Annotated in this window: 53 protein-coding genes (1 of these 53 running past the window's edge); 51 read left to right on the top strand and 2 right to left on the bottom strand. The window is 71.4% G+C overall.

The window, feature by feature from the left end:
• From B5F84_RS05680 to B5F84_RS05635, 10 genes are all read left to right on the top strand, one after another.
• A protein-coding gene (locus B5F84_RS05680) for a hypothetical protein (protein WP_087321740.1) crosses the window boundary here: on the top strand, positions 1-750 show its end. Its footprint begins 1,125 nt before the window's first position; 750 of the gene's 1,875 nt are visible here — the last part of the coding sequence; the start codon falls outside the window, past its left edge; its stop codon occupies positions 748-750.
• A 69-nt stretch (positions 751-819) separates the two neighbouring features.
• Positions 820-1,326, top strand: coding sequence for a crossover junction endodeoxyribonuclease RuvC (gene ruvC, locus B5F84_RS05675; RefSeq protein ID WP_087321738.1), 507 nt, complete (start codon positions 820-822; stop codon positions 1,324-1,326).
• Positions 1,323-1,961 (top strand): Holliday junction branch migration protein RuvA, encoded by a 639-nt coding sequence (gene ruvA / locus B5F84_RS05670; RefSeq protein ID WP_087321736.1) that lies wholly within the window; start codon positions 1,323-1,325, stop codon positions 1,959-1,961. The genes ruvC and ruvA overlap by 4 nt, the downstream gene beginning before the upstream one ends.
• Entirely contained in the window at positions 1,961-3,016 is a 1,056-nt protein-coding gene (ruvB, locus tag B5F84_RS05665) for a Holliday junction branch migration DNA helicase RuvB (RefSeq protein WP_087321734.1), read from the top strand. The genes ruvA and ruvB overlap by 1 nt, the downstream gene beginning before the upstream one ends.
• A gap of 194 nt (positions 3,017-3,210) precedes the next feature.
• Positions 3,211-3,669: a PTS sugar transporter subunit IIA gene (locus B5F84_RS05660; RefSeq protein ID WP_087321733.1), complete on the top strand. Its 459-nt coding sequence runs from the start codon at positions 3,211-3,213 to the stop codon at positions 3,667-3,669.
• Between the two features lie 71 nt (positions 3,670-3,740).
• Positions 3,741-4,322, top strand: coding sequence for a DJ-1 family glyoxalase III (locus B5F84_RS05655; RefSeq protein WP_087321731.1), 582 nt, complete (start codon positions 3,741-3,743; stop codon positions 4,320-4,322).
• 138 nt (positions 4,323-4,460) lie between these two features.
• Positions 4,461-5,537: an N-acetyl-gamma-glutamyl-phosphate reductase gene (gene argC, locus B5F84_RS05650; protein ID WP_087321729.1), complete on the top strand. Its 1,077-nt coding sequence runs from the start codon at positions 4,461-4,463 to the stop codon at positions 5,535-5,537.
• A 26-nt stretch (positions 5,538-5,563) separates the two neighbouring features.
• Positions 5,564-6,856 carry a bifunctional glutamate N-acetyltransferase/amino-acid acetyltransferase ArgJ gene (gene argJ, locus B5F84_RS05645; protein ID WP_239378273.1) on the top strand — a complete coding sequence of 431 codons (1,293 nt, stop codon included), beginning with the start codon at positions 5,564-5,566 and terminating at the stop codon, positions 6,854-6,856.
• A gap of 85 nt (positions 6,857-6,941) precedes the next feature.
• Positions 6,942-7,823, top strand: coding sequence for an acetylglutamate kinase (argB, locus tag B5F84_RS05640; protein ID WP_087321727.1), 882 nt, complete (start codon positions 6,942-6,944; stop codon positions 7,821-7,823).
• A 12-nt stretch (positions 7,824-7,835) separates the two neighbouring features.
• Positions 7,836-9,110, top strand: coding sequence for an aminotransferase class III-fold pyridoxal phosphate-dependent enzyme (locus B5F84_RS05635; RefSeq protein WP_239378272.1), 1,275 nt, complete (start codon positions 7,836-7,838; stop codon positions 9,108-9,110).
• Positions 9,111-9,362: 252 nt separating this feature from the next.
• Here the strand turns inward: B5F84_RS05635 and B5F84_RS05630 are convergent, their stop codons facing one another.
• Both B5F84_RS05630 and B5F84_RS05625 read right to left on the bottom strand, forming a co-directional pair.
• A complete protein-coding gene (locus tag B5F84_RS05630) occupies positions 9,363-10,472 on the bottom strand; it encodes a hypothetical protein (protein ID WP_087321725.1) in 1,110 nt (369 codons plus the stop codon).
• A 505-nt stretch (positions 10,473-10,977) separates the two neighbouring features.
• Positions 10,978-12,204 (bottom strand): MFS transporter, encoded by a 1,227-nt coding sequence (locus B5F84_RS05625; protein ID WP_087321724.1) that lies wholly within the window; start codon positions 12,202-12,204, stop codon positions 10,978-10,980.
• Between the two features lie 132 nt (positions 12,205-12,336).
• On the opposite strand from B5F84_RS05625, the gene B5F84_RS05620 reads away from it, so the two are divergent.
• From B5F84_RS05620 to murB, 41 genes are all read left to right on the top strand, one after another.
• Positions 12,337-13,302, top strand: coding sequence for a hypothetical protein (locus B5F84_RS05620; RefSeq protein WP_087321723.1), 966 nt, complete (start codon positions 12,337-12,339; stop codon positions 13,300-13,302).
• 11 nt (positions 13,303-13,313) lie between these two features.
• On the top strand, positions 13,314-13,832 hold the full coding sequence (locus B5F84_RS05615) for a very short patch repair endonuclease (RefSeq protein WP_239378266.1): 519 nt from the start codon (positions 13,314-13,316) through the stop codon (positions 13,830-13,832).
• A gap of 175 nt (positions 13,833-14,007) precedes the next feature.
• Entirely contained in the window at positions 14,008-14,781 is a 774-nt protein-coding gene (locus tag B5F84_RS05610) for a metallophosphoesterase family protein (RefSeq protein WP_087321719.1), read from the top strand.
• Positions 14,782-14,784: 3 nt separating this feature from the next.
• Positions 14,785-16,593, top strand: a complete 1,809-nt coding sequence (locus B5F84_RS05605; RefSeq protein ID WP_087321718.1) for a GNAT family N-acetyltransferase — start codon at positions 14,785-14,787, stop codon at positions 16,591-16,593.
• A 511-nt stretch (positions 16,594-17,104) separates the two neighbouring features.
• Positions 17,105-18,481: a hypothetical protein gene (locus B5F84_RS05600; protein ID WP_087321716.1), complete on the top strand. Its 1,377-nt coding sequence runs from the start codon at positions 17,105-17,107 to the stop codon at positions 18,479-18,481.
• Positions 18,482-18,492: 11 nt separating this feature from the next.
• Positions 18,493-19,740: an HD domain-containing protein gene (locus B5F84_RS05595; RefSeq protein WP_087321714.1), complete on the top strand. Its 1,248-nt coding sequence runs from the start codon at positions 18,493-18,495 to the stop codon at positions 19,738-19,740.
• A gap of 391 nt (positions 19,741-20,131) precedes the next feature.
• Entirely contained in the window at positions 20,132-21,139 is a 1,008-nt protein-coding gene (locus B5F84_RS05590) for an alpha/beta hydrolase (protein WP_087321712.1), read from the top strand.
• Positions 21,140-21,205: 66 nt separating this feature from the next.
• The gene (locus B5F84_RS09575; protein ID WP_158094495.1) at positions 21,206-21,343 is read left to right on the top strand and encodes a hypothetical protein; all 138 of its coding nucleotides are present in this window, start codon (positions 21,206-21,208) and stop codon (positions 21,341-21,343) included.
• Positions 21,344-21,498: 155 nt separating this feature from the next.
• Entirely contained in the window at positions 21,499-22,878 is a 1,380-nt protein-coding gene (locus B5F84_RS05585) for a replication-associated recombination protein A (protein ID WP_087321711.1), read from the top strand.
• 59 nt (positions 22,879-22,937) lie between these two features.
• Positions 22,938-23,507, top strand: coding sequence for a hypothetical protein (locus B5F84_RS05580; RefSeq protein ID WP_087321709.1), 570 nt, complete (start codon positions 22,938-22,940; stop codon positions 23,505-23,507).
• Positions 23,504-23,872 (top strand): hypothetical protein, encoded by a 369-nt coding sequence (locus tag B5F84_RS05575; RefSeq protein ID WP_087321707.1) that lies wholly within the window; start codon positions 23,504-23,506, stop codon positions 23,870-23,872. Before B5F84_RS05580 ends, B5F84_RS05575 begins: the two co-directional genes overlap by 4 nt.
• A complete protein-coding gene (locus B5F84_RS05570) occupies positions 23,862-24,686 on the top strand; it encodes a SigB/SigF/SigG family RNA polymerase sigma factor (RefSeq protein ID WP_087321803.1) in 825 nt (274 codons plus the stop codon). Before B5F84_RS05575 ends, B5F84_RS05570 begins: the two co-directional genes overlap by 11 nt.
• Positions 24,687-24,726: 40 nt before the next feature.
• Positions 24,727-26,019 carry an AI-2E family transporter gene (locus B5F84_RS05565; protein WP_087321705.1) on the top strand — a complete coding sequence of 431 codons (1,293 nt, stop codon included), beginning with the start codon at positions 24,727-24,729 and terminating at the stop codon, positions 26,017-26,019.
• Between the two features lie 147 nt (positions 26,020-26,166).
• Positions 26,167-28,827 (top strand): alanine--tRNA ligase, encoded by a 2,661-nt coding sequence (gene alaS / locus B5F84_RS05560; protein WP_087321703.1) that lies wholly within the window; start codon positions 26,167-26,169, stop codon positions 28,825-28,827.
• Entirely contained in the window at positions 28,827-29,240 is a 414-nt protein-coding gene (gene ruvX / locus B5F84_RS05555; RefSeq protein ID WP_087321701.1) for a Holliday junction resolvase RuvX, read from the top strand. The genes alaS and ruvX overlap by 1 nt, the downstream gene beginning before the upstream one ends.
• Before the next feature lie 108 nt (positions 29,241-29,348).
• Positions 29,349-30,515 (top strand): endolytic transglycosylase MltG, encoded by a 1,167-nt coding sequence (gene mltG / locus B5F84_RS05550; RefSeq protein WP_239378274.1) that lies wholly within the window; start codon positions 29,349-29,351, stop codon positions 30,513-30,515.
• Positions 30,516-30,523: 8 nt separating this feature from the next.
• Positions 30,524-31,030 (top strand): YqeG family HAD IIIA-type phosphatase, encoded by a 507-nt coding sequence (locus B5F84_RS05545; protein WP_087321696.1) that lies wholly within the window; start codon positions 30,524-30,526, stop codon positions 31,028-31,030.
• A gap of 58 nt (positions 31,031-31,088) precedes the next feature.
• Entirely contained in the window at positions 31,089-31,637 is a 549-nt protein-coding gene (locus tag B5F84_RS05540) for a shikimate kinase (protein WP_087321694.1), read from the top strand.
• Positions 31,634-32,749 carry a hypothetical protein gene (locus B5F84_RS05535; RefSeq protein ID WP_087321692.1) on the top strand — a complete coding sequence of 372 codons (1,116 nt, stop codon included), beginning with the start codon at positions 31,634-31,636 and terminating at the stop codon, positions 32,747-32,749. Before B5F84_RS05540 ends, B5F84_RS05535 begins: the two co-directional genes overlap by 4 nt.
• A 46-nt stretch (positions 32,750-32,795) precedes the next feature.
• Entirely contained in the window at positions 32,796-33,920 is a 1,125-nt protein-coding gene (locus tag B5F84_RS05530) for an aminopeptidase P family protein (protein ID WP_087321691.1), read from the top strand.
• Between the two features lie 147 nt (positions 33,921-34,067).
• Positions 34,068-34,631 (top strand): elongation factor P, encoded by a 564-nt coding sequence (gene efp, locus B5F84_RS05525; RefSeq protein ID WP_087321689.1) that lies wholly within the window; start codon positions 34,068-34,070, stop codon positions 34,629-34,631.
• A 127-nt stretch (positions 34,632-34,758) separates the two neighbouring features.
• Entirely contained in the window at positions 34,759-35,121 is a 363-nt protein-coding gene (locus B5F84_RS05520; RefSeq protein ID WP_087321688.1) for an Asp23/Gls24 family envelope stress response protein, read from the top strand.
• 1 nt (position 35,122) lies between these two features.
• The gene (gene nusB / locus B5F84_RS05515) at positions 35,123-35,746 is read left to right on the top strand and encodes a transcription antitermination factor NusB (protein ID WP_087321686.1); all 624 of its coding nucleotides are present in this window, start codon (positions 35,123-35,125) and stop codon (positions 35,744-35,746) included.
• Complete coding sequence (locus B5F84_RS05510; RefSeq protein ID WP_087321683.1) at positions 35,746-36,039, top strand: exodeoxyribonuclease VII small subunit; 294 nt, start codon at positions 35,746-35,748, stop codon at positions 36,037-36,039. The genes nusB and B5F84_RS05510 overlap by 1 nt, the downstream gene beginning before the upstream one ends.
• Positions 36,040-36,042: 3 nt before the next feature.
• Complete coding sequence (locus B5F84_RS05505) at positions 36,043-36,783, top strand: TlyA family RNA methyltransferase (RefSeq protein WP_087321681.1); 741 nt, start codon at positions 36,043-36,045, stop codon at positions 36,781-36,783.
• A 325-nt stretch (positions 36,784-37,108) separates the two neighbouring features.
• Entirely contained in the window at positions 37,109-37,966 is an 858-nt protein-coding gene (locus B5F84_RS05500) for an NAD(+)/NADH kinase (protein ID WP_087321679.1), read from the top strand.
• A complete protein-coding gene (gene recN, locus B5F84_RS05495; protein ID WP_087321677.1) occupies positions 37,967-39,592 on the top strand; it encodes a DNA repair protein RecN in 1,626 nt (541 codons plus the stop codon).
• A 194-nt stretch (positions 39,593-39,786) separates the two neighbouring features.
• Positions 39,787-40,701, top strand: a complete 915-nt coding sequence (locus B5F84_RS05490) for a TIGR02452 family protein (RefSeq protein WP_087321675.1) — start codon at positions 39,787-39,789, stop codon at positions 40,699-40,701.
• Between the two features lie 501 nt (positions 40,702-41,202).
• Entirely contained in the window at positions 41,203-42,849 is a 1,647-nt protein-coding gene (locus B5F84_RS05485; RefSeq protein WP_087321673.1) for a CTP synthase, read from the top strand.
• 22 nt (positions 42,850-42,871) lie between these two features.
• Positions 42,872-43,768 carry a site-specific tyrosine recombinase gene (locus tag B5F84_RS05480; protein WP_087321671.1) on the top strand — a complete coding sequence of 299 codons (897 nt, stop codon included), beginning with the start codon at positions 42,872-42,874 and terminating at the stop codon, positions 43,766-43,768.
• 368 nt (positions 43,769-44,136) lie between these two features.
• Complete coding sequence (locus tag B5F84_RS05475; RefSeq protein ID WP_087321669.1) at positions 44,137-44,595, top strand: hypothetical protein; 459 nt, start codon at positions 44,137-44,139, stop codon at positions 44,593-44,595.
• Between the two features lie 3 nt (positions 44,596-44,598).
• Positions 44,599-45,564 carry a 16S rRNA (cytosine(1402)-N(4))-methyltransferase RsmH gene (gene rsmH, locus B5F84_RS05470; protein ID WP_255375236.1) on the top strand — a complete coding sequence of 322 codons (966 nt, stop codon included), beginning with the start codon at positions 44,599-44,601 and terminating at the stop codon, positions 45,562-45,564.
• Between the two features lie 209 nt (positions 45,565-45,773).
• Entirely contained in the window at positions 45,774-46,268 is a 495-nt protein-coding gene (locus tag B5F84_RS05465; protein WP_087321665.1) for a cell division protein FtsL, read from the top strand.
• A 154-nt stretch (positions 46,269-46,422) separates the two neighbouring features.
• Positions 46,423-48,063 (top strand): penicillin-binding protein 2, encoded by a 1,641-nt coding sequence (locus B5F84_RS05460; RefSeq protein ID WP_239378265.1) that lies wholly within the window; start codon positions 46,423-46,425, stop codon positions 48,061-48,063.
• 52 nt (positions 48,064-48,115) lie between these two features.
• Complete coding sequence (gene murF / locus B5F84_RS05455) at positions 48,116-49,555, top strand: UDP-N-acetylmuramoyl-tripeptide--D-alanyl-D-alanine ligase (protein ID WP_087321662.1); 1,440 nt, start codon at positions 48,116-48,118, stop codon at positions 49,553-49,555.
• On the top strand, positions 49,552-50,595 hold the full coding sequence (gene mraY / locus B5F84_RS05450; RefSeq protein ID WP_087321660.1) for a phospho-N-acetylmuramoyl-pentapeptide-transferase: 1,044 nt from the start codon (positions 49,552-49,554) through the stop codon (positions 50,593-50,595). The genes murF and mraY overlap by 4 nt, the downstream gene beginning before the upstream one ends.
• Before the next feature lie 9 nt (positions 50,596-50,604).
• Positions 50,605-52,020: a UDP-N-acetylmuramoyl-L-alanine--D-glutamate ligase gene (gene murD / locus B5F84_RS05445; protein ID WP_087321658.1), complete on the top strand. Its 1,416-nt coding sequence runs from the start codon at positions 50,605-50,607 to the stop codon at positions 52,018-52,020.
• A gap of 3 nt (positions 52,021-52,023) precedes the next feature.
• Positions 52,024-53,586, top strand: a complete 1,563-nt coding sequence (ftsW, locus tag B5F84_RS05440; RefSeq protein WP_239378264.1) for a putative lipid II flippase FtsW — start codon at positions 52,024-52,026, stop codon at positions 53,584-53,586.
• 8 nt (positions 53,587-53,594) lie between these two features.
• Complete coding sequence (gene murG / locus B5F84_RS05435) at positions 53,595-54,722, top strand: undecaprenyldiphospho-muramoylpentapeptide beta-N-acetylglucosaminyltransferase (RefSeq protein WP_087321656.1); 1,128 nt, start codon at positions 53,595-53,597, stop codon at positions 54,720-54,722.
• Positions 54,723-54,805: 83 nt separating this feature from the next.
• Entirely contained in the window at positions 54,806-56,218 is a 1,413-nt protein-coding gene (murC, locus tag B5F84_RS05430; RefSeq protein ID WP_087321655.1) for a UDP-N-acetylmuramate--L-alanine ligase, read from the top strand.
• Positions 56,215-57,129, top strand: a complete 915-nt coding sequence (gene murB, locus B5F84_RS05425) for a UDP-N-acetylmuramate dehydrogenase (protein ID WP_087321654.1) — start codon at positions 56,215-56,217, stop codon at positions 57,127-57,129. Before murC ends, murB begins: the two co-directional genes overlap by 4 nt.
• The last annotated feature ends 167 nt before the right edge of the window (positions 57,130-57,296 follow it).

Below are 57,296 nucleotides of genomic sequence, written 5' to 3'. Positions count from 1 at the left end.
GCCGTCGCGCTCGGGTCGGTCGACAAGACCGCCCTCGCGCTCGGCGGCGCCCCGGACGTCTGCGCCGCGGCGGTGCAGCCCCTCGGGGACCTCTACCGCTCCGACGTCGTCGCGCTCGCGCGGCTGCGCAACACCATCTCCCCCGTCATCTCCGAGGCCGCGCTCGCGACGGGCTCGACCCTGCCCGTCGAGGGGCTTGAGGTCGACCTCCCCTCGGCCGAGGCGCGCCTCGAGTTCGTCGACCTCGTGCTCTCGAGCTACCTCGAGTGGGAGACGCCCATCTCCGACATCGCCGCCGAGCGCGGTCACGCCGCGGCCATCGAGGCCATTGCCACGCGCGTGCACGACGCCGACGCGCTGCGCGGCGGCGCCGGCCGTCCCATCGTGGTCTCCTCGCGGACGATCGGCGAGGCGCGCGGCCCCATCGGGCTCGCCTGGCGCGACCGCGTCCGCCCGGACGTGGAGCGCGCCGCCTCCGAGGTCGCCGAGGCGCTCGCCCGCATGTCCGCGGTCACGATCGGCGAGGGGGCGCCCGAGCAGGCCCCGGACGTCGCGGCGCGCGCCGTCGAGGAGCTCGAGCGGGAGCGCGAGGTCCGAGACCTCCTGGGGTACCTGCGCGACTTTGCCCAGGACGGGGGCTTCTCGTCGCTTGGGGGCGCGGCCGACCCCGAGCCCCCGGGCGCGCCCGGGGACGGCGCGGGCCCGGATGCCCCCCGCCCGCTCTGGGACGGCCCCTTCTCCGAGAACTGAGCCTTGCCGCGCCCCCGCTTCGTGCTATGATAGAACGAACGTTCTAGTACGGACGCGGGAGGGGGTGACATGGTCGTTCTTGGGATAGACCCGGGCCTTGCCCACACGGGCTGGGGCGTCGTGGAGACGCGGGGCTCCGTCTGTCGCGCGCGGGCGTACGGCTGCGTCACCACCGTCGCGTCCGAGCCCATCGACCTGCGCCTGGGCCGCATCTACGCGGAGCTTCGGCGCGTGATCGAGAAGTACGGCCCCACGGAGCTCGCGATAGAGAGCATCTTCTTCGGGGAGAACACCAAGTCCGCCATCGCCACCGCGCAGGCGCGCGGGGCGGCCATCGTGGCGTGCTCGACGGCCGGGCTCGCGGTGGGGGAGTACACGCCCATGCAGATCAAGCAGGCCGTGGTGGGCACGGGCGCGGCGGACAAGCGCCAGGTCATCTACATGGTGAGAAACGTCCTCGCGCTTGACCACGACCCGCGCCCGGACCACGCCGCCGACGCGCTCGCCGCCGCGGTGTGCCATGCTAACGTCGTCAGAACCAGAAGCCTCGGCGAGGCAAGGAGGGTCCTCACGTGATTGTCCAGCTAACCGGCACGCTCCTCGAGGTGATGCCCTCGTACGTGGTGCTCGACGTGGGGGGCGTCGCCTTTGAGCTCGGCGTCTCGTCGACCACGGCGGCGTCGCTGCCCCACCCGGGCGAGGCCGGCGTCACGCTGCTCGCCCGCATGGTGGTGCGCGACGGCTCCATGGAGCTCTACGGCTTCTCCTCGCGCGAGGAGCGGGCGCTCTTCGACCAGCTTCGCGCGATCTCCGGCGTGGGGTCCAAGCTCGCCCTCGCCGCGCTCTCCACCTTCACCCCCGCCACCCTGGCGCAGGTGGTGACCACGCAGGACGTGGCCCGCATGGCCCAGGTGCCGGGCGTGGGCCGCAAGAAGGCGAGCCGCCTCATCGTCGAGCTCTCCGACGTGTTCTCAAAGAACGCCGAGCTCAGGGGCCTTGTGGGGCTGAGCGAGCCGGAGGCGGGGCCGGTGCCCTCCGCGCCGGGCGCCCCGGGCGCGGGCGTTGAGTCCGAGGCCGCCGAGGCGCTCCTCTCCATGGGCTTCACCTCCCAGGAGGCGGAGCTCGCGCTCGAGGGGCACGCGGAGGCCGGCGCCCATACCATCGAGCAGGTCATCGCCTACGCGCTCCGCCGCCTGGGGAGTGGTCGCTGATGTGGGAGGCGAGCGAGAAGGACCTCTTCGCCACGCCCGCGCCCGCCCGGCCCGCCGGGCCGCGCGAGGTCTCGGGCGAGCTCACCGCCGACGACCTCGACCAGGACCGCACCCTCCGGCCGCGCACGCTCGACGAGTACATCGGGCAGGAGCGCGTCCGCGAGAACCTGCGCGTCCTCATCCAGGCCGCGCGCGACCGCGGGGAGTCCCTCGACCACGTGATCTTCTCGGGTCCCCCGGGCCTCGGCAAGACCACGCTTGCGGGCATCGTGGCCAACGAGATGGGCGCGAAGATGCACACCACCTCGGGCCCGGCCATCGAGCGCGCGGGCGACCTCGCGGCCATCCTCACCAACCTCGAGGAGGGCGACGTCCTCTTCGTGGACGAGATACACCGCCTCAACCACCAGATCGAGGAGATCCTCTACCCGGCGATGGAGGACTTCTTCCTGGACATCGTGATCGGCAAGGGGCCGGCCGCCCGCTCCATCAGGATCGACGTCCCGCGTTTTACGCTCGTGGGCGCCACCACGCGCACGGGCCTGCTCACGGGGCCCCTGCGCGACCGCTTTGGCATCTCGTACCGGCTGGACTACTACACGACCGCCGAGCTCGCCGTCATCGTGAGCCGCTCGGCGCACATCCTCGGCGTGGAGATAGACGAGCAGGGCGCCTCCGAGATCGCCTCGCGCTCGCGCGGCACGCCGCGCCTGGCCAACCGCCTGCTCAAGCGCGTGCGCGACTACGCGCAGGTCAAGCGCGAGGGCACGATCACCTGGGAGGTGGCCGCCGAGGCGCTTGAGTTCTTCGAGATCGACGCCATGGGCCTCGACACCATGGACGTGCGCATCCTCACCGCGCTCTGCAGCACCTTCCGCGGCCGTCCGGTGGGGCTCACCACGGTGGCGAGCGCCGTCTCCGAGGACCCCTCCACGCTCGAGGACGTCTACGAGCCGTACCTCTTGCAGCGCGGCCTCATCGTGCGCACGCCGCAGGGCCGCCAGGCCACGCTCGCCGCCTTCGACCACCTGGGGATGGAGCCTCCCTCGCGCTAGAGGCAGCGCCGGCCCCGCGCGGGCCATGGGGCGAGGGGCGAGGCGGCGCGCCGTGGGGCGCGACGGCCGCAACCCTGAGGGCGAGGCGCCTCTCCTGACCCCTCGTCCCGGCGCCTGGCACCCATTACCGCTATCATGGGCGTGAGGCGGGTCTGCCGGGACCCCGCCGCACGCGAACAAAAAAGGAGGCTCACGTGAGCGACTTCGTCAGGGCAGAGAACGTCTTCGTCAAGCAGAGCATCGGCACGCGGGAGGAGGTCCTGCGCTTCATCTGCGACAAGGCCGCCGAGCTTGGTGCCGTCGACGACGCCGATACGGCCTACGAGGCGTTTCTGGCCCGCGAGGCCATGGGCGAGACCGGCATGACCGACGGCTTTGCCGTGCCGCACGCCAAGTCCGCCGCCATCAGGGACGCCATCGTCATCGTGGTCAAGAACGACCGGCCGATCGAGTGGCCGAGCTTCGACGAGAAGCCCGTCGACGTGGCCATCGCGCTGCTCGTGCCGGACTCCGACGTGGCGTCGACGCACATCAAGCTGCTGTCCAAGACCGCCGTGCTGCTCATGAGGGACGAGTTCAAGAACCTCGTCCACGGCACGGACGACCCGCAGGCCATCGCCGACGCGATCAACGCCGGCCTCAACGAGGACTAGGCCGTCCTGTCTTGTCCCGAGGGCCCTGCCGGCCGTGGCCGGCAGGGCCCCGTTGCAGAGGGAGGTAGCGTATGTTCAGGCAGGAGACCCAGAGCCGGGTGGCCGTCTTCTGTGCGCCGGGGCTCGAGGAGATCGAGGGCCTCACGGTCGTCGACCTGCTCTTCCGCGCGGGGATTCCGTGCGACACCGTGGCGGTGACGCCCGAGCGCCAGGTCACCTCCTCGCACGAGGTGACCATCGTCTGCGATCGCTCGATCGCCGACGAGGACTTTGACTTCGACGCCTATGACATGCTCGTCCTGCCGGGCGGCATCCCCGGCACCCCCAACCTGAGGGCGACCGAGCCGCTCTGCGCGGCGCTCCGCTCCTTCGCCGAGCGCGGCCGGCCGCTCGCCGCCATCTGCGCGGCGCCCTCGATCCTGGCCGAGCTCGGCCTCCTTACGGGGCGGCGCGCCACGTCCAACCCCGGGTTCCAGCACGTGCTCGCCGAGCGCGGCGCCGAGCTCGCTGCCGACGAGCCCGTTGTCGTTGACGGCCCGTTCATCACGAGCCAGGGCGCCGGCACGGCGATGGCCTTTGGCCTGGAGATCGTCCGCCACTTCCTCGGCGACGAGGCCGTCGAGCGCGTTCGCGCGGGCGTCGTGCTCCGCTGACGGGGGCGACGAGGCCGCCAGCCCGTTGCCTCGAAGGCCAGGGGACTGTATCCGGTGCGTGTCGGATTTCCTCCTGCGGGGCGTGGGGGGCGCGAGCGGTGCGACACTATCCCTGTCGTGCGACTGAAGGGAGCGGTCATGGGCAAGATCCGGGCATGTGTCGTGGGGGCAACGGGGTACGCGGGCATCGAGGCCTGCCGCCTCGTCATGGGCCACCCGGACCTCGAGCTCGTCATGGCCACGGACCGCAAGCAGGCCGGGACCCGGCTCGACGCCGTCTACCCGTCCTTTGCGGGCGCCTCGGACCTCGAGCTCTCGCTTCCCGAGCCCGACGCCATCGCCGCCGTGGCAGACGTCGCGTTCCTCGCGGTCCCGCACACGGCGAGCCTCGCGCTCACGCCCGAGCTCCTCTCCCGCGGCGTGACGGTGCTCGACCTCTCCGCCGACTACCGCCTCCATGACCCGGCGGTCTACGAGGCGTGGTATTCCACGCCGCACACGAGCCCCGAGCTCCTCTCGAGCACCGTCTACGGCCTGCCCGAGCTCAACCGCGCGGGCCTTGCCGCCCTCGCCGCGCGCCGCGCCGCCGGCGAGGCCGTGCTCGTGGCCGTGCCGGGCTGCTACCCCACGGCAACGGCCCTCGCCGCCGCGCCCGCGCTCGCGGCCGGTCTTGCGACCGGCGACCTCGTGATCGCCGACGCCATCTCGGGCGTCTCCGGCGCCGGCCGCTCCGCGACCGCCCGCACGCACTTCTGCCACGCCAACGAGTCCGTCGAGGCATACGGCGTGGGTCATCACCGCCACACCCCGGAGATCGAGCAGACCCTCACCGAGGTGGCGGGCCGCGAGATGTCCGTGGTCTTCACGCCTCACCTGGCCCCGCTCACCCGCGGGCTCCTCTCCACCGTCTACCTCGAGGCCGCCCCGGGCGTCACCGCCGCCGACGTGCAGGCGGCCTATGAGCGCGCGTACGCGGGCGAGCCGCTCGTGACGGCGCTCCCCGCAGGCTCCATGCCCGCGACCTCCTCCGTCTTTGGGACGGCGCGCGCCCAGGTGGGCGTGGCCCTCGACGACCGACGACGACGCACGATCGTCGCCTCGTGCGCGATCGACAACCTCGGGAAGGGAGCGGCTGCCCAGGCCGTCCAGTGCGCCAACGTCGTGCTGGGGCTTCCCGAGACGGCCGGGCTTCTCGCCCCGGCGCCTCTCGTCTAGGACCCCGACCAACGGAGAAGAACCCCATGAGTGATTTTGCACCGCTTGAGGTCCCGGCCGCGCCCGACGCGCCGGAGGCCTTCGGCTTCATGCCCTGCGACGGAGGCGTCTGCGCGGCCTCCGGCATCCGCGCCGCCGGCGTCTCGGCGGGCTTTCGGAAGAACCCCAACCGGCTTGACCTGGCGCTCGTCGTGGCCGACGGGACGTGCCCTGTAGCCGGCACCTTCACGACCAACCGCTTCTGCGCGGCTCCCGTGACCGTCTCGCGCGAGCGCGCCCTGCGCGCGAACGCCCGCGCCCGCGCGGTGGTCCTCAATTCCGGCAACGCCAATGCGGCGACGGGCGAGCCGGGCCTGGCCGTGGCCCGTCGCTCGACCGAGCTCGTGGCCGCGGAGCTCGGCTGCGACCCCGAGGAGGTCCTCGTGGCCTCCACGGGCGTGATCGGCGTCCCGCTGCCGCTCGCCCCCTATGAGTCCGGGGTCCCGGCGGCCGTGGCCGCCCTCGGCGCCGACGCCGCGCATGCCCACGACGCGGCCTGTGCCGTCATGACCACCGACACCCGCCCCAAGGAGGTCGCCCTTGAGGGGCGCGTCCCCGACGGCCGCGGCGGAAAGGTCACGGTCCACGTGGGCGGCTTCGTCAAGGGCTCTGGCATGATCCAGCCCAACATGGCCACGATGCTCGCCGTGCTCGCAACGGACGCCCCGCTCACCTCGGAGGCCGCGCGCCTGGCGCTCGTCCTTGCGGTGCGCGACAGCTTCAACAAGGTGACCGTCGACTCCGACACCTCCACCAACGACACCGCCCTGCTCTTTGCCACGGGCGCGGCCGGCGGAGAGCCGATCGGCCCGGACTCGCCCGCCTTCCCGGCCGTGGCGGCCGCCGTCAAGGGGGCCTGCGCGGAGCTCGCACGCAAGATCGCCGCGGACGGCGAGGGCGCGACCAAGCTCGTGACGGTGAACGTGACGGGCGCCGCGAGCCCCTCGGACGCCGACGCGGTCGCCCGCGCGATCGCCAACTCGCCGCTCGTGAAGACCGCGATCTTCGGCCACGACGCCAACTGGGGCCGCGTGGCGGCCGCCGCCGGCAAGTGCGGCGTCATCTTTGACCAGGCCCGCGTGGACATCGACTTCATGGGCGTGCCCGTGTGCCGCGCGGGCCTCACCGTCCCCATGGACGAGGAGGACATGCTGCGCCGCTTCGAGGCGCCGGAGATCGACATCACGGTGGACCTGGGGACGGGGACGTGCGCCACGCGCGTCTGGACCTGCGACCTCACCCACGACTACGTGACCATCAACGGGGACTACCGCACCTAGGGCGGGCGCCGTCTCCTTGGGCCGGGCCCGCCTCGGGCGCCGGCCGCACCTGCCCCTCGTTCTTCTCGCCAGCTAGGAGGAAGCTATGCAGACCCGCGACCGGCTCGAGCGCGACCGCGCGGCGTCCAAGGTGGACGTCCTCATGGAGGCGCTCCCCTGGATCAACCGCATGCGGGGGAGGACCTTCGTCATCAAGTACGGGGGCTCCGCCATGGAGGACCCGGAGCTCTGCCGCCAGGTGGTGGCCGACATCGAGCTCCTCAAGCTCATGGGCATCCGCGTGGTGCTCGTCCACGGGGGAGGCAAGGCCATCAACGCCCACGTGCGCGCGCTGGGCCTGCCCGTCACGTTCAAGGACGGCCTGCGCGTCACCGACGACGCCATGATGGAGGCCGTGCGCGAGGTGCTCGTGGGCAAGGTGAGCCAGGAGCTCGTCTGGGCGCTCAACGAGTACGGCCACAACGCCGTCGGCATCTCCGGCGCCGACGGCAAGACGCTCAAGGCGGCCCCCATCGACCCCGAGCTCGGGCGCGTGGGGCGCGTGCGCGCCGTCGACCCGAGCCTCATCGAGACCATCCTGTCGGACGGCTACATCCCCGTGATCGCGAGCGTGGGCTGCGGGCCGGACGGCTTCTACAACATCAACGCCGACGTGGCGGCCGGCAAGGTCGCCGAGGCCATGGGCGCCGACAAGCTCATCTACCTCACGGACGTGGACGGCCTCTACGAGGACGTGCGCGACGAGGGGACCCTCATCCAGAGCCTCACGCGCGCGGAGACCCACGAGCTTCTGGAGTCCGGCACGCTCGACGGCGGCATGATCCCCAAGATCCGCTCGATCGCGGAGGCCCTCGACGCGGGCGTCTCCGAGGTCGTCATCTTGAACGGCACCTTCCCGCACTCGCTGCTCCTGGAGATCTTCACGGACGCCGGCTGCGGCACCATGTTCACGCAGGACAACGCCTAGAGAGGAGCTCACATGCTCGCTGACCAGAAGGCCCCCGACACGACCCCGTCCTTCTCGACCGTCGATCCGCGCGTCGCCGAGGCGGACGCCGCCTACGTCATGCCCACCTACGCGCGGCTGCCCGTCGAGTTTGTCTCCGGACACGACGCCACGCTCGTCGACTCCACCGGCAGGGAGTACCTCGACCTGCTCGGCGGGATCGGCTGCACGAGCCTCGGGCACGCCAACCCCATCGTGTCCGACGCCATCCAGGGGCAGCTCGGCCGCGTCTGGCAGACCGGCAACTACTTCTATGACGAGAAGCGCACCCGCCTTGCGGCCGCGCTCTCCACGCTGCTCTCCACCACCACCGACGAGGGCGGGCACGTCATGGGCTCCACGGGCACCCGCTGGAAGACCTTCTTCTCCAACTCCGGCGCCGAGGCCAACGAGGGCGCGATCAAGGTGGCCCGCCGCTGGGGCGAGCGGCGCCTCGACGGCGCGCACGTCATCGTGACCGCGCGCCAGAGCTTTCACGGCCGCACCCTGGCGACGCTCGCGGCGACGGGGCAGGACAAGTTCCACCGGAGCTTCCGGCCGCTGCCGGAGGGCTTCGAGTCCGTGGCGCTGAACGACATCTACGCGCTGCGCGAGCGCGTGGAGCGCGGCGGGGTGTGCGCCGTCATGCTCGAGTGCGTGCAGGGGGAGGGCGGCGTCTGGAACGCCGAGTACGACTACCTGCGCGACGTGCGCGAGCTCTGCGACGAGAGGGGAATCCTCCTCATGTGCGACGAGGTCCAGACGGGCTTTTACCGCTGCGGCTCGCCGTTCTGCTTCCAGCGCTCCGGGATCGAGCCGGACGTGGTCTCCATGGCCAAGGGCATCGCCGACGGCTTCCCCATGGGCGCCGTCGCCGCGCGCGCCGAGGCGGCCGACCTGCTCGCTCCGGGCGACCACGGCTCCACCTTCGGCGGCAGCCCGCTCGCCTGCGCGGCGGGCCTCGCCTGCGTGAGCGCGCTTGCCGAGCTCGGGATCGGAGAGCACGTGCTGTCCGTGGGGCGCCACCTGCGCCACCGCCTCTCGACGCTGCCGCACGTCGTCGAGGTGCGCGGGCACGGCCTCATGCGCGGCGCCCAGCTCGACGTGCCGATCGCTTCCGCGCTCGTGGAGGAGGGCCTTGCCGCCGGCCTCGTGCTCAACCACATCGGCGACTCCATCCTGCGCTTCCTCCCGCCGCTCGTGATCACCCGCGCGGAGGTCGACGAGGCCTGCGACCGCCTCGCCGCCCTGATCGAGCGCCTGGCGTAGCCCGCCGCCGGGCCCGGACGCCCCGCGCGGCGCCCGGGCCCGCGTCCTTCTCGCGGGGCGGGGCCTGCGCGTTCTTCTCGCCCGGCGGGGCCTGCGCCATACGTAAACGGGGATTGTCGGACATTCCGGTTTACGCATGGAAAACTTCAAACTACCGGATGCGTAGCTTCGGAAAAGGGTGACAAATGCCCCCAAATCCCAAGTTACGCATGACGAGAAGAACGCGTAAACCCGAGTTTCTGTAATCGCCGATTACGCATCCTGCTCCTGCCAGCGCCACGACGCCGGGCGGAGCAGGGAGAGAAGGACGCCGCGCGCCGCGCTGGCGTCGGGGTCGTTGAGGCACCGGCGCTTCCTCCGCAGAAACGACGCGCCCTCGTACGGCGCGAACTTCCCGACGAGCTGGGCGAGAAACGCCCGGACGGACCGCTCGCTGCGCGCGTCCTTTTTGGTCACGGGGAAGTAGTCGATCCCGCACAGCTCGTAGTCCCGCGCCCGGTCGCAGTCCTCGGCGAGCGCTTTCTCGCTCGTATGGTCCTTCCCCTGATGTTCGCAGGCCGCGTGGTAGGCCGCCCAGTAGAAGTCCGGGCGCATGGTCTGGTGGCTGACGAGCTCGCTCACCTCCGCCGGCCACGCGAGGGGAACGTTCTGGAGGGGGCGCCTGAGGTGCAGGCCGCCGAGGCGCGGGGGCAGGCAGAAGACGTGGTACCACAGCGTTTCCATGGCCGAGCCCGACCCGTCGTTGGCGTATCCCGCCGCCATCTGCGCGAGCGTGCGGCCGTGGAGGCCGTGGGCGGACGCGAGAAAGGACGCGACCTCGGTGACGGAAGAGACGGGGGCAAGGTCGTAGAGGACCTCGCCCGACGCGGGATGGTGGGGGTCGCGCGCGTAGGAGCCGCAGAGCTCCATGAGAAATCCGCTCAGACGGACGATCGCTGCGCTTCTGGTGAGGCGCCTCGCGCGCACCATGCGCCCGAGGGTCTGGGCGGCGCTCAGAAGCGAGAGCCCGGGCGACTCGACGAAGACGCGCGCGGGCTCGTCGCCCTCGGGAGAGAGCGGGTCACCCGTGGTCCGGACGACCTCCAGGTACGAGCCGTCCGGCAGTCGGCCGAGGTTGGGGATGGACCGGACGGTGGCGCACTGGCTCCGGGACGCGTCGTCCCAGAAGCGCAGGGAGACGGGATGCGCGCGCGAGGGCGCGAGGAGCCCCTCGGGAAGAGCGCGGGCCAGGGTGCGCGCGTCGATGTGCCCGTGGTCGCGGCCGAGCTCGCGCGGTCCGGCCCTGACCAGCGCGAGGCCGCCCTCCCTTCGGGCGTGGCGCAACAGCTTGAGCGAATCCTCGTGTGCGAGGAAGATGTCCATGGCCCCCCTTTCCTCCCGGTGGCCGGAGGCTAGCAGACGAGGGGCTCACACGGCTTCCGCCCCGGTGACCGGGCGCGGGCGCATGGCTTTCGGCCGTGAGCCGCCCGCGCGCCATCGGCGAGGTGGGACGCGGGCGAGAAGAACGCGGCCCGAGCGCTCGCGATCGCAAAGCGTGCGCGTCTCCACACGACCTGCATCTCGGGCGCACGGTCGCGCCGGGTCATCGGGGGAGACGCGCGCTTTGCCGTCCTCACAGGGACCTGCGGGTTCTTCTCGCCCGCGCGGGGGGGTGCTGCATACGTAAACGAGGATTGTCGGACATTCTGGTTTGCGCGTGATAAATTTCAAACTACCGGATGCGTAGCGCGAGAAAACCGTGCATTTTGATGGGAAATCCCCGTTTACGCATCCTCAGGGGGATACGTAAACGGGGATGTCCGAAAAAGTGGCGTTACGCGTGCCACGCGCCCAGAGCCGCCCGGCCCGCTGCCGCCAAGAGCCGCCCTTACGCCGTGCGCTCCGGCACGCGGGTCATCGCGAAGAAGCCCACGACAAAGAGCACCGCGATCGAGAGCACGCCGATGCTCGAGTTGCCGGTGAGCGCGGTGAACGTGCCCACGAGGAAGGTGCCCAGGATCGCGGCGTACTTGCCAAAGATGTCGAAGAAGCCAAAGTACTCGTTGGCGCGCTCCTTGGGGCAGAGCTTTCCGAACTCGCTGCGCGAGAGCGCCTGGATGCCGCCCTGGAACATGCCCACGAGGATCGCCAGGAACCAGAACTCGGCCGCCGAGCGCAGGAAGAACGCGGCGAAGAGCGTGATGCCAAAGTACGCGGCGATCGCGATCAGGAGCATCCGGCGCGTGCCGTAGCGGGACGAGAGGCGCCCGTAGATGATCGCCGAGGGAAACGCCACGAACTGCGTCACCAGGAGCGCAAGCACGAGCTGCGTGGAGTCGATCCCGAGCTCGGTGCCGTAGCTCGTGGAGAGCTTGATGATGGTGTGGACGCCGTCGATGTAGAAGAAGTACGCGATCATGTAGTAGCGGATGGCGCGGTTCGCCCAGATCTCGCGCAGGGTCCCCGCAAGCCCGCGGACGGCGCGGGAGACGGCGTGCGGCTCGCGCGGCTTGTAGTGGAGCTGCCTCACGTTGCGCAGCAGCGGCACGGTGAAGGCGGCCCACCACAGACCGGTGATCAAAAACGCGATCTGCATGGCGGTCTGCAGGGTGATCCCCAGCGCCTCGTAGCCCAGGACCACGCCCAGGCACGCGATGAAGGGCACGCAGCTGCCGATGTAGCCCCAGGCGTAGCCGGCCGAGGAGATCTCGTCCATGCGGTCGTCCGTGGTGGTGTCCACCAGGAGCGCGTCGTAGAAGACCATCGAGGAGTTGAGGGCCACCGACGAGACCACGTAGATCACCAGAAACGCCAGCGCCGTGGTCACAAAGCCGAGCGCCACCGTGGCCACGACGCCCGTGCCCACGCACCCCACGATGAACTTCTTCTTCATGCCCTGCATGTCCGCGATCGAGCCCAGGACGGGCATGAGCAGCGCGATAATCAAAGACGCCACCGTCTCGGCGTAGCTCCAGGCCACCACCACGCCGCCCTCCGGCGAGAGCGAGGAGAAGTAGATCGGGATGACGCTCGTGGCGAGAAGGACGAGCGCGGAGTTGCCCACGTCGTAGACGATCCAGCTCTTCTCGGCCTTGGTCATTTTCTGATGCGCCATGGGCTTCCTTTCCCGCGATGCCACAACGCCTCTATGGTAGGCGACCCGACGCCTTACGTAACGCAGGAAGTGGCCGGGCACCCCTCGCGTCCGTGGCATAATCGGAGGAGCACCTTCGACGAAAGGGCGGCCATGCCTGCAATCCTCACGCACGACCTCTTTGGCCGAGACGTCTTCGACGACGCCTCCGACGTGCTGGGTCTCACCACCGATGACGAGAAGGACGCGTTCCTTCTGGGCAACCAGGGTCCCGACCCGCTCTTCTACCTGGTCATCGACCCGCTCATGCGCAAGTGGTCGCCGCTCGGCAACGCGATGCACGACGCCCGCCCCGCCCTTCTCATGCTGGCCATGCGCGAGGCCGTCGCCGGGCTCGAGGGCCGCGAGCGCGCCCTCGCGCGCGCCTACGTCGCGGGGTTCGTCTGCCACTGGCTGCTCGACTCCACGATGCACCCCTTCGTCTACGCCTGGCAGCACGGCATCTGCTCCGCGGGCGTCCCGGGGCTCGACGAGCGGGCGGGCTCGAGGGTCCACGCCGAGATCGAGCGCGACCTCGACGAGATGGTGCTCTTCACGATCACGGGGCAGACCGTGCGCTCCTACCGGCCGCACGCCCGCACCCTCTCCGCGAGCCGCGAGGTCCTGGCGGCCGTCGACAAGGTCTACTTCTACATCTCGCTCTGGGCCTACAACCGCGCGATCGACCCGCGGACCTTCTCGACCGCCGTGCGGGAGTTCCGCCTGGTCCAGCACGTCTTTGACTCGCCCTCCGGCCGCAAGCGCGCGCTTCTGGGGACGCTCGAGCGCGCGTGCGGGCGGACGCCCTTCTCGCTCGTGTGCGCGATGTCGCACCGGGACCGGGCGGAGCTGACGTCGGACTTCGACAACCGCGCGCACAGGGCGTGGGAGCACCCCTTCACGCACGAGCGGAGCGAGAAGGGCTTCTGGGACCTCTGGGGCGACGCGCGCTCTCGCGTGCCGTCCGCGCTCCGCGCGTTCTTCTCGATGGGGCTCGACCTGGCGGACGCGCGCGAGTTCACCGGCGACGTCAACTTTGAGGGCGCCGTCTCCGCGCCCGACGCGCCCTTTACGTGGTAGCGCCCTCCCGGGTGCCCGTCGCCTCGTCGGAGGCCACGCGCCACGTCATGCAGGCCAACCGGAGCAAGGACACCAAGCCCGAGCTGCGCGTGCGCGCGGCCCTGCGCGCGGCGGGCCTCACGGGGTACCGCCTGCACTGGAGGAAGGCGCCCGGGAGGCCCGACGTCTGCTTCCCGGGCCGACGCGTGGCGATCTTCGTCCACGGGTGCTTCTGGCACCGCTGTCCGCACTGCTCGCCCTCCCGGCCCAAGACGCACTCGGAGTTCTGGCAGGCCAAGTTCGCCCGCAACCGCGCGCGCGACGCGCGCGACAGCGCGCTTCTGGTGGAGGCCGGCTGGACCGTCGTGGTGATCTGGGAGTGCGCGCTCAAGCGCGGGCGCGCCGAGGCCACGATGGCCGAGGTCGTGAGCCTTGTCCGCCGCGCGGGGGAGGAAAGGCTCCCGGCCCGCGTGGTAGAGGCCGGCGGCCCCGGCGCCTGGAGGCTCCGGGCGCGGCGGCGCCGGCTTCGGCTCCGTCGGCGACGCGGCTAGGGGCGCGCCGCCGGCTCGCGGGACCGCGGCACGCCTGCGGCCGCCCGCCCCCCCCCGCGCCCGCGGCCCGACCGGCCGCCCGACCGGCCGGGACTCGCGCAAAGCGGCCCGAGGGTGTAGGCTTTCCCAGATGGACCCGGCCCGCCCGGCGGGACGCGATTGGAGGACCGACCTCATGTCAACCTATGTCTTCTCGGACGTGCACGGCCACCGCGCCGCCCTGGAGCGCGCGCTCGACCGCGTCTCCCCGGGCGAGCAGGACCGCGTGGTCTGCCTGGGCGACATGATCGACCGCGGGCCCGACCCCGTGGGCGTCCTGCGCCTCGTGCGGTCGCTCCCCAACGCGACCGCCCTCATGGGCAACCACGAGGACCTCATGATGGCCTGCATGAGCGACCCCGACGACGGGCTCGCCGGGATGAACTGGGGCATGAACGGCGGCGCGACCACCTCCGAGGGGCTGGCCGCGCTGGACCCCGACGAGGCCAACGAGCTCCTCTCCTGGGTGGCGGACCTCCCGCGCTGGAGCGTCGCGCGCGCGGGCGAGCGCCTCTACCTGCTCGCGCACGCCGGCGTGCGCCTGGGCGCCCGGGTGCCCCCGGCCTGGGACGACGACGCGGCCCGGGCCTACCTCTCCGCGCAGGACCCCGAGGACCTCACCTGGATCCGCGAGGAGTTCTGGGGGGCCGCCGCCGGCCTTTCCGGCGCCGACGGGGAGGGCCCCATCATCGTGGCCGGCCACACCCCGACGCCCTATCTCGAGGGGATGGCCCACGACCTCGACCGCGCCCCGCTGGGCGAGGACGGCCGTGCCCGCATGGTGCGCGTGGGACGGGACCGCTGGGACATCGACTGCTGCGCCGCCGCGGGCGCGGGCCTGGGCCAGGTGCTCGTGCTGCGCCTCGATGACGGGGCGGAGTTCTACGAGCCCGTTCTGGAGGACGAGTAGCCCATGCCGGCCGAGATCGTCCGCGACGCCGCGCCCCTCCTGCAGGGGGCCCTGGGCACCGTGCCGGAGGGCGAGGGATGGCAGCGCCCGACCCGACTCACCCCGGCGCAGCTGCGCGCGGTGGGCAGCGTGCGCGCCTGGCACCCCGGGCTCTACCGCTCGCTCGCGGCCTCGTCCGCGGGCGTGTGCCTCGCGTTTGACACCGACGCCACGCGCGTGAGCCTCGAGGTGAGGCTCGAGCCCACGCCGCGGGGCGCCGAGGCGGTCCTGGCCGACGTCGCGCGCCACCCGGGCGGCCCGCGGCCGCCCCTCGACGGCCTCTCGGCCGACGTCGACGATCGCCACCTCGAGGTTCTTCTCCCTGACGAGAAGAACCTCGTCACGTGGGTCGTGGACGACCCGGCCTCCGCGCCCGGGCCCGGCATGCTGCGGCTCCCCGGGATGGGGGAGCCCCATCGCGTGCGCATCTGGCTGCCCTGCCTGACGGCCTGCTCGGTGCGGCACGTGGTCGCGGACGGCACCTACCTCGAGCCCGTGCCTGAGCGCCGCGCGCTCGTGGTGCTCGGCGACTCCATCGCACAGGGCTTCGTGGCCTGCGACCCCGGTCTCAGCTGGCCCGCGCGCCTCGCGCGCCACCTCGACCTCGACCTGCTCAACCAGGGCATCGGCGGGCAGGTCTTTCAGCCGGGGACGGTCGCCGGCCTTGCGGGCCGCGCGGACGCGGGCGCGGTGGTGGTGGAGTTTGGCGAGAACTACCGCTACGAGCCCTGCCAGGCCTCGCGCGTTGAGCGCGAGGTCCGCGCCTACCTCGCGGAGGTCGCCGAGATCTTCCCCGACGTGCCCACGTGGGTCCTCACGTGCCCCGCGCACACCGAGGACGTCTATCCCACCCACCCCCTGAGCTGCGCCGCGGCGATCGACGGCATCATCCGTGACGCGGTGGCCCGCCACCCTCAGATGCGCCTCGTGAACGGCGCGGCGCTCCTGGGGGACGGCGACCTCGCGACGCTTCTCGCCGACGGCTCCGGCCACCCGGGGCCGGCGGGCCAGGAGCTCATGGCCGAGCGACTCGCCTTCGTGATGGACGCCACGGCCGAGCCCGCCCCCGAGCGCCGCGCCCGCGCGCTCAAGGTGGCGCGCCGTCTCGGCGAGCGGGCGTTTCCGCTGGCGGAGTGCCTGGGGCGCGGCCTCGGCGAGGTTCTTCTCGCCCGGCGCGGCGCCGTCGTGGCGGAGCTTGCGGACGGCTCGCGGATCGTGGCGGGGACCGAGAGGCGGCTCGTCCGGGAGGCCCTCGCGTGCTTTGGGCCCGCAGGTGGCGTGACCTGCGTCTGCGGCGACCGCGCGCTGGCCCGCGACGTGGCGCGCCTGACCGGCGGGCACGTTCGCGGCTGTCACGCCGTCGTGTGGCGGGGCGGCGCCCCCAAGGCGCGCGCCGGGCTCGATATCCGCGCGCTCACGCCGGCCTATGCGGGCGTGGTCCGCGAGCGCTACTCCCACCCGGAGTACCTGGCCCCCGGCGAGCTCGAGGCGGCGCTCGCGCGCGGGGCGTTTCTCGGCGGCTTTGAGGACGGGCGCATCGTGGGCTTTGTGGGGGAGCACGCGGACGGCTCGATGGGCATGCTCGAGGTCTTCGAGGGGCACCGCCGGGAGGGGTGGGGGACCGCGCTCACCGCGGCCAAGGTCTCCGCGCAGCTGGCGCAGGGGATGACCCCGTGGGCCGCGGTCTGGCCCGACAACGGGGCGTCGCTTGCCCTGGAGCGCCGGATGGGGTTTGAGGTGCGCCCTGCCGACCAGCTGTGGTTCGTGTCCTGACGGCGGGGCTCGTTGGGTGTGGGGCGCGGGGTGCGCCCGGGACGGTTCTGTTGCGTCGCGCCTGGGGGAGCGGAATCGCGCCGAGTGCGCGCTGCCCTGCGCGCAGTGGGCGAGATTCGTGTCCGGTTGGACAGAACAATTGACGAGTGCGCGCCAAAATCGCCCGACGCGCGCGGGAGGGCGCGCATTCGGCGGGGCTTCTGGCAGCGCGGCCGTTTCCGCCGACGCACGGGGCCTCGGAGCGCCGTGACGCAATAACATGCAAATCTTGCGCCCTCAGGCCGGTTTTTTCAGGTTGGAGGCAAGATTTGCATGTTATTGCGCCCGCCCACCTGCATCCTCGGCAGCCCGCCCCACCCTCCGTGACCACGCTCCACGGGGGGTTCACAATTCAGGTATATTTGCAGGAAAATTTGCGCTTTTCGCAGCTAACACCTACAATGCTCGCCGCGTGCCGGGCCAGCTGGCCCGCTCGCCGAAACGACATACCCTCCTATGAACAGGAGTCATCATGAGCAATCTGAGGAGTCGCGCGCTCGAGGGCGAGTTCTGCGATATCGTGCGGGACCTGGGGGGTGATGCCGAGGGCCGGGCTGCGGGCGAGTCGTACCTCGACGCCTCCCATCCGATCGTGGGCAGCGACGACACCGTCACCTGGGCGCTCACGCCCAAGATCTTTGGCCCCGCCGAGCTGGGCATCCTGACCGACGCGGCCGAGACCATGGGGCGCATCCTCCAGAAGGTGACCGCCCGCTTCCTCAAGGACCCCGACTTCCGCGCCCTCTTCCACCTTCCGGCGCGCGCCGAGGAGCTTGCCCTCGTGCCCACGGGCTACGACGAGCTCATCCCCTTTGCCCGCATTGACGTGCTCTTCAACGAGGAGACCGGCGACTTCCGCTTTGCCGGCGTGTCCACGGACAGCGCCCTTGGCGTGACCGCCTCGGTCGACGTGACGCGTGCCATCCAGCGCTCCGAGGCCTACCGCCGCTTCTCCGAGCGTCACCGCTCCATCGAGACCTTCGACATCGCGGAGGGCGTGATCTGCGCCCTGCGCGAGACCTACCAGTCCTGGGCCAACGCCGACGAGGGCACCCACCACCCGGAGCACCCCGTCGTGGGCATCGTCGACTACGCCGAGAGCGCCACGAGCCATGAGCTCGACGACCTCATCGAGCGCATGGCCGACGAGGGCGTCTACGCGCGCTTCGTGGACATCCGCGACCTGCGCATCGAGGAGGCCGCCGGCGTGCGGCGCCTCGTGGACGGCGAGGGCCCCATCGCCTGCGTGTACCGCCGCGCCCTGGTGGGCGAGATGCTCGAGAAGCCCTGCCCAGGCGTCGACGCCCTCGAGGAGGCGGCCCGTCGCGGTCTCGTCTGCCTGATCGGTGGCTTCCGCACCTGGCCGGTCTCCACCAACGCGCTCTTCCCCGTGCTCAACTCCGAGGCCATCGAGTCCGTGCTCGACCCGGCCGAGCTCGCCTTCGTGCGCGCCCACGTCCCCGAGGCCCACGTCCTCGAGCGCGGCAGCGACATCAACCGCTACCTCGCCGAGCAGGACGAGTGGCTCGTGCGCCCCGCCGGCGCCTATCGCGCCCCCGAGGCCGTGGCCGGCGTGGACCGCGTGGACCGCGACGAGTGGTGGCGCGTTCTTCTCGCCTGCTGCGAGGAGGGCGGCATCGTGGAGCGTCTCACGCACTCCTACGAGACGCCGCTCATCGTGGGCGGCGCGGGCGAGGAGGCCTCGACGCCCGTCATGGCCGGCAACGTGCTCGGCCTCTACCTCTTCCGCGGAAAGTTCGGCGGCGTGTACGCGCGCAGCGGCTTCTCGGGCGTGATGGGCAGGTGGGGGCACCGCCTCAACCGGGGCTGCCTCGTCGTCAACGAGTAGGGGAGGCGCGCATGGCCGCGGCGACCAACCGTCTCGCGCCGGGACTGGGCGGCACCCTCTCGAAAGAGGCCACCGTCGCCGTGGCGGAGCGCGTCGCGTCGGGGGAGCTCTCTCCCTTCGCGTGCCGCGAGGCCTCGGCGATTCGCCGGGACGACTGCGAGCGGGACCGCGACACCTGCGTCCGCCCGGCCTTCGTGCGCGATGCCGAGAAGATCGTGCACCTTCCGGCCTACAACCGCCTCGCGGGCAAGACCCAGGTCTTCTCGTTCCGCGCCAACGACGACCTCGCGCGGCGTGGCCTGCACGTGCAGCTCGTGGCCCGCGTGGCCCGCGACATCGGGCGTGCCCTGGGGCTCAACCTCGACCTCATCGAGGCCATCGCGCTTTCGCACGACCTCGGCCACACGCCCTTCGGCCACGCCGGCGAGCGTTTCCTCTCCGACGTCTACCACGAGCGCACGGGTCGCTGGTTCTTCCACAACGTCCAGAGCGTGCGCGTGGTGGACGCGCTCGCCGGGCGCAACGTGAGCCTCCAGGCCCTCGACGGCGCCCTCTGCCACAACGGCGAGTTCGAGCAGCAGGTCTTCGAGACGAGCGGGCTTGCGGAGTTCGACACCTTCGACCGCGTGGTGGAGTCGTGCTGGGAGCGCGGGGCCGAGGCCATCGCGCACCTGCGCCCCATGACGCTCGAGGGCTGCGTGGTGCGCGTCTCCGACATCATCGCCTACGTGGGCAAGGACCGCCAGGACGCCATCCGCGCCGGCCTCTGCTCCGAGGAGACCTTCGACGACGGCCTCGGCGGCGCCTACAACGCCTGGGCGCTCTCCGCCTTCGTGGCCGACGTCGTGGAGCACAGCGTGGGCCGCGACCACATCGAGATGAGCCCGGAGGGCTTTGCCGAGATGCGCCGCGCCAAGCGCGAGAACTACGAGAAGATCTACGGCGCGGGCGAGGTCAACGGGGACTTCTCCGCCGAGGTCCGCGAGCTCTTCTCGGCCCTCTACGAGCACGAGCTCGCGGCGCTTGCGGCCGGCGACGAGTCCGCGGCGATCTTCGCGCACCACGTGGCGCCGACCGAGCGGCGCCTCGCGCACTACGGCCGCACCTACGACTGGGAGCGCGACCCGGACCAGACCGTCGTCGACTTCATCTCCTCGATGACCGACGACTACTTCGTCGCCACCTGCGAGGCGCTCTTCCCCCACGCGGCGGAGCTCTTCCCGAGCCGCGGGTACTTCTCGGCCGGCGTTCGCCCGTAGGGCGCGGAGGCTTCGGCCCCTTCCGGTTACGTACACTCCGGTCGGATACGTACACTCCGGCCGGATACGTACACTCCGGCCGGATACGTACACTCCGGCCGGATACGTACACTCCGACCGGGTACGTACATGGGGTTACAAGTCATCTACCTGTGCAAATGTAAAACGCCGTGCCGAGAAGGACCTTTTCTCGTGTACGTACCCGCCGAAAGTGCGCGTAACCAGCGCGGGTGTACGTACCCGTCGGAGGCGTGCGCCCTGAGAGGCCGTCGTCGGGGCCCCGCCGGGGGTCGCCGCCGAGCCTCCGACGCCCGCGGCTCCGTAAAGTTGTTGCTCCGTCAACATGTAGTGCTAGAATTGCGCGCCATGTGACTATGACGAAAGGGGGCGCATGGCGCTCGCGAGAAGGACCAAGAGAATCGTGGCGGTGGTGGCGGCCGTGCTGGTGGTCGTGCTGGTCGGGGCGCTGGGCCTTGCGGGCAACTTCCTTGTGGACTTTGCCCTCAACCCGTACGCCGAGGTCTCGATGTCCAACTCCATGGGTGCCGAGGAGGTCGACGGGCTCGACTACGGCGAGGCGCCCAAGCTCGACGAGGCCTACGCCGCCGAGGCTGCGGACTGGTTCGAGGCCACGTGCCGCAGCGTGAGCCACGTGGCCGAGGACGGCACGGAGCTTCTGGGCTGGGAGCTCCCCGGCGCCGCGGAGGGCCCCTACGCGGACGGCCACACCTGGGCCGTGCTCTGCCACGGCTACACGGGCCGCCCCTCCGACAACGCCAAGTACGCCTACCACTTCGCGCAGATGGGGATGAGCGTGCTCGCCCCGGCCGCGCGCGGCCACGAGCGCAACGTCGACGCCGGCCTCATCCAGATGGGCGGCGGCGACGCGGAGGACCTTCTCGGCTGGATCGACGACCTCGTGGCCAAGGACCCCGACGCCCGCATCGTGCTCTTCGGCGTCTCCATGGGAGGTGCCGAGGTCATGCAGGCGTCCGGTCTGCCCGGGCTCTCGGAGAGCGTCCGCATCATCGTGGAGGACTGCGGCTACTCGAGCCTCTGGGAGGAGTTCTCCGTTCAGCTGGAGAACGTCTTCGGCCTCCCGAGCTTCCCGATCCTGAACGCCGCCGACCTCGTCTGCCAGCTGCGCGCGGGCTACGCCTTCGAGGACGTCTGCGCCACGGAGAGCCTCCGGCGCGCGCGGGTTCCCATGCTCTTCATCCACGGTGACGCCGACACCTTCGTGCCCTTCTCGATGCTCGAGAAGAACTTCGAGGCGTGCGGCAGCCAGGAGAAGGAGAAGCTCGTCGTCCCCGGCGCCGGGCACGGCCTTGCCGCGAGCACCGACCCCGAGCTCTACTGGGAGACCGTGGACGCCTTCCTCGAGAGGCACCTGTCCTAGGCACGTCTCACGCGCTCCGTTTGCCCAAGGCCCGCCGTGCGGGTTTTGCGCGTGAAAAGGCTGCCCATGGAACAGTTCTTCGAGCTGCTTCAGCACATACTGAGCGTCGTCTCAACGGCGCTGCTCGTGGCCGAGCGTGCACTCGGCCTTCGCGACCGGTATAGGCGATGGCGGATGGAACGCGAGAGGAGGGATAGGGGCTAGTTGCAGCTAGCCCCTTAACCAAATCACAGCGCCGCCCGTAGGAAGGTTTACACGACGGGCTTTGCCGTGTATGGCGAAGTATACCCAATTCCACCATGCCGCGACCGCGGATTGCCGGCGCACCGTCCTGCGCGCGATGGCGTACAATCGTTCCCATGGATACCTTGTTCACTCGCATCGAGACCGCGCGCCGCATGGACAACGCGCCGCTCGCCGCCCGCATGCGGCCCACCACGCTCGACGGATTCGTCGGCCAGGACCGGGCCGTGGGCCCGGGCAGCTGGCTCAGGCGCGCGATCGAGCACGACACGCTCTCGTCGGTCATCCTCTACGGGCCGGCGGGCACCGGCAAGACCACGCTCGCGCGGATCGTGGCCCACACCACCCATGCCGAGTTCGTCGAGGTCTCGGCCGTCACGGGGACCGTCAAGGACCTGCGCCGCGAGATCGAGGCCGCGCAGAGCCGACTGCTCAGCCTGGGCCGCCGCACCATCCTCTTCGTGGACGAGATCCACCGCTTCAACCGCAGCCAGCAGGACGCGCTGCTCCATGCCGTGGAGGACCGCACCGTGGTCCTCGTGGGCGCGACGACCGAGAACCCCTACTTCGAGGTCAACTCCGCCCTCATCTCCCGCAGCCGCGTCGTCGAGCTCTCCGCGCTCGACGACGCCTCCGTGCGCGTCCTTCTCGAGCGCGCCCTTGCCGCCCCCGAGGGCCTGGCCGGGCGCTTCCGGCTCTCGCCGGACGCGGAGGAGGAGGTCGTGCGCCTCGCGGGCGGGGACGGCCGGGCCGCCCTCACCTCCCTCGAGCTCGCCTCCCAGATGGTGGACCTCGACCCCGGGGCCGAGGGGCCCGCCACGATCGAGGTCGCCCACGTCCGGGAGGCCAACCCCCGCCGGGGCCTGCCCTACGACAAGGCCGGCGACATGCACTACGACGTCATCTCGGCCTTCATCAAGTCCATGCGCGGCTCGGACCCCGACGCCGTGCTCTACTGGCTTGCTCGGATGCTCGACGCCGGCGAGGACCCCAAGTTCATTGCGCGCCGCATCATGATCTGCGCCTCCGAGGACATCGGCAACGCCGACCCGCAGGCCCTGCTCGTGGCGCACGCGGCCTTCCGGGCCACGGAGGTCATCGGCATGCCGGAGTGCCGCATCAACCTGGCGCAGGCCGCCACCTATCTGGCGCTCGCGCCCAAGTCCAACGCCGCCGAGGCCGGCATCGACGCCGCCCTCGAGGAGGTCCGCTCGGGCCCGCGCCGCGAGGTGCCGAGCCACCTGAGGGACCGCCACCGCCCGGGGTCCGACGAGTACGGCCCCTACCTCTACCCGCACAACTACCCTGCGGGCTGGGTCCCCCAGCGCTACCTCCCCGAGGGGCTCGAGCGCGGGTGCTTCTACCAGGCGAGCCCGCGCGGCTGGGAGGCCTGGCGCCAGGAGGCCATCGGGCGCGACATCGCCGAGGCGGCCTCGCCCGCCCCGGGAGGGGCCGGCGCCGGCGGGCGAGGGCAAGAAGACGCGCCCGTTGGGTAGAATGAGGGGAGTCGGGCCCCGCGCCCCGCTCCAGAAACGCCACGCCTGAGGAGGGCGCCATGAGCTACCTTGACATCGCTGTCCTGATCCTTGTCGTCGCGGCCGTGTGGGCCGTCGTCGAGCTTGCCGTCACGCTGCGCCACGCCCGCCGCGACGCGGAGCGCCTCACCGCCTCCGCCCAGGAGGTCATCGAGCAGGCACAGCCCGTCGTGGCCAAGCTCGACGGCATGGCCGACGAGCTCGAGCCCGCCGTCAAGGAGGTCACGCCGCTGCTCAGGAAGGCGGGCGGCACCCTTGACGCGGCCGACGCCTCCCTCGGCAGCCTGAACGCCATCCTCGAGGACGTCTCCTCGGTCTCCGGGGCGGCCTCGAGCGTGACCGGTGCCGTGAGCCACGCGGCCGAGAGCGCCGTCTCCGGCGTGGCGAGCGTGGTCTCCCGCATCACGGGGTCGCGCCCGCCCGCCCCCTCCGCCAAGCTCGAGGGCGAGGTCTCCGCCGAGCCCGCGCCCCGCGAGGAGGCCCCCTGCCGCTACGTCGACTACACCGAGGTCGCCGCGCCCGCAGACGCCCCGTCCAACCAGACCGACGACGTCCAGGCGGACGCCGCCCCGACCAAGGAGCACCAATGAGCGAGAAGAACGTCACGCTGAGCGTCCCCGCCGAGCCAGGGTTCGCGCGTTCCGTGCGGATGATGGCGTCTACGCTCGCCGTGTGCTGTGACATGTCCGTGGACGACGTCGAGGACGTCCACATGATCGCCGAGGAGGGCTTCGTCTACGCGTGCGCCACGGCGCCGTCTGCCGTCGAGGTGGCCTTTACGCTCTCGGGCGCGGGGATGGCGATGGAATTCGCGCTCGGCGAGGCCGAGCCCGAGGACGCCTCGATCGACCTCGTGGAGGTCCTGCTCGGGGCCGTCTGCGACGTGTTCCAGGTCTCCGAGGACGGGCGTCGCCTGCACCTTGAGAAGCGGGCGGGTGCGCCAGATGACGAGTAGCGGCTCCCCCGAGCGCGCCGCCGCCCGCGCGGCCCGCCGGGCGTCCTCGGGGCGTGCGGCCTGGGACAAGGACCGCACCCGCGAGCTCTTCCGGCGCTTCAAGGAGCAGGGCGACGCCGAGGCGCGCGACCAGCTCATCGTGAACCACCTCAACCTCGTGCGCTTCCTCGCCTCCAAGTTCAAGAACCGCGGCGAGTCCATCGACGACCTCGTCCAGGTGGGGACGATCGGCCTCATCAAGGCGATCGACCGCTTCGACCCGTCCCGGGGGCTTGAGTTCACCACCTACGCCACGCCCACGATCATGGGCGAGATCAAGCGCCACTTCCGCGACAAGGGCTGGAGCGTCCGCGTGCCGCGGCGCCTCCAGGAGCTCTCCGCCAAGGTCAACCAGGCCACCGACGAGCTCACCAACCGCCTGCAGCGCAGCCCCTCGGTGGCCGAGATCGCCGAGTACCTGGGCTCTACCGTCGACGAGGTCCTCGAGGCCATGGAGTCCTCGAGCGCCTACAGCTCGGTGCCGCTCGAGGGCGGCGGGTCGGGGGACGACGACGAGGCCCCCGCGGTCATCGACCACTACGCCACCGAGGACGCCGACCTCGCGTCCTCGGACGACCGCATGGTGCTCGAGCAGGCCATCCAGGACTTCTCGCCGCGCGAGCGCGACGTCATCCGCATGCGCTTCACCGAGGGCCTCACGCAGGTGGAGATCGCCGAGCGTCTGGGAATCTCGCAGGTGCAGGTCTCGCGCCTGCTCCGTCGCACGCTCCGGCGCATCCAGGACAAGATCGAGCCCGACGGCCTCGCGTCGTGAGCTGAGGGCGCGGCGCAGGCCGCCCCGGGAAGGTAGGCAGATGTCAGAGAAGCCTCAGGCGGCCCGCCTCGAGAAGTGGCGCCTGCGCCTGGTGGTCGCGTGGGCGCTCGTGGGCGCCGTCGTGCTCTTCGTGCTGGCGGTGCGCGGGCTCGCGCTCGTGGGCCAGGCCGTCGAGCTCCTGCTCGTGGGCACCATCGTCGGCTTTGTGTGCAGCCCCGTGGTGAACCGCCTCGAGGAGCGCCGCGTCCCGCGCGGCCTTGCCGCGCTCGCGGCCCTGCTCGCCGTCGTCGCGGCGGTGATCGCGCTCGTCGCGCTGTTCATGGGGCCGGTCGTGGGCGAGCTGCTGTCGCTTCTGCGCAGCGTCCCCGGCTACGTGAGCCAGCTCCAGGACGCCCTCTCCACCTTCTGGGACACGTTCGGCAACTCGCGCAACGCGGGCGTCCAGGAGGCCGTCAACGCGGTGGTCGAGATGCTCACCTCCGCCGGGACCCAGGTGGCCTCCGACCTTGCCCGAACGCTCTCGACGGGCCTCGCCGGCGGTCTCGCCGACGTGGCGGGCCACTTCGTGACGGTGTTTCTCGGCCTGGTCCTTGCGTACTGGCTCGCACTCGACTATCCCAAGATCATGCGCGAGCTCGCCGTCATAGCGGGCCCCGACTACGACGAGGGGATGATCCTCACCCTCGCCGTGCTCTCGCGCTCCACGGGCGGCTACATGCGCGGGACCCTCATCACGTCGCTCGCCAACGGCCTCATGGTGGCGGCCGGCCTCGCGCTGCTCGGCCACCCCTACGCCGGGCTTCTCGGCATCGCCACCTTCGTGCTGCACTTCGTCCCCGTGGTGGGCCCCATGCTCTCCTCGGTCTCCGCGGTCCTTTTGGGCCTCTTTGTGAGCCCGGCCTGCGCGTTCTGGACGCTCGTGGTCACGGTGGTGGCGCAAAACGTCACCGACAACGTGCTCTCGCCGCTCGTCATGCGCTCGGCGGTGAAGATCCACCCGGCGCTCTCGCTCGTGGGCATCATCATCGGCGGCTGCCTGGGCGGCGCCGTGGGCATGGTGCTCGCGGTTCCGCTCACGGCGGCGATCAGGGGGCTCTTCGTCTACTACTTCGAGACCCGCACCGGCCGCCAGCTCGTCTCGGCGGAGGGCGCGCTCTTTGGCAGCACCCCCTTCAACGACGCCGACGGTCGCCCGCAGCCGACCTTCGACGCCCTCGATGACGACACCTTCATCGAGCGCTCCCGCCTGCTCGCGGGCCTCTCGCGCCTGCACAGCGCGCCCGAGGGGGAGCCGGCCGGCGAGAAGAAGGAGGACGCCCCGTCCCAGCCCTGAGGCGGGCCCCTGCCCCCGGCCCCGGTCCCGTGCCCTAGGGGCTTTCATTGACGTGCGATGGTGAAAAGCGTCTCCCTTCCCGCGTCGCGGGGCGCTCGCGCTATACTAAGTCGGTTGAATCGCCAGGGACCCGACTGAGGGAGACATATGAGCGCCGCTGACTACAAGACCATGACCACCGCCGAGATCCGCGAGGACTTCCTGCGCTTCTTCGAGGCCAAGGGCTGCAAGCTCTACCCGTCCTCGTCGCTCGTGCCCGACGACCCGTCGCTTCTGCTCACCAACGCCGGCATGAACCAGTTCAAGGAGTACTACCAGGGCACCAAGACCATGGCCGAGATCGGCGCCTGCTCCTGCCAGAAGTGCCTGCGCACCAACGACATCGACAACATCGGCGACGCCACGCACCTCTCGTTCTTCGAGATGCTCGGCAACTTCTCCTTTGGCGGCTACTCCAAGGCCGACGCCATCGCCTGGGCCTACGACTTCATCACGAGCCCCGAGCACCTGGGCCTTCCGCCCGAGCGCCTCTACATGACCGTCTTCGAGGACGACGACGAGGCCATCGAGCTCTGGCACGCCCAGGGCGTCCCCTACGACCACATCTCCCGCCTCGGCGAGAAGGACAACTTCTGGGCCGCCGGCCCCACCGGGCCCTGCGGCCCGTGCTCGGAGATCTACTTCGACCAGGGCGAGGAGTTCGGCTGCGGCGGCGAGCACTGCGGCCCCGGCTGCGACGACTGCGACCGCTACCTCGAGTTCTGGAACCTCGTCTTCACTCAGTACGACCGCCAGGAGGACGGCTCCATGCCGGAGCTGCCGCACCGCAACATCGACACCGGCATGGGCCTCGAGCGCATCGCGGCGATCATGCAGCACAAGGGCACCAACTACGACGGCGACCTCCTGCGGGGCCTCATCGCGGTGGGGGAGGGCCTCTCTGGCCACGCCTACGGCACCGACGCCGCCCATGACCGCTCCCTCCGGATCGTTGCCGACCACGCCCGCGCCGTCACGTTCATGATCGGCGACGGCATCCTGCCGGGCAACGAGGGCCGCGGCTACGTGCTGCGACGGCTCCTGCGCCGTGCGGTCTACCACGGCCGCCTCATGGGCATCGAGGGCTCGTTCCTGGGCGCCTACGTCGACAAGATCTGCGAGCTCATGGGCGGAAACTACCCGGCCATCCAGGAGAGTCACGCGCTCATCGACGGCATCGTGCGCGCCGAGGAGGAGCGCTTCGGCGCCACGCTCGACGCGGGCGAGGAGAGCCTGGCCGCCGAGCTCGACGCGCTCGCCGAGGGCGCGGAGCTGCCCGGCGAGGTTGCCTTCAAGCTGCACGACACCTACGGCTTCCCCATCGACCTCACCCGCGAGATCTGCGAGGCCCGCGGCGTGGCCGTTGACATGGACGCCTTCGACGCCTGCATGACCGAGCAGCGCGAGCGCGCCCGCGCGAGCGCCAACCGCGACGCCTGGGGCACCTTCAACGACGTCTGGACCGCGCTCTCCGACCAGCTGCCGGCGACGGAGTTCTGCGGCTACGAGCAGAACGAGGCCGCCGCGCGCGTGCTCGCGATCGTGGCGGGCGGCGAGCAGGTGGAGCGCGCCGAGAAGGGCGACGAGGTCGAGGTGGTCCTCGACGTCACGCCGTTCTACGCCGAGATGGGCGGCCAGGTCGGCGACACCGGCCGCGTGGAAAAGGGACAGGCACTTTTCCACGTGACGGACACCCGGGCCAAGGGCGGGCTCTCCGTGCACGTGGGCACCGTCGAGGAGGGCGCGCTCTGCGTGGGCGACGCCGTCACGGCGACGATCGACGCCGGCCGCCGCGAGCTCATCCGTCGCAACCACACCGCCACGCACCTGCTCGACGCCGCCCTCAAGAAGGTCCTCGGCGAGCACGTGAGCCAGGCCGGCTCCCTCGTGGCCCCCGACCGCCTGCGCTTTGACTTCACGCACTTCGAGGCCGTGACGGCCGACGAGCTCGCCCGCATCGAGGGCATGGTCAACGCCGAGATCTTTGCCGCCGAGCCCATCGTCACCCGCGTCATGGGCATCGACGAGGCCAAGGCCTCCGGCGCCGTCGCCCTCTTTGGCGAGAAGTACGGCGACGTGGTGCGCGTGGTCTCCACCGGCGAGTCCGAGACGCCCTTCTCGCGCGAGCTCTGCGGCGGCACGCACGCGAGGAACACCGCCGACCTCGGCCTCTTCAAGATCGTCTCCGAGGGCTCTGTGGGCTCCAACGCCCGCCGCATCGAGGCCGTGACCTCGATGGGCGCGATCGAGTACGTCGACGAGCGGCTGCTTGCCCTCGACGAGGTGGCCCGCGAGCTCAAGTGCCGCCCGGACGACGTGGCGGCGCGCGTCGAGGCGCTGCAGTCGGAGCTCCGCGAGACGCGCAAGGCCCTCGAGGCCGCCACGACCGGTGCCGGCGCCGGCAAGGTCGCCGATGCCTACAAGGGCGCGGTCCAGCTCGACGGCTACAAGGTCGTCGTCGCGCGGCTCGACGGCCTCTCCGGCAAGGAGATGCGCTCCGCCTGGGACGGCATCCGCGACGCCGCGGGCGGCGAGCCCGTCGCCTGCGTGATTGCCTCGGCCACCTCCGACGGCAAGGTCGCCCTGCTCGCCGGCGGCACCGACGGCGCGGTCGAGCATGGCTTTGCGGCCGGCGCCATCATCAAGGACATCGCGGGCCTCGTGGGCGGCCGCGGCGGCGGCAAGCCCGCCATGGCCCAGGCCGGCGGCTCCGACCCCTCCGGCATCGACGCGGCCCTCGACGCCGCCCGCGCGGCGCTCGGCATCTAGTGCGGGTCCTCGCGCTCGACATCGGCGAGGTGCGCGTCGGGATCGCGGTGAGCGACCCCGACGCGCGCGTGGCCTCGCCGGTCTGCGTGCTCCCCGCGGCCGAGGTCATGGCCCACGCGCGGAGCTTCCGCCGCGTCCTTGAGGACTGGGAGCCCGAGGTTCTTCTCGCCGGGCGGCCCCAGACGCTGGCAGGGGAGGACGGCCCTCAGGCCGAGCGTATCAAGAAGCAGGCTGAATCGATAGCGGCAAACTGCGGACTTCCGTTGGAGTTTGCCGACGAGCGGCTCTCCTCGGCCGAGGCCAAGCGTATCCTGAGAGAACAGGGGCTCAGCGAGCGCTCCATGCGCGGCAAGGTCGACATGGTCGCCGCGAGCCTGTTCTTGCAGTCCTGGCTCGACGCCAGGCATACCTGAGAGGGCAACATGGCCACACCCGACAGCAGGAACCCCCGTCGCGCCAGCCACTTTGGGGGCGCGTCCGAAGCCCCGCGCGCCGGGCAGACCGGGAGCATCGACGATACGATGGCGCCTTTGCCGGCGGCCCCGAAGGGGGCGACGCCGCGGACGACCCTGCGGGACGGCCGGGTCTCCGGCCGCACGGCGGCCGCGACCCAGCGCGCGACCACGCGCACGGTGAGGCGCGGCGGCCCGGGCGGCGGGAAGAGCCGCGCCCCGCTCGTGGTCCTGGCGCTGCTCGCCGTGGCCGCGGTGGCCGCCGTCGTCCTTGTGGTGGTGCCGGCCCTCACGGCCGCTCCGGCCAGCGACGGCACCCAGGAGGTCGTCAAGGGCAACCAGGTCACCATCACCATCCCGGAGGGGGCGGGCGCCGCCGCCGTGGCCGACGAGCTCTTCGACGCCGGCGTCATAGCGAGCAAGAGCGAGTTTCTCGCCCAGGCCCGCCGCACCAACGCCGAGCAGAGCCTCAAGAGCGGCAGCTACACCCTGACGACGGGCGACGACCTCTCCGTCATCTTGGAGCTCCTCACCACGGGCCCCAACGCCTCGGCCAAGGTGACGATCCCGGAGGGCTACACGGTCTCGCAGACGGCCGACGCCGTCGAGCAGGCGCTCGGCATCCCCGCGGACGAGTTTCTCGCCCAGGCGAAGGCCTCGACGTACGCCTCTGACTTCGCGTTCCTCTCGGGCGCGGCCGACGACTCGCTCGAGGGGTTCCTCTTCCCCAAGACCTACTCCTTTGAGAGCGAGCAGCCGAGCGCCGACGAGGTTATCCGCGCGATGCTCGACCAGTTCCAGGCCGAGGTCGCCCCGCTCGACCTCGCGGGAGCCGCCGCGAGCCTCTCCGAGCGCTACGGCATCGAGCTGAGCGAGTACGACGTCGTCACGATGGCGTCGATCGTGGAGCGCGAGGCCGTGACCGACGAGCAGCGCCCCAAGGTCGCCTCGGTCTTCTACAATCGCCTGCGCGACGGGATGCGCCTCGAGAGCGACGCCACGCTCACCTACTACCTTGGCCGCGCCGCGACCGCGGAGGAGATCAACTCGCTCGACGTCCCCTACAACACCTACAAGATCGACGGCCTCACGCCGACGCCGGTCTGCTCGCCGAGCCTCGCCTCGCTCGAGGCCGCCGCGAGCCCTGCGGACACCAGCTTCCTGTACTTCTACATCACGCAGGACACCGAGCAGTTCTCCGAGACGTACGACCAGCACCAGCAGGCCTACTCGTAGGGGCGTCGATGGGACTTCTCACCGCCACTCGCTACGTGGCCTCGCTCCCGCTCGTTGACGTCGACGAGCTCGTGGGGGAGGGCGTCCGCCTGGTCCTTCTGGACCGCGACAACACCTGCGTCCCGCGTGACGCCGCCGCCGCTCCGGACGAGGTGCGCGCCTGGCTCGCGCGCGCCCGCGCGGCAGGGCTCGAGCTCTGCCTCGTGTCAAACAACTTCCACTCGACCCAGGTCGAGCGCACCGCGCGCGAGCTTGACGTCCGCGCGGTCGACCACGCGATGAAGCCCGCGCCCTTCGCGCTCCGGCGCGCCATGCGCCTGCTGGGCGCCACGCCCGCGCAGACGGTCATGGTCGGCGACCAGGTCTTCACCGACGTCCTCGCGGCCAACCTCGCCGGGGTCCGCTCGGTCCTCGTGCGCCCGCAGTCGAGAAGCGACCTCTGGTACACGCACGTCTTCCGCGTCTTCGAGCGCCTGGCCCTGCGCGGGGTCACCTTCCGGGGCGAGCGTCCCTGAGGAAACTTCGCCTGAGACTGCTAGAATCGTGTGCGGTACAGGCTCAGGGGGAGGTTCGGTGCAGGCGCAGGGCGGGGGATACGTCGTTCACGAGGGGTGCGACCACCTCTTCTTCGTGGGGTTTCTCGGGGCGGGCAAGTCGACGCTCGCCCGCAACCTCGGGAGCCTCTTCCACCGCCCCCACGTCGACACCGACCGTCTCGTCGAGCGGGCGCTCGGCAAGTCCGTCGCGCGCGCCTTCGCCGAGGACGGCGAGGCGGCGTTCCGCGACGCCGAGACCCGCGAGCTCAGGCGCCTTGCGGCCCGCAAGTCGCTGCTCGTGAGCTGCGGCGGCGGGATCGTGGAGCGCTCGGAGAACTGCGCGCTCATGCACGAGATGGGCACGGTCGTCTTTCTGGACGGAGACCTCGAGGACTCCCTGCGCCAGATCCGCTGCCCCGAGCGTCGCCCCGACCTGGGGACGGCCGAGCACGCCGCCGAGGTCTACCGCCACCGGCGCCCGCTCTACGAGGCGGCGGCGGACCTCACCATAGACATCAGAGCCAAGTCGTTCGAGCAGGTGGCCCACGAGGCCGGCCAGCTGCTCTGGGAAAGGGGCCTGCTATGAGCGAGCCTGCCGTCACGCCCGAGATTCGACCGCAGCGCCAGTGGGTCACGCTCCGGAGCGGCTCGATGGACGTCCGGGGCGGGTCGGGGATGCTCGACCACGCCGCGCACGACCTCCGCTCGCTCGTGGGGCGCCCGCACGCCTGCGCGCTCGTGTGCGAGCCCGGGGCTGCTCCCGCCCCTGTCGAGGAGTTCCGCCGCGACCTCTCCGACCAGGGCTTCGAGGTCCGCGCGCTCGAGATGCCCGAGGGCGGCTGCGACCTGGCCCGCGTCGAGGCGCTCGACGTCCTTCTCGCCGAGCGCGACATCACCGCGGACGACCTCGTGGTCGCCGTGGGCGGGCTCGAGACGCTCTCCGTGGCGTCCTTCGCGTGCGCGTCCTGGTGCGGGGGCGTGTCGCTTGCCGAGGTCCCGACCGACGTGGTGAGCGCGCTCGTGGCGGGCCCGAGCCCGCGCGCCCTCGACCTGCCGGGGCTGCCGCGCATGGTCTCGCACGACGGCGCCGCGCGCTTCTCGCTCATCGACCTCGAGCTCATCGGCGCCGACCCGGGCAGGGAGGAGACGCGCCTGGCGTTCGCGCTCATGGTCGCCTCGGCGATGGCGGACAGCGCCAAGGCCTTCGAGCGGCTCTGGGACGCCGCCGACGACGTTGCGGCGGGCGAGCCTGTCGCCCTGCTCACCCAGCTCATGGACACCGTGAAGAGCCGCGGCCGGGTGGTCTCCTCTAACGCCGTGGCCACGCGCCAGTCCATCTCCTACGGGCAGGACTTTGCCCGCGCCCTGCGCGCGGTGACCGCCGGCGCGGCCCCCGCGTCCGCCGCGCTCGCCGACGGCCTGCGCGTCGCGGCGCGCCTCGCCGTCGCGCAAGGGGTGCTCTCGATCGACGACATGCTCGCGCAGGACGAGCTGCTCGAGCGGCTGGGGGTGGGGACGACCGAGCTTCCCGTGGACGCGGGCGAGCTCGTGGCGGCGCTGCGCGCCGAGCGGTTCCGGCGCACCAACCGCTTCATGATGGCCATTCCGCGCGCGATCGGCCGCGTGCGCCCGGCCACGGTGACCGACGAGGAGCTCGTCGAGCACCTGGGCGCGTGGTGCGCCGCGCGGAGCGCGTGAGCGACCCGAGGTTCTTCTCGTCAGTTTTGTGTCAAAAGGAGCGAACATGGCAGACAGCAAGGCATGCGCGGGACGCGTCGAGCGCTTCCGCGCCCTCATGGCAGAGCGCGGCTATGACGCCGTCATCCTACGCAACAACCCCGACCTGCGCTGGCTCACGGGGGCCGAGCGCACCTTCGACGACGAGGTGGCCCACACGGCCGTGGTGACGCCCGAGCGCCTGTGGCTCCACACGGACTCGCGCTACTACAACACCTTCGTCGAGCGCCTGGGGGCCGACTGCGCCTGGGAGATCGACCAGGAGCTTGTGGCGCCCGCCGCCTGGGCGGCCGCGCGCGTGGCCGAGGCGCGCGCCCGCGTGGTCGCCGTGGAGGACACCTGCGACCTCGCGTTCTTTGACGCCTTCAACGCGGCGTGCGCCGCGGCCTCCGTGGCCTGCCTCACGCCGCGCCTGCACGGCGACCTCTGCGACCTGCGCTCGGTCAAGGACAGCGAGGAGGTCGAGCTCATGCGTCGTGCCCAGGAGGTGACCGACGCCGCCTTCGAGCACATCTGCGGCTTCATCCGGCCGGGCCTGACCGAGCAGGAGATTCGCGTGGAGCTGGAGAACTTCATGCTCTCGCACGGCGCCGACGGCCTCTCCTTTGGCACGATCGTCGCCACGGGCCCCAACGGGGCGAACCCTCACGCGCAGCCCGGGCCCTCCGTGGTCCAGCGCGGGGACCTCGTCGTCATGGACTACGGCGCGCTCTACCACGACTACCACTCCGACATGACGCGCACCGTGGCGGTCTGCGAGGCCAGCGCCGAGCAGCGCGCGGTCTACGACGTGGTGCGCCGCGCCCACGAGGCGTGCGCGGCCGCCGTGCACGCGGGCGTGGTGGGGCGCGACGTCCACGCGGTTGCGGTCGACGTCATCACCGAGGCGGGCTACGGCGACTACTTCAAGCACGGCCTTGGGCACGGCGTGGGCCTTGAGATCCACGAGCGGCCCAACTTCAACCGCGGCTGGGACCGCCCGGTGCCCGCGGGCTCGGTCGTCACCATCGAGCCGGGCATCTACCTGCCGGGGCGCTTTGGAATCCGCCTCGAGGACTTTGGCCTCGTGACGGAGGGGGGCTTCGAGCCCTTCACCCGCTCCACCCACGAGCTTGTGGTCGTGGGCAACTAGCGCGCCGCCGCGCCCCGCGTCTCGCCCTGCGTCGCGCCCCGCGTCTCGCCCTGCGTCGCGCCCCGCGTCTCGTGAAGAACGCGCGCAGACGCACGGGCGGTGCTAAAATACCCCGCTGTATGCGAGCACGAACAAGAAAGGCGTCCTATGGCAACCATCAGCACCGCAGACTTCAAGAACGGCATGGGCCTCAAGATCAACGACAAGTACTACACGATCGTTGAGTTCCAGCACGTCAAGCCCGGCAAGGGCGGCGCCTTCGTCCGCTACAAGATCCGCGACCTCAAGACCGGCCGCGTGATTGACCAGACCTGCAACGCCGGCACCAAGTTCGAGAACGTGCAGCTCATCACCAAGGAGATGCAGTACCTCTACAACGACGGCAACACCTACTACTTCATGGACAACGAGACCTACGAGCAGGTGGAGCTGCCCGCCGACTTCATCGGCGACAACGCCAAGTGGTTCAAGGAGAACGACAACGCGCAGCTCCTCTACGCCGACACCGAGCTTCTGGGCGTGGAGCCGCCCATGTTCATCGAGGCCGAGATCACCGAGACCGACCCCGGCTTCAAGGGTGACACCGTCCAGGGCGGCACCAAGCCCGCCACCATCGAGACCGGCGCCGTCATCCAGGTCCCGATGTACCTCAACCAGGGCGAGCACATCAAGGTGGACACCCGCACCGGCAAGTTCGTGAGCCGCGTCTAGCCCGCAGGACACGCGAGCGAGCCCGCGGGGCCAGGCGTCCCGCGGGCTTTTTCGTCGACCGCGCGCGGCGCGTGCCAACGGGTATACTGTACGGAATGACCGCATGATCTGTGCAAGGAGGGCATCCATGGCCGAAAGCGAGCTCACCGTCTCTGGCATCGGCATCTCCCGTGCCGTCGTCTCCACCATCGTCTCCCTCGCGGCTCGCCGCGTCGAGGGCGTGGCCTCCGTCGGCGGCAACGACATTGCCTCGAGCCTCATCTCGGTCTTCACGAGCAGGAGCGTCTCCCCGGAGAAGGCCGTCGAGTCCTCCGTCGAGGACGACAAGCTGCGCGTGACCGTGCACCTCGCCGTCTTCTACGGCTACCCCTTCACCAAGCTCGCGGCCGACGTCCGCGCCGCGGTCTCCGACGCCATCACCGAGCAGGTGGGCGTTGACGTCGCCGCGGTCGACGTCTGCATTGACAGCCTCGTCTTCCCCAAGGAGTAACTTGAGCACTCACTTTGGCGGGCGCACCCTTGCCCGCAGCCAGGCGCTTCAGCTTCTCTTCCAGGCTGAGGCCAACGCCCGTCCGGTCCTCGCCGTCCTCGACGGGGACTACGCCCTCTCGGAGGGCCCGCTCGACGACTACGCCCGCCGTCTTGCCGCGGGCGTCGACGAGAGCCGTCCCGAGCTCGACGCCGTCATCTCCGACCGCTCGACGAGCTGGTCGATCACGCGCATGAACGGCGTTGACCGCAACCTCCTGCGAATCGCCCTCTACGAGATGCTCCACGTCGACGAGGTCGCCATCGCGGTCTCCATCGACGAGTGCGTGGAGCTGGCCAAGGCCTACGGGACCGATGAGTCCGCCCGCTTCGTGAACGGCCTTCTCGGCCGTGTGGCCGACGACCTCGAGGCCGGGGTCGACGTGGTCGAGCGCGCGCACGAGCGCCGTGCGGCCGCCGAGGCTGCCGCCGCCGAGGCTGCGGAGGCCGTGGAGGCGGACGCCGACGCGCAGGACGCCGGGGACGCGCCCGCTCCGACCGGGGGCGAGCTTGCGGTCGAGCCCGCCGACCCCGCTGGGGATGAGGGCGCGGTCGAGCCTGCCGAGGGCGAGGGGGCCGAGGCCTGATGGCCCGCGTCGACGTCTCCGGATACAAGACTTTCGGCGAGATCAGCGGCCGCCTCGACGACATCGTGGCGCAGGTTCGTGACAAGGACGTCTCCCTCGAGCGCTCGCTCGACCTCTTTGACGAGGCCATCGCCCTTGGCTCGAAGGCCGTGAGCCTCGTCGACGCCACCGATTTCTCTCCCGAGGAGGAGGCGCGCCTCTCCGGCCCTGCCGAGCCGCCTGCCGGCGCGGACGCCGAGGCCGGCTCGCCTGCAGCGACCGGCGCGGACGGCCCCTCCGCGGACGGGCGCTAGGCCGTGCCCGCGCGCCGACGCCTCGACGTCGAGCTCGTCGAGCAGGGCTTCTTTCCCACGACCGACGAGGCGCTCCGATCCGTGATGGCGGGCGAGGTCTCCACTACGGACCGTCGCCTCACCTCCCCGGGGGAGCAGGTGCGCCCCGGGATCGAGCTTCATGTCCGCGGGCGCTCCGCCTACGTGAGTCGCGGCGGCCTCAAGCTGGAGCGCGGCCTCGACGCCTTTGGCGTGGACCCGACGGGGCTCTCCTGCCTTGACGTGGGCTGCTCTACGGGCGGCTTTACCGACTGCCTGCTCAAGCGCGGCGCCGCCTCCGTGGTGTCCGTCGACGTGGGCTACGCCCAGTTCTCCTGGGAGCTTCGCCGCGACCCGCGCGTCACGCTCCTCGAGCGCACCAACATCGTGGACGTGCCCGCGCTCGTGGGCACGGGCATTGCCGATCTGGCCGTCTGCGACGTGTCCTTCACGTCCGTGATCGCCGTGCTCCCGGCCGTGCTCGAGCTGCTGCGTCCGGGCGGCGTCTTCCTCACGCTCGTGAAGCCCCAGTTCGAGGCCGCTCGGGAGGACGTGGGCGAGGGCGGCGTGGTGCGCGACCCCCTGGTGCGCGCGGCGGCGCTCGAGCGCGTGCGCGAGGCCTTCGCGTCGTCGGGCCTTGCCGTGCGCGGCGCGTGCGAGAGCCCAATCACCGGGCACAAGGGCAACGTCGAGTACCTGCTCTGCGGCCAGCTTTCCGCGCGCTGAGCGCGCTGGCCGCCCGCCGGCCCGGATGGCGCCCGGTGACGGCCCTGCGGGAGCCGTCTCAAGTGTTGGGCACTTTTTTCGCGTCACACTGAGTACCCAACACTTGAGATACCCCTTTGAGCTGGGGAAGCTTCGGCGAAAAAAAGTTGGGTACTTCGCGTACCGCGAAAAAAGTGCCCAACACTTGAGACGGGCTGTCTGCGGGCGTCCCCAAGGGGCGCCAGGGCGACCTGGCCGGGGCCTGTGGCCCCGAACGGGGGAGTGCGGCGCCGCGTGGCATGCGGGTGCTACACTCGTGGTCGATTCCAAAACGAGGAGGAGACGCGTGAAGGTCCTGATCGTCCCCAACTACGTCCGCGAGGATGCCGTCGAGAGCGCACGGCGCCTCGAGGCCTGGCTCGACGCCGAGGGCATCGAGGTGGCCTGGGCGTGCGACAAGCGTCTCTTCCCGGACGCCACGACCGACGCGTCCGACTGCAGTCTCGTGGTCTCGCTCGGGGGCGACGGCACGCTTTTGCGCGCCGCCCGGATCGTTGGCTACTCGGGCACGCCCGTTCTGGGCATCTCCTACGGCCACCTGGGCTTTCTCACCGCGGCCAGCCCCGAGGACCTCATGGAGACGGTGCGCGACGCCCTCGCCGGCGAGCTGCACGTGTCTCGCCGGGCCACCCTCGACGTCGAGTGCGAGTTCGAGCGCCCGGACGGAGGCGTCGAGGTGACGCACACCTTTGCCCTGAACGACTTTGCGCTCTCCCGCGGCGGCGCGGGCGACATGGTGGAGTTCGACGTCTCCGTCTCAGGCAAGCACATCGACCGCCTGCGCGGCGACGGCTTCGTGGTCTCCACGGCCACGGGCTCCACCGGCTATGCGCTCGCCGCGGGCGGCCCCATCGTGACCCCCGAGTTCACGGGCATGGTCTGCGTGCCCATCGCGCCGCACACCATCATGGCGCGCGCCTTCCTCACCTCGCCCGCCGACGTCGTGGAGATCGAGATGAGCCCGGAGCGCCCGGCCATGCGCCACTTCTTCGCCGACGGCCAGCCGGTGCCTCACGCAGAGGGCTCCGTCGGCGTTCGCGCGCGGGTGAGGCGGGGCGCGGGCGACCTCGTTCTTCTCGACCGCAGCACGCAGAGCTTCTACGACTCGGTGTCGCGCGTCTTTTACGGGCAGGTGGGGAAGTAGATGATCGACGAGCTGCATGCCCGCAACGTCGCCCTGATCCGCGACGTCACGATTGAGCCCGCCCCGGGCCTCACCGTCCTGACGGGCGAGACGGGCGCTGGAAAGACGGCCCTGCTCTCCTCCATCAAGCTCCTCGTGGGGGAGCGCGCCGACGCGGGGATGGTCCGTGAGGGCTCGCCCGCGCTCGAGGTGGAGGGGCGGCTCTTCCTCCCCGGGGACGACGAGGACGGCACCGTGGTGCGCCGCCGCGTCTCCGCCGACGGCCGCGGCCGCGTCGAGCTCGACGGCCACATGGCGAGCGTCCGCGAGCTCGCCGCGCGCGTGGGCGCGACCGTCGACCTTTGCGGCCAGCACGAGCACCAGCGGCTTCTGGCGGCCCAGGCCCACGTTGAGCTGCTCGACTCCTGGGCGGGCGCTCCCGTCGCCGCGGCGCTCGAGGCGTACCGCGCGGCGCTCGACGCCGCACAGGACGCCGCGGCCGAGCTCGAGCGGGTGCGCGAGATGGGCCGCGCCACGGGCGAGCGTCTCGACGAGGCGGCCTTCGTGCTGCGGCGCATCGACGAGGTGGACCCGCGCGAGGGGGAGCTCGAGGAGCTCGAGGCCCAGCTGCCGCGCGCGGAGCACGGCGAGGCCCTCGTGGCTGCCGCCGGGGGCGCGCGCGAGCTGCTCGCCGCCGAGGGGGGCGCCTGCGACGCGCTCGCCGACGCCGTCCGGGTGCTCCGTGAGGCCGCGGGCTTTGACCCGGCGCTGGGCACGTGGGCCCAGGCCCTGGAGGGCGCGCTCATCGACGTGGAGGACGTGTCCTCGGAGCTTCGCGACTACGCGGACGAGGTGGAGTTTGACCCCGAGGAGCTCGAGCGGCTCCAGACGAGGCTCGCCTCCCTCGAGGGCCTCATGCGCGCCTACGGCCCGCGCATGGCCGATGTGCTCGCCCGCCGCGAGCAGGCTCGCGAGATCGTCTCCGCCGCGACCGACGGCGGGGAGCTCGAGCGGCGCGCCGCCGAGGAGCTCGAGCGCCGCGAGGCGGTCCTGGCCGAGGCGGCCGACGCCCTCGACGCCGCGCGCGCCGAGGCGGCCCCGCGGCTCGCGGCGGCGGTCACCGAGCAGATGGCGTACCTCGAGATGGGCTCGGCCGCGCTCGAGGTCGCCCAGGAGCGGCTGCCCCGCGCCGAGTGGGGCCGGCGCGGCCCCTCGCGCGTCGAGTTCCTCTACCGGCCCGCGGCGGGGCTCACGGCCCGGCCCCTGCGCAAGATCGCGTCGGGCGGCGAGGTGAGCCGCGTGATGCTCGCGACCAAGGTGGTCCTCGGCGAGGCGGACGACTGCGAGACGCTCGTCTTTGACGAGGTGGACGCCGGCGTGGGCGGCGCCACGGCGGTGGCGCTCGCGCGCGTGCTCGCCCGGCTCGCCAAGACGCACCAGGTGATCGTGGTCACGCACCTCGCGCAGGTGGCCGTGGCCGCCGAGCGCCACTACCTCGTGCGCAAGACGACGGGCGACGTGCCCGAGACCACCCTCACCCAGATTTCGGGCGAGGAGCGCGTGGCCGAGGTCGCCCGCATGCTCTCGGGCGACACGGGCGCCGCGAGCCGAGACCTCGCGCGCGAGATGCTTGCCGCGCGGGCGTGACGCGGCTGGGCGCGCCGCCGCACGTGCCGAGACCGGGCGTGCCGCCGCACGCGCCGCGGCCGCGGCCGCCGGGTGACGCCCCCGACCGCTCGCGGCCGACGCGCGACCGTGCGCGACCGTTTGCCGTTCGTTAACCAACCCGGCCCTGCGTTGTGACAGAATGACGGCCGTTGGACGAGGAGAGGAGCACGCACATGGCAGCGAGGAGCGAGCGGCGCGAGGGCAGGGGCCCCGGCAGGGCGGCGGAGGCCTCCCGGCACACGACGGAGATGAGCCGCCGCTTCGAGTCCGAGATCGCCCGCGCCCTCTCCGAGACGCGCGCCTTTGACGGCATCCCCGCCGCCCCGCGCGACGCCGAGCGGGCCGTCCCGGCGATCAGCGTGGTCGACGAGGACACCGTCGCCGCCGTGCTCGCGCGCGGGCGCGGCATCGCCTCGGCCTGCGACCTCACGGTTCTGGACTTTGCCTCCTTCACGCAGCCCGGCGGCGGCTACGACCGCGGGACCATGGCGCAGGAGCAGTCCCTGTGCGCCGCGAGCTTCCTCTACAACGTCCTCTCCCAGCGGCGCGACTGGTACGCCGAGAACCGTCGTCGCAACCTCAACTGCCACCTCTACCGCAACCGCGCGCTCGTGGTGCCCCGCGTGCGCTTTGAGCGCGACGGCTACCACTCCTACGCCGACGTCATCGTGGCCGCCGCGCCGGACGCTCGCCGCGCCCGCGAGGAGTACCACGTGGGCGAGGGCCCGCTCGCCGACGCCCTCGCCGCGCGGGTTCGCCTCGTGCTTGCGATCGCCGACGAGCTCGCGCACGAGCGCCTCGTGCTCGGGGCCTTTGGCTGCGGCGTCTTCGGCTGGGACCCGGCGCAGGTCGCCGAGGCGTTCCGCGCGGAGCTCGCCCGCGGCATGCGCGCGGTTCGCGAGGTCGTCTTTGCCGTCCCGTCCCGCCGCGCGGACGAGAACCTCGACGTCTTCTCGCACGCTCTCGCCACCTTCCCGGAGCGCAACCCCGAGCCCTATCGCACTCGCGCCGAGCGCGCCGCCCAGGCCGCCCGCGAGAGCGCCGTCGCGCCCGAGCCCGAGGAAGACGACTGGCGCCGGTACCTCTGACGTCCGCCTCGCCCCGGGCGAGAAGAACCGCGCCTCGCCCCGGGCGGCCCGCCTGTCGTCCGGCCTCCACGCGCCTCGCTCGAACTCACGCTTTTGACGCGACGGGCGTGACTTCGAGCGAGCTTCTTCTGTCATCTCGCTCAAAGTCACGTTCTGCGGGCCGGAAGCGTGACTTTAGACGCGCTCTCTTCAAGCTCACAGAAAGTCACGTTTCAGAGCCGCAAAGCGTGACTTTCAGTGAGGCGGTGCGGGCGGCTCGCTCAAAGTCACGGTTTCGCAGCCTAAAGCGTGACTTTCGACGAGGTTGCGGCGCCAGCTCACAAAAAGTCACGCTCTCGCGACCACCCTGCCGCTCCCGCCACCGCCCCGCCCCGTGCGTTGCGCCCGCGTAAACCACTGTTTCGCTCTTGCGTCGGATTCGGCGAACGGCGCCGCCCACCCCCTCGCCCCGCGCTACCATGAAATCCCGTGGAAGCGAAACGGATTCTACGGGAGGTCCCCATGGCAAAGCACATCTTCGTGACCGGTGGCGTCGTCTCGTCGCTCGGCAAGGGCATCACGGCGGCATCGCTCGGGCGGCTGCTCAAGGCACGCGGCTACAAGGTCATGATGCAGAAGGCAGACCCCTACCTCAACGTCGACCCGGGCACGATGAGCCCGTTCCAGCACGGCGAGGTCTTCGTCACCGAGGACGGCTACGAGTCCGACCTCGATCTCGGCCACTACGAGCGCTTCATCGACGAGAACCTCACGCGCGAGTCCAACTTCACGACGGGCGCCATCTACCAGAGCCTCATCTCCCGCGAGCGCGCCGGCGACTTCCTCGGCGGCACCGTGCAGGTCATCCCTCACGTCACGGACGCCATCAAGGAGCGCTTCCGCCGCATCGAGGAGCAGACCGGAGCCGACGTGGTGATCACCGAGCTCGGCGGCACGATCGGCGACATCGAGGGCCAGGCCTTCGTCGAGGCCATCCGCCAGTTCCGCCGCGAGCAGCCCGCCGAGGACACCTGCCTCATCCACGTGAGCCTCGTGCCCTACATCGCCGCCGCCCACGAGGTCAAGACCAAGCCCACGCAGCACTCCGTCCGCGAGCTGCGCTCGATGGGCGTCCAGCCCGACTTCATCGTCTGCCGCTCCGACCACGAGGTCGACGCCTCCATCCGCGCCAAGATCGCGAGCTTCTGCGACGTGCCCGCCGACCACGTCTTCGAGAACTCCGACTGCCCCTCGATCTACGACGTGCCGGCGCACCTCGCCGGCCAGGGCTTCGACCTCAAGGTCTGCGAGCGCCTGGGCCTTGCCCCCCACGAGTGCCACATGGAGGGCTGGTACGGCTTCACGAGCGCCATGCGCGCGGCCAACGCGCGCGAGGACGCGACGCGCATCCGCGTGGTGGGCAAGTACACGCAGCTCCCGGATGCCTACCTCTCGATCATCGAGGCGCTGCACCACTCCGGCGTGCTCTTTGGCCGGCACGTGGACATCCAGCTCGTGGACGGCGAGACGCTGGACGAGAAGAACGTCGAGGAGGTGCTCGGCGACGCCGACGGCATCCTCGTCCCCGGCGGCTTTGGCCTGCGCGGCATCGAGGGCAAGATCTGCGCGGCGCACCGGGCGCGCGTGGGGCGCGTGCCCTACCTCGGCGTCTGCCTGGGCCTGCAGGTCGCGGTCTGCGAGTTCGCGCGCAACGTGTGCGACCTCGCCGGCGCGAGCTCGGCCGAGTTCGACCCCAAGACGCCGCACCCCGTGATCGCCATCATGCCCGACCAGGCCGAGATCACCGACAAGGGCGGCACCATGCGCCTCGGCGCCTACCCGTGCAAGGTCGTCGCCGGCACGCTTGCCGAGGAGGCCTACGGCGAGCCGCTCGTCTACGAGCGCCACCGCCACCGCTACGAGGTCAACAACGCCTACCGCGACCGCCTGACCGCGGCCGGGCTCACCATCTCGGGCCTCTCGCCCGACGAGCGCCTCGTGGAGATGGTGGAGCTTCCCGAGGACGTGCACCCCTGGTTCGTGGCGAGCCAGGCCCACCCCGAGTTCAAGAGCCGCCCGGACCGCCCGGCGCCGCTCTTCCGCGAGTTCGTGCGCGCCGCGATCGCGCACCACGAGGGCTGCGACCGCCACGACGTGACCCCTCGCTAGCGCGGCCGAGAAGGACCTCGCCATGGACCTCTCCCGCGCCCGCGACGAGTACCTGGGCTACCTCGCCGTCGAGCGGGGGTGCTCGGACAACACCATCGCCGCCTATGGCCGCGACCTCGAGCGCTACGTGGCCTGGCTCGCCGAGCGCGGCGTCACCGACCCCGAGGCCGTGACCCGCGAGCTCGTGGAGGAGCACGTGGGCGCGCTCATGGAGGCGGGGCTCGCCCCGGCCTCCGTCGAGCGAGCGGTCTCGGCGATCAAGGGCCTCCATCGCTTCATGGTGACCGACGAGCTCTGTGCGGCCTTCCCGACGTCGGACCTCCCGCTGCCGGCAAAGCCCGCCCGCCTTCCCGACGTCATCTCCGTCGACGACGCGGCGCGCCTGCTCGACCAGCCCTTCCCGCAGACGCCCGCGGGCCTGCGCGACCGGGCGGCCCTTGAGGTCCTCTACGGATGCGGCCTGCGCGCGAGCGAGCTCTCGGGGCTCGACGTGCGGGCGGTCCTGCTCGACGAGGCGCTGCTCAGGGTCTTTGGCAAGGGCTCCAAGGAGCGCGTCGTCCCCCTCATGGGCACGGCCCTCTCGGCGCTCGAGGCCTACCTCGACCGCGGGCGGGGGGCGCTCGCGGGCGCCCGGCCCTCGCCGGCGGTCTTTCTCAACGTGCGCGGCGGGCGCCTCTCCCGCCAGTCGGTGCACGCGATCGTCGAGAAGTACGGGCGCGCGGTGGGCCTCCCCGGCCTTCACCCCCACACCTTGCGACACAGCTTCGCGACGCACCTCCTCGAGGGCGGGGCCGACCTGCGCGTGGTGCAGGAGCTTCTGGGCCACGCGAACATCGCCACCACGCAGCTCTACACCCACGTCGACCGGACCCACGTCCGCCGCGTCTACCTCGCCGCCCACCCTCGCGCCCACCGCTGAGGCACGGGAGGCGGGGCGCCGTGACGGGGCGCCCCGCCGCCCCACGCCTGAGCTGGGCTTTTGCTGCCTCAGGGAGCTGGGACGGCGCCACACCATGCCTGAGCTGCGAATTCATGGCATCATCACAAGACGTTTCGGCAAAACCCGAACGAATTGCGCAGAGAGGGGAGTGACCTTGTGGTCCACCTCTCCGCGGGGCGCTATATCTGGGGGTCGGAGTCGCCCCGGGCACCGTTCGGAGGCTTCTTTCAACCGCTGTGTGTGGCTAGGTGTGTTCTTGTGGAGCAAAGTGTCGCAATCGAGGTATAGTTAGTCCACGCTCCGTTCGGGGGCAGGCTTTGTCGTCTCGAATCGAAGGGAGGGTGTGGATGCTCACCGGGTCGTATCCGATGTCCGTGGATGCCAAGGGACGCATCACCCTCCCCGCCGTCTTCCGCAAGCAGCTCGTGGAGGACGAGAAGAGGACGATCAAGCTCATCCCCTACGGCGGACGCGTGAACGGCTTCACCCCCGAGGGGTTCAAGCGGTTCGTCGACGGCCTCTTCGAGGTCGGCGGCGAGCAGTACGACGCCCGCGACCCCCGTCAGGAGAAGCTCAAGCGCGGTCTCACGGCCCGTGCGGTGGAGGTCGACATCGACTCCGCCGGTCGCGTGGCCCTGGGCAAGCTCGACGCGAGCCGAGCGGGAACGCGCGAGAGGTTCGGCCTGTTCGGCGAGGTCGTGGTGGTGGGCGCGGACGACCACTTCGAGGTGTGGGACGCCACGGAGTGGGAGGCCGAGCAGGAGAGCCTCGACGAAGAGCTCGATGCCCTTCTCTACCACGCCTAGGGGGTGACGGTCTTGACAACAGAAGAGTTTCGGCACGTACCCGTGATGCTCGACGAGGTTCTGTCCGAGCTCGACCCGAAGCCGGGAGAGGTGGTCTGCGACTGCACCCTCGGCGGGGCCGGGCACTCGGTGGAGCTGGCGAGGCGGGTCGCCCCGGAGGGGCTGTCGCTTGGCATAGACCAGGACGACGTCGCCCTCAGGGCCGCGACCGAGCGCCTCGCGCGCGAGGTCCCGGAGGCGAGCGTGCGCCTGCTCAAGGGCAACTTCGGCGACCTCGACGACCTGCTCGTCGAGGCGGAGGTCCCCGGGGTGGACTGCTTCCTCTTTGACCTCGGCGTCTCGTCGCCGCAGCTCGACACACCCGAGAGGGGCTTCTCGTTCCATGAGGACGCCCCGCTTGACATGCGAATGTCGGGGAACAACACCCTAACCGCAGCAGAGGTCGTTAACACCTACAACGAAGCTGACCTCACCCGAATTCTTCGCGTGTACGGGGACGAGCGCTTTGCGGGCCGGATTGCCCGTCGGATCGTGGAGCGCCGCGCCAAGGCGCCCGTCGAGACGACGCTCGAGCTCGTGGACTGCGTCAAGCAGGCCATCCCGGCAGCGGCGCGCCGCCACGGGGGACACCCCGCCCGGCGCACCTTCCAGGCCCTGCGCATCGAGGTCAACCATGAGCTCGACGTGCTCGACCGCGGCCTCAGGGCGGCGGTCAGGTGGGCCAACCCGGGTGGCAGGATCTGCGTCATCTCCTACCACTCGCTCGAGGACCGCATCGTGAAGCACGTCTTCTCGGAGCTCTCCCAGGGGTGCACCTGCCCACCGGACCTTCCGGTCTGCGTGTGCGGTCACGTGCCGATCCTCGACGTTAGGACCAGGCGCCCACTCGTCGCCACAGACGAGGAGGTCGCGGCCAACCCGCGCTCGCGCAGCGCTCTCATGCGCGTGGCGGTGCGGCTCGAGGCCTAGGAACCAGGAGTAGCCGGCGAGAGCCGTCTACATACAGACGAAGCACCACCGCACCACGAACGCAGCTCAAACGCAGCACCATCGAACACACAACGCAGCACGGCCACCACGAGCACACAACAAGGTCGCGCCCCCCGTAAGGGAGCAAGGCGAACCTGCCAGGCAAGCAAGGGCGCGGCCCAGGGCCGCAGGCGAAGAGGGAATGAAGCATGAGGTACCAGGGTTCTGAGGCATACAGCATGGGCGCCCCCGAGGACGCGCGCCCGCGCGCCGCGGCGCGCCCGCGCCCGTCGCTTGAGGTCGTCGCCGGCGGTGGGCTCGACGCCCAGGCGCGCCGCGGGGTCTCCCCGCAGTTCGTCGCGCGCGTGCGCTCGGTCCTTCTCGTCGCGGGCCTGCTCATCGCGCTCGGGATCGCCCGCGTGGCCCTCACCTCCGCCACCGTCGGCGTGCTCCAGGCCAACTCCGACCTCAAGGAGGAGATCGAGACCGCCCAGACGCTGAGCAACGACCTCAGGATCGAGCGCTCCGTGCTCTCGAGCAACACGCGCATCGCCCGCATCGCGACCCAGAACTACGGCATGGTGCTCTCCGCGAGCCACGCCACCGTCTCCCTCGACGACACGTCCGCCGAGGCCGCGCAGGCGTCTGATGGGGATGCTGCGCAGACCGCCGCCGAGGCGAGCGGGACCGCCGCCGTGAACTAGACTGTGACCCGTGAGTCGCAGAGACAGACAGAGCCGCCCCAGGCGGCGTTACCACCCGGAGGCCTCGTATGACGAGGCCTCTCGTGCGCGTTATCGGGTGAGGTCGCAGCGCCCCGGCGGGTCGGGGAGCGGCGGGTCCGACCATGGCATCTCCGTGACGCGCCGGGTGCTCTTTGCGGGGCTGGGGATCGCTGCCGCCCGGCTGGCCTGGCTCCAGCTCGTGGACGGGCCGTCCCTTGCCGAGAAGGCCGAGGCCCAGCGCACCAACCGGGTCACGCTGCACGCCCGCCGCGGCACCATCTACGACCGCAACGGCAACGTCCTCGCCATGAGCGAGGAGTGCAGCACCATCTACGCCAACCCCGAGGTCATCACCGACCCCTCCGGCGTGGCCGACGCGCTCGTGAGCGTGCTGAAGGGCAAGAAGAGCGACTACCTGCCCCTGCTCACGCAGGACACGACCTTCGTCTATATCAAGAAGCAGGTCGACCAGGAGCTCGCCGACAAGCTCTCCGACCTCCTGCGCAAGCGCGAGCTCACGGGCATCTACTTCCTCGAGGACACCAAGCGCGTCTACCCCTACGGGACCACCGGCGCGCAGGTGCTCGGCTACGTGGGCAGCGAGGGCCAGGGCCTCTCCGGGCTCGAGTACTACTACGACGACCTGCTCACGGGCGTGGACGGAGAGATGATCGTGGAGACGGGCCTCTACGGCACGCCCATCGCGGGCGGCGTCTCCCAGGTGACGGAGGCCCAGGACGGCACCGACATCGTCATCTCGCTCGACATCGACCTCCAGCAGGCGTGCGAGGCGGCGATCGTGCCGGCCATCGAGACCTACAGCGCCGACTCCGGCTCGGTCATGGTCACCGACCCCTGCACCGGGGAGATCCTCGCGGCCTGCTCGACGCCCCTGCCCGACTTCTCCGACCTCGAGGACGCCTCGGCGCTCAACCTCAAGCTCGTCTCGAGCTCCTTCGAGCCGGGCTCGATCTTCAAGGTGCTCACCACCTCCATCGGCATGGAGCTCGGGCTCTTCACGCCCGACACCTCCTACGGGGTCCCGGCCGCCTACAAGGTCGGCGACTCCTACGTCACCGACGACGACGGCCGCAGCGTGCCGGCGAGCATGACGGTGCGCGAGATGCTGCGCCGCTCGTCAAACACGGGCATGGCACTGCTCGCGCAGGAGGTCATCGGGACCGAGGCCTTTGCCGAGGGCATCGCGCGCTACGGCATCGGCCAGCTCACCGGCATCGACTTCCCGGGCGAGGTCGAGGGCATCGTCAAGACCCCCGAGGAGTACGACGGCGCCACGCTCGGCTCGATGGGCTTTGGCCAGGGACTCGCCATCCCCATGGTCCAGATGGTGCGCGCCTACAGCGCCGTGGCCAACGGCGGCGTGCCCACGACCCCTCACTTCCTCGTGACCAAGGGGGACGAGGAGGCGAGCTGGGCGCAGCAGGACCGCGTGATCTCCGCCGACACGGCCGCGGCCGAGGCGAGCATGATGCAGACCGTCGTCGACGAGGGGACGGCCAAGAACGCCCGCATCGACGGCTACCAGATCGCGGCCAAGACGGGCACGGGCGAGCAGGCCGCCGAGGGCGGCGGCTACGCGTCGGCGAGCTTTCTCGGTTCGCTCTGCGGCTTCGTGAACGTGCAGGACCCCGAGGCGCTCGTCTACGTGGGCCTGAACGGCATCCCGCACCTGGCCTCCGACTCCTCCGCGCACGTCTTCAAGGAGATCATGACCCAGACCATCAGCATCATGGGCATCTCGCCCGTCTCGTAAGGCAAGCACCGCGGGCCCGGCCCCCTGCGCCCGCCTGACCAAGGGAGTAACGATGATACGCATGTCCATCGCGGAGCTCGCGCGCGCCACGGGCGCGGCCGTGCTCGTGGAGGGCGCGCGGGGCGTCGAGGGCGAGGTCGTCATCGACTCGCGCGAGGCGGGCCCCGGCTGCCTCTTTATCGCCTTCGCGGGGGAGCGCGTGGACGGCAACGCCTACCTTGCGCCCGCCGCCCGCGCCGGGGCCGCCGCCGTGGTGGCCACCGCCGAGGTCCCCGCCGAGGCGCTCGAGGCCGCGCACGCGGCGGGCTGCGCGGTCCTGCGGGCCGAGGGCGACGACGGCGAGGAGTTCATGCTCCGCCTCGCCGGCGCCTGGCGCGCGCTGCACCCCGACTGGCTCGTCCTCGCGGTCACGGGGTCGGTGGGCAAGACCACGACCAAGGAGATGCTCGCCGCGGGCGTGGGCGCCACCCGGCGCTGCCACGCCACGCGCGGTAACTTCAACAACCTCATCGGCCTGCCGCTCACCGTGCTCTCGGCGCCCGAGGACGCCGAGGTGCTCGTCTGCGAGCTCGGCATGAACCACCTCCACGAGATCGAGCGCATGAGCCGCGCCTGCCGCCCGGCCCTCGCCGCGATCACCAACGTGGGCACGAGCCACATCGGGATCCTCGGCAGCCGCGAGAACATCGCGCGCGCCAAGGCCGAGGTCGTGAGCGGCCTTGTCGCCCACGACGGCGTGGGCCCCGCGCTCGCCCTGGCCTCCTCGGGCGACTTCACGCCCTTCATCGCCGAGCGCTTCTGCGCCCCGGCGGGCGTCGAGGTGCTCCCCGTGGGCACGGGCGCGGGCGACCTCGTGCGGGCGGGCGAGGTCACCCTCGACGCCTGCGGCCGCGCGCGCCTCACCGTCAGCTGCGCCGACGGGTGGTCGCGCGAGGTGCGCCTCTCGCTTCCGGGTGCCAAGATCGTCGACGACCTTCTTTTGGCCCTGGCGCTCATCTGGCGAGCGGGCCTCGACCGCGACGCCGCCGTGGGGGCCATCGAGCGGATGGAGGCCACGAGCATGCGCCTCGACGTCCGCACGGCCGCCTCGGGCGCGCGCGTGATCGACGACTCCTACAACGCGGCGCCGGCCTCCATGGCCTCGTCGCTCGACGTGCTCTGCTCCATGGACTGCGCGGGCCGGCGCATCGCCGTGCTCGGCGAGATGGGCGAGCTCGGGGACGAGGCGGCGCGCCTCCACGGCTACGTGGGCGCCTACGCTGCCGCCAAGGGCGTCGACCTGCTCGTCCTCATTGGGGGCGAGCTCGCCGCCGAGGTGGCCGAGGCCGCCCGCACGATGGGCCTCTCCGAGGACGCCATCGAGTCGTTCCCCACGGTCGATGACGCCGCGCGCGTGATTGGCCCGGTCCTTTCCGACGGTGACCTCGTGCTCGTCAAGGCGAGCCGCGCCGCCGGGCTCGACGCCTTCGTGAAAGGGGTGCTCGCCCTATGATCGGATCGCTTCTCGGTTCTCTCGACTATCCCACTTATCAGGTGTTTCTTGCCGTTGGCGTGGCCGCGCTCGTGACGGGGCTCGCGATGCCGCCCTTCATCCGGCTCATGCGCCACGAGGGGGTGGGCCAGCAGATCCGCGCGGACGGCCCGCAGCGCCACCTCGTCAAGCAGGGCACGCCCACCATGGGCGGCATCATCATCCTCGCGGGCGTGCTCGTCTCGGTGGCGCTCGTCGCCGAGTGGACGCCCGCCCTCGTGCTCGCCGTGGCGGCGATGCTCGTCACCGGGTCGCTCGGCCTGCTCGACGACATCGAGTCCGTGGCCCACGGCCGCTCGCTCGGCCTCACCCCCTCCCAGAAGATGGCGGGCCTCGTCCTCATCTCGGTGGTCTTCTGCCTTGTGGCGGTCAACGTCTGCGGGATCGACCCGTCCGTGCGCTTCCCCGGGGGGTTCGCCATCGACCTGGGCGTGCTCGCCTCGAGCTTTGAGGTGGGCGGCGCCACCGTGTCCGTGCCCTGGCTCTACGTGCTCTTCACCTTCCTGCTCATGGCCGGCCTCTCCAACGCCGTGAACCTCACGGACGGTCTTGACGGCCTTGCGGGCGGCTGCACCATGGTGGTCATGCTCTTCATGGCCATGGTGGCCTTCCGCTGCGAGGAGCTGCCGCTCGCGATCTTTGCCGGCGCCATCGCGGGCGCCTGCGTGGGCTTCCTCTGGCACAACTGCTACCCGGCCTCGATCTTCATGGGCGACACGGGCTCGCTCGCCCTGGGCGCGGCCTTCGCCGCCCTCGCGATCCTCACCAAGACGGAGGTCACCTCCCTCATCATGGGCGGCCTCTTCGTCTTCGAGGCCCTCTCCGTCATGATCCAGGTGACGAGCTTCAAGCTCACCGGGCGGCGCGTCTTTCTCATGACGCCCATTCACCACCACTTCGAGCAGAAGGGCTGGGCCGAGACGAAGGTCGTCATCCGCTTCTGGATCGTGACCGCCGCCCTCGCGGCCCTCGGCTTTGCGCTCTACTTCCAGCTCGGCTAGGAGGCACCCATGACCGCGACCAACAAGGCGCGCCTCGGCGCGACGCTCGTCCTGGGACTCGGCAAGACCGGCGAGTCCGTCGCCCGCTACCTCGCCTCGCTCATGCCCGGGCGCGTGAGCTCCGTGACCCTCTACGCGGGCGCCTCGTCGGGCCCCGACGAGCGGGCGCGCGCGCTCGAGGAGGCGGGCGTCACCGTGGTCCTGGGCACCGAGCGCGTCGAGGGCTCCTATGACCTCGCCGTGGCCTCCCCGGGAATCCCCGAGACCTCCGCCTTCTTCCGCTCGGCCGCCGCCTGCGCGACGGAGGTCATCGGCGAGCCCGAGCTGGCGTTCAGGGAGAGCCCGGAGCGCTGGGTCGCCATCACGGGCACCAACGGGAAGACCACCACGACCTCGCTCGCGACGCACCTCCTGCGCGCGGGCGGCCTTGCGGCCGAGGCCGTGGGCAACATCGGCACCCTCATAACCGACCGCGTGGCGGAGCGGCCCGCGGACGGCTGGTTCGTCGCCGAGCTCTCGAGCTTCCAGCTCGCCTGCACGCGCACGCTCCACCCGCGCGCCGCGGTCCTGCTCAACGTCACGCCCGATCACCTCGAGTGGCACGGCACGATGGAGGCCTACGCCGCCGCCAAGGAGCGCGTCTTCGCCAACATGGACGGCTCCGACCTCGCCGTCGTCTCCGTGGACGACGACTTCTGCCGGGCCGCGGCGGGGCGCCTCTCGGCGCGCGGCCTCGTTCCCTGCGAGCTCTCCGTCGAGCGCGAGCCTTCCGGCCCGCGGGCGGCCTTCCTCAGGGAGGGCCTGCTCGTCGTGCGCCTGGACGGCGTCGAGCGCGAGCTCCTGCCCGCGTCCGACCTCAAGATCTTTGGCCGTCACAACGCGCAGAACGCCCTTGCCGCCGCGGCCGTGGCGCTCTTCCTCGGCGTGGCCGAGAAGGACGTCTGCGCGGCCCTGCGCTCCTTCGCGCCCATCGAGCACCGCATCGAGCCCGCCGGCGAGGTCGCCGGCGTGCGCTACGTCAACGACTCGAAGGCCACCAACACCGACTCCGTGGAGAAGGCGCTCACGGCCTTTGACGCGGGGAGCATCGTGGTCCTTCTCGGCGGGCACGACAAGATGACCGACCTCACCTCGCTCTCGCGCGCCGTGTGCGGGCGCTGCCGCGTGGCCGTCTGCTACGGGGAGGCGGGGGAGCGCATCGCCCGCTCCCTCGAGGGCGAGCGCGACCGAGAGGGCGCCGCGCTCGAGGTCCTGCGCGCCGCCCACCTGCGCGAGGCCTTCGACGCCGCGCGCGCCTGCGCGCGCCCGGGTGAGACCGTGCTCCTCTCGCCCGCCTGCTCCTCCTTCGACGAGTTCGCCAACATGGGCGAGCGCGGCCGTCTCTTCAAGGAGCTCGTGCGCTCCCTCTCCGAGGGCGAGGCCTAGGGCGTGGGCGCGCTCAGGCTGACAGGGCGGCGCGGCCCCAGCCGCCGCGAGCGCTCGGCGAGGGGCGCCGGGCGCGAGGAGCGGACGATCTTCGGCGTGCCGGAGCGCTTCATGCGCCCCCGGCTCGTCCTTCTCGCCGTGACGGCCATCCTCGTGGGCTTTGGCCTGCTCATGGTCTACTCGTCCTCCTCGGTGACGGCGCTCGCCGAGAACGGGGACGCCGCCTACTACCTCAAGCGCCAGGCCATGATGGCCCTGCTCGGCCTTGTCGCGGCGGGGGTGATCGTCCACTTTGACTACCACACGTGGTGCCGGACGCTGCTCACCCCGATCTGGGTCCTCACCGTGATCTTGCTCGCCCTCGTCTTCACCCCCTTTGCGGGCGGGGACGCCTACGGCGCCAACCGCTGGATCACCGTCGCGGGCTTTCAGCTCCAGCCCTCGGAGTTCGCCAAGCTCACGATCGTCCTCACGGGCGCCAACGTGGCGCAGCGCTACTTCGAGGAGGGCTCGATCACCTGGCACGACTTCCTCATGCTCATGGCCCTGGGCGTGGGCGTCCCGCTCGTGCTCATCGTGGCGCAGCCCGACAAGGGCTCCACGATGGTCCTGGGCCTCACCCTCGTGGTGATGGGCTACCTCGCGGGCGTCCCCAAGCGCTTCCTCGCGTTCTTCCTCGTCCTGGGCCTCGTGGGCTTTGTGGCCCTCTCCCTGAAGGACGACTACTCGCGCCAGCGCCTCCTCACGATGCTCGACCCCTGGAAGGACCCCTACAAGACCGGCTACCAGCTCATCCAGGGCTTCTATGCCTTCGGGTCGGGCGGGCTTCTGGGCGTGGGCGTGGGCTTCTCGCGCCAGAAGTACTCCTACCTGCCCATGGCGCACAACGACTTCATCTACGCCGTGATCGGCGAGGAGTGCGGCTTTGTGGGCGCGCTCGGCCTGCTCGTGGGCTTTGGCGTCTTCGCCTGGGCGGGCCTCAGGATCGCCCGGCACGCGCCCGACCTCGCCGGCCGGCTCATCGCCGCGGGCTGCACCTCGCTCATCGTGGTCCAGACGCTGCTCAACGTGGCGGGCGTCCTGGGCATCTTCCCGCTCTCGGGAAAGCCCATCCCCTTCATCTCCTACGGCGGCACCTCGATCACCGCGAGCATCATGATCGCGGGCATGATCGTTTCGGTGTCCGCCCACTCGCGCCTGCCCGAGACCGCCCACGACAGCGCCCGCGGCTCCTGGCAGGTGGAGGGCGGCGCCCGGGAGGGGTCGCGCGCCGGCGCGGGCCTCTCCTTCGTGGGCGAGCCGTCCCCGCGCTCGGAGCGCCCCTCGGGCGGCCGCGCGCGGCTCACCGTGGTGGACGGCGGAGGGGGCACCGGCCGCGGCACCCGTGCGCCCGGCGGGCGGCAGGCCCCGCGCACGGAGGGCCGTCGCTCCGGGCGGGCCGCCTCGCGCGGCCCCTCGGGCGCCCGGGGCCGGGGCGCGGCCGGCGGCAGGCAGAGGATCGACCTTGGGCCCAGCGCGTCCGACCGCCTTCGCGGCCGCGGGCGGGGCTCGGGGAACAGACGCTAGGAGGGTCCATGGGCAGAGGGCAGCTTGAGGTCGCGATCGCGGCGGGCGGCACGGCCGGACACATCAACCCCGCGCTCGCGCTGGCGGAGGAGCTGCGCGACCGCGGCCATCACGTGCGCTTCTTCGGGCAGACGGCCAAGCTCGAGGGGCGGCTCGTCCCCGAGGCGGGCTTCGAGCTCGTGCCCGTGGTGGTCTCGGGCTTCGACCGCGCCCGCCCCTGGACGCTCGTGAGCTCGCTCGTGCGCATGCGTCGCGCGCAGGCGCAGATCGCGCGCCTCTTTGCCGACGAGGGCGCGCCCGACGTGGCCGTGGGCTTTGGCGCCTACGTGGAGATGCCGCTGCTTGCCGCCTGCCGCAGGGCGGGCGTCCCCTACCTGCTCCACGAGCAGAACTCCGTTCCGGGCATGGCGAACAAGGCGCTCGCGCCGCACGCCGAGACGGTCTGCATCTCGGTCCCGGCCGCGCGGGAGGCCTTCGAGCGCGAGGGCGGGCGCGGCCCGGCCGTGGTGCTCACGGGCAACCCCGTGCGCAGGAGCGTCACCGGCGCGAGCAGGGAGGCGGGTCGCGCGGCCTTTGGCGTGGGCGAGGGCCAGACGCTGCTGCTCGTCTTTGGCGGCTCGCTCGGCGCCGCCCACGTGAACGAGGCCGTCTGCCGGCTCAAGGACGAGCTCCTCTCCCGCGAGGGGCTCGTGGTGGTGCACTCCACGGGCGCCGACGGCTTCGACGAGACGGTCTCGGCCCTCGCGCTCACGCCCGCCGAGCAGCTCCGCTGGCGCGTCATGCCCTACATCTCCAACATGGGCGAGGCCCTGGCCGCGGCCGACCTCGTGCTCAGCCGCGCGGGCGCGTCCTCGATCGCGGAGATCGCCGCGCTCTGCGTGCCGAGCCTGCTCGTGCCCTACCCGCACGCCACGGCCGACCACCAGACCACCAACGCGCGCTTCCTCACCGACGCCGGGGCCGCCGTGCTCGTGCCCGACGCCCGTCTCGACGAGCCCGTCTTCCCCCAGGAGCTCCTGGGGCTCCTGGACGATGGCGCCAGGCGCGCCCGGATGCGCGAGGCGGCCCGGGGCCTTGCCCAGGGCAGCGCCGCCTCCGCCCTCGCAGACCAAGTGGAGAGCGCCCGTCGCCGTTAGTTGAGGCCCTCTCATCGGCTACAGTAGAGGGGTCCGCGCGCGGGCCCAGCGCCCAGCGCCACGCACAGGACGGAAGGCAGAGCATGTCTGACAACACCACCATCTCGAGCGCTCACTTCATCGGCATCGGGGGGGCGGGCATGAGCGGCATCGCCCTCGTGCTCCACGAGCGCGGCTGCAAGGTCACCGGGTCCGACCTCAAGGCGTCCCACTACGTCCGCGAGCTCGAGGCCGCCGGCATCGACGTGCGCGTGGGGCACGAGGCCGCCACCATCGACGAGGTCGCGCCCGAGGTCGTCGTCACCTCGACGGCCATCCCCGAGTCCAACCCCGAGGTCATCCGCGCACGCGAGCTCGGCATCCCCATCTGGCCGCGCGCCAAGATGCTCTCCTGGCTCTCGGGCACGCAGCGCACCGTGGCCGTGGCCGGCACGCACGGCAAGACCACCACGTCCTCCATGATCGCCACCATGCTCGACCGCATGGGGCTCGACCCGTCGTTTCTCATCGGCGGCGTCGTGGAGGGCTACGACACCAACGGCCGCAACGGCTCGGGCGAGCACTTCGTCTGCGAGGCGGACGAGTCCGACGGCTCCTTCCTCTACCTCAACCCGAGCGTCGTGGTGGTGACCAACATCGAGGCGGACCACCTCGACCACTACGGCACCCTCGAGAACATCGAGAAGACCTTCTGCACGTTCATGGGCCTCGTGGGGGAGGAGGGCACCGTCGTCGTCAACGGCGACGTCGCCCACGTCGCGGACCTTGCCCGCTCCACGGGGCGGCGCGTGGTGACCTACGGCTTCGACGCCTCCTGCGACTACGTCTGCCACGCCGGCCCCGCCGGCCACGGCCTCGCGAGCAACTTCGAGGTCGAGCTCCCCTCCGGCTCCCGCGTCCCCGTGACGATCAGCTCCAACCCCGGCCGCCACAACATGGCCAACGCCACCGCGGCGATCGCCGTCGCCGACGTGCTCGGGCTCGACGTGCCGGCCGCCGCCTCCGCGCTCAGCCAGTTCAAGGGGGCCCGCCGCCGCTTCACCCACGTGGGCGACGTCGCCGGCGTGACCGTGGTGGACGACTACGGCCACCACCCGACCGAGGTCGCGGCCACCCTGGGCGCCGCCCGCGAGCTCGGCTTCTCGCGCGTCGTCTGCGTCTTCCAGCCGCACCGCTACAGCCGCACCCAGAGCCTCGCGCGCGAGTTCGGCCCCGCCTTCGACGCGGCCGACGTGCTGCGCGTCATGGACGTCTTCCCGGCCGGCGAGCTCCCCATCCCCGGGGTCTCCGGCAAGACGATCGTGAGCTCCGTGCGCGAGCACGGCAACGTCGCGGACGTGGCCTACGTCCCCAACCGCAAGGCCCTCATCGAGGGGCTCTGCGACCTCGTGCGCCCCGGCGACCTCCTCATCACGCAGGGCGCGGGCGACGTCACCTCCGTCGGCCCCGCCTTCATAGAGGCCATGCGCGAGCGAGAGGACGGCCGTCGCTCGTGAGCGTCCACAACGCCTACCTGACGCTCTCGGGCGCCATCAGCGCCGAGGTCCGTCTCGACGAGCGGCTTTCCCGCCACACGAGCTACCGCATCGGCGGCCCGGCCGCGCTCTACGTGGCGCCTCGGACCTACGAGGCCCTCAAGCGCACGCTCGCCGTGCTCTCCGACGAGGCCGTGCCCTGGGTCATCCTGGGCCGCGGCTCCAACCTGCTCGTGTCGGACGCCGGGTACGAGGGCTGCGCGATCAGCCTTGCCGGGGAGTTCTCCCGCGTGCGCGTGGGCGAGGGCGCCACCATCACGGCCGGCGCCGGCGCCGCGCTCTCCCAGCTCGTGAGCACCGCCATGAAGGAGGGCCTCTCGGGCCTCGAGTGCTGCGCGGGCATCCCGGGCAGCGTGGGCGGCGCCGTCTCCATGGACGCGGGCACGCGCCGCCAGTGGATCGGGCGCCGCGTCCGCGACCTCGTGGTCCTGCGGCCGGACGGCACCATGCACCGCTACGCGGGCTCGGACGTCGAGTGGGGCTACCGCTCGACGTCGCTGCCCACCACAGAGATCATCCTCGAGGCCACCTTCGAGCTTGCGCCCTCCACCAAGGAGGCCGTGACGGCCGACATGGAGGAGCGCCTGCGCGAGCGCCGCGCCTCCCAGCCGCTCGGCGCCCCGAGCTGCGGCTCGGTGTTCCGCAACCCGCCCGACGGCTCCGCGGGCGCCCTGATCGAGTCCTGCGGGCTCAAGGGCGCCTCCCTGGGAGCCGCCCAGATCTCCTCCGAGCACGCCAACTTCATCGTCAACCGCGGGGGCGCCACCGCAGCCGACGTCATCGGCCTTATCGCCCGCGCCCACGACGAGGTGCTCCGCCGCCACGGCGTCGACCTTGCCTGCGAGGTCAAGCTGCTCGGCTTTGGCGCATAGGGGGAGCCATGGCACGAGACGAGAGCAGGCGGCCCACCCCCCGCCAGAAGCCGCCCAAGGCGCCGAAGGCGCCCAAGTCCAAGGCCGAGAGGCCAAAGCGCGAGAAGGCGCCCAAGCCGCCCAAGGCCCCCAAGGCCCCCAAGGCCCCCAAGCCCCAGAAGGCCAAG

The organism is Olsenella sp. An290, from assembly GCF_002159535.1.
In the GTDB taxonomy this organism is placed as follows: domain Bacteria; phylum Actinomycetota; class Coriobacteriia; order Coriobacteriales; family Atopobiaceae; genus Thermophilibacter.
This window is presented reverse-complemented; position numbering and strand designations above follow the sequence as displayed.

Excerpts from the sequence above, each read along its gene's own strand:
- recN (WP_087321677.1), top strand. The coding sequence starts at position 37,967 with ATGATCGACGAGCTGCATGCCCGCAACGTCGCCCTGATCCGCGACGTC.
- murG (WP_087321656.1), top strand. The coding sequence starts at position 53,595 with ATGGGCAGAGGGCAGCTTGAGGTCGCGATCGCGGCGGGCGGCACGGCC.
- B5F84_RS05490 (WP_087321675.1), top strand. The coding sequence starts at position 39,787 with ATGGCAGCGAGGAGCGAGCGGCGCGAGGGCAGGGGCCCCGGCAGGGCG.
- argB (WP_087321727.1), top strand. The coding sequence starts at position 6,942 with ATGCAGACCCGCGACCGGCTCGAGCGCGACCGCGCGGCGTCCAAGGTG.
- efp (WP_087321689.1), top strand. The coding sequence starts at position 34,068 with ATGGCAACCATCAGCACCGCAGACTTCAAGAACGGCATGGGCCTCAAG.
- B5F84_RS05570 (WP_087321803.1), top strand. The coding sequence starts at position 23,862 with ATGACGAGTAGCGGCTCCCCCGAGCGCGCCGCCGCCCGCGCGGCCCGC.
- B5F84_RS05600 (WP_087321716.1), top strand. The coding sequence starts at position 17,105 with ATGAGCAATCTGAGGAGTCGCGCGCTCGAGGGCGAGTTCTGCGATATC.
- B5F84_RS05630 (WP_087321725.1), bottom strand. The coding sequence starts at position 10,472 with ATGGACATCTTCCTCGCACACGAGGATTCGCTCAAGCTGTTGCGCCAC.
- B5F84_RS05590 (WP_087321712.1), top strand. The coding sequence starts at position 20,132 with ATGGCGCTCGCGAGAAGGACCAAGAGAATCGTGGCGGTGGTGGCGGCC.
- murF (WP_087321662.1), top strand. The coding sequence starts at position 48,116 with ATGATACGCATGTCCATCGCGGAGCTCGCGCGCGCCACGGGCGCGGCC.
- B5F84_RS05485 (WP_087321673.1), top strand. The coding sequence starts at position 41,203 with ATGGCAAAGCACATCTTCGTGACCGGTGGCGTCGTCTCGTCGCTCGGC.
- B5F84_RS05580 (WP_087321709.1), top strand. The coding sequence starts at position 22,938 with ATGAGCTACCTTGACATCGCTGTCCTGATCCTTGTCGTCGCGGCCGTG.
- murD (WP_087321658.1), top strand. The coding sequence starts at position 50,605 with ATGACCGCGACCAACAAGGCGCGCCTCGGCGCGACGCTCGTCCTGGGA.
- ruvB (WP_087321734.1), top strand. The coding sequence starts at position 1,961 with ATGTGGGAGGCGAGCGAGAAGGACCTCTTCGCCACGCCCGCGCCCGCC.
- B5F84_RS05595 (WP_087321714.1), top strand. The coding sequence starts at position 18,493 with ATGGCCGCGGCGACCAACCGTCTCGCGCCGGGACTGGGCGGCACCCTC.
- argJ (WP_239378273.1), top strand. The coding sequence starts at position 5,564 with ATGAGTGATTTTGCACCGCTTGAGGTCCCGGCCGCGCCCGACGCGCCG.
- B5F84_RS05585 (WP_087321711.1), top strand. The coding sequence starts at position 21,499 with ATGGATACCTTGTTCACTCGCATCGAGACCGCGCGCCGCATGGACAAC.
- B5F84_RS05620 (WP_087321723.1), top strand. The coding sequence starts at position 12,337 with ATGCCTGCAATCCTCACGCACGACCTCTTTGGCCGAGACGTCTTCGAC.
- B5F84_RS05565 (WP_087321705.1), top strand. The coding sequence starts at position 24,727 with ATGTCAGAGAAGCCTCAGGCGGCCCGCCTCGAGAAGTGGCGCCTGCGC.
- B5F84_RS05625 (WP_087321724.1), bottom strand. The coding sequence starts at position 12,204 with ATGGCGCATCAGAAAATGACCAAGGCCGAGAAGAGCTGGATCGTCTAC.
- mltG (WP_239378274.1), top strand. The coding sequence starts at position 29,349 with ATGGCGCCTTTGCCGGCGGCCCCGAAGGGGGCGACGCCGCGGACGACC.
- murC (WP_087321655.1), top strand. The coding sequence starts at position 54,806 with ATGTCTGACAACACCACCATCTCGAGCGCTCACTTCATCGGCATCGGG.
- ruvC (WP_087321738.1), top strand. The coding sequence starts at position 820 with ATGGTCGTTCTTGGGATAGACCCGGGCCTTGCCCACACGGGCTGGGGC.
- B5F84_RS05545 (WP_087321696.1), top strand. The coding sequence starts at position 30,524 with ATGGGACTTCTCACCGCCACTCGCTACGTGGCCTCGCTCCCGCTCGTT.
- B5F84_RS05605 (WP_087321718.1), top strand. The coding sequence starts at position 14,785 with ATGCCGGCCGAGATCGTCCGCGACGCCGCGCCCCTCCTGCAGGGGGCC.
- B5F84_RS05535 (WP_087321692.1), top strand. The coding sequence starts at position 31,634 with ATGAGCGAGCCTGCCGTCACGCCCGAGATTCGACCGCAGCGCCAGTGG.
- B5F84_RS05475 (WP_087321669.1), top strand. The coding sequence starts at position 44,137 with ATGCTCACCGGGTCGTATCCGATGTCCGTGGATGCCAAGGGACGCATC.
- mraY (WP_087321660.1), top strand. The coding sequence starts at position 49,552 with ATGATCGGATCGCTTCTCGGTTCTCTCGACTATCCCACTTATCAGGTG.
- B5F84_RS05530 (WP_087321691.1), top strand. The coding sequence starts at position 32,796 with ATGGCAGACAGCAAGGCATGCGCGGGACGCGTCGAGCGCTTCCGCGCC.
- B5F84_RS05465 (WP_087321665.1), top strand. The coding sequence starts at position 45,774 with ATGAGGTACCAGGGTTCTGAGGCATACAGCATGGGCGCCCCCGAGGAC.
- B5F84_RS05575 (WP_087321707.1), top strand. The coding sequence starts at position 23,504 with ATGAGCGAGAAGAACGTCACGCTGAGCGTCCCCGCCGAGCCAGGGTTC.
- B5F84_RS05610 (WP_087321719.1), top strand. The coding sequence starts at position 14,008 with ATGTCAACCTATGTCTTCTCGGACGTGCACGGCCACCGCGCCGCCCTG.
- B5F84_RS05520 (WP_087321688.1), top strand. The coding sequence starts at position 34,759 with ATGGCCGAAAGCGAGCTCACCGTCTCTGGCATCGGCATCTCCCGTGCC.
- alaS (WP_087321703.1), top strand. The coding sequence starts at position 26,167 with ATGAGCGCCGCTGACTACAAGACCATGACCACCGCCGAGATCCGCGAG.
- B5F84_RS09575 (WP_158094495.1), top strand. The coding sequence starts at position 21,206 with ATGGAACAGTTCTTCGAGCTGCTTCAGCACATACTGAGCGTCGTCTCA.
- B5F84_RS05655 (WP_087321731.1), top strand. The coding sequence starts at position 3,741 with ATGTTCAGGCAGGAGACCCAGAGCCGGGTGGCCGTCTTCTGTGCGCCG.
- argC (WP_087321729.1), top strand. The coding sequence starts at position 4,461 with ATGGGCAAGATCCGGGCATGTGTCGTGGGGGCAACGGGGTACGCGGGC.
- B5F84_RS05480 (WP_087321671.1), top strand. The coding sequence starts at position 42,872 with ATGGACCTCTCCCGCGCCCGCGACGAGTACCTGGGCTACCTCGCCGTC.
- B5F84_RS05510 (WP_087321683.1), top strand. The coding sequence starts at position 35,746 with ATGGCCCGCGTCGACGTCTCCGGATACAAGACTTTCGGCGAGATCAGC.
- B5F84_RS05635 (WP_239378272.1), top strand. The coding sequence starts at position 7,836 with ATGCTCGCTGACCAGAAGGCCCCCGACACGACCCCGTCCTTCTCGACC.